Origin of the sequence: Aeromonas sp. R7-1 (assembly GCF_040908115.1) — a bacterium.
Taxonomy (GTDB): domain Bacteria; phylum Pseudomonadota; class Gammaproteobacteria; order Enterobacterales; family Aeromonadaceae; genus Aeromonas; species Aeromonas caviae.
The window spans coordinates 1-57671 of sequence record NZ_JBFODD010000055.1; the positions used below are offsets into that span (position 1 = coordinate 1).

Sequence of the window (57671 nt, forward strand, 5' to 3'; positions counted from 1 at the left end):
ATCAAAAATTGTTTTTGATGCTCGATGCTGTGAGTGCCCACACAGATTGCTTGATTCAAATTGTTAAAGAGCGTCACGCTTATCGCGTTGAGGAGGCGCATCTTACGCTCCTCACTTCGAAAGTCAAGCGGTTGTTTTCGCTTTTCTTTCGGCGCCCACTTCGCAAGAAAGCTGGCTCATCAGGTTGGCGTAGTCCGCCGTGCTGGTAGGGGCGCATTATAGGGAGGCCGGTTACGATGACAAGGGATTTTTTGAAGAAAGTCACGGAAACTTCAAATTATCCAGTTAGAAACAACTTACCCAGTGTATATATACAATGTTATCCACAAGCTGATGATTTCAGCCCTCTTTTATTGGCATTTATCAGGATCTTCCTGGCTGAAGGAATGCCATACTGAAGCGGATAATTTGCCTCAAGTGGTCCATGGTAGCGTCTGGTCGTAAAGCTGGTTACCATGAAGGTGAATAGAGTGTTGCACCTTTTTTGCTTTCATTTACAAAAGGTCTTTAAAGATGAATTTATCCAAGTTTCCCGTTTATGTGCAGGCAGCAGTTCTTGCTCTGGTATTGGCGCTGCTCGGCTATCTGGTTGCCCAGGCCCTGCAGTTCTCTCTGAAAGTCGAAGTCATTTTTGCCGCCGGTCTGGCCATTGGCGGTTTCGTGGTACCGCTCTTCCTGAACCGTGCGCCTGCCACCTCCCTCGAACAGGCGACCAGCCAGGAGACCTGTACCTTATATGTAGGCAACCTGCCCTATCGCGCCAACGAGATTGCGGTGCGCGAACTCTTTGCCGAGCAAGGTCAGGTACTGTCAGTTCGTCTGATGAAGGACAAGGCCACCGGCAAACGCAGGGGCTTCGGGTTTGTGGAGATGCCTGTCGCCGATGCGGCCAAGGCCATCGCCGCGCTCAATGACAAGGAGTATCAGCAGCGCACCCTGAAAGTGCGTGAAGCAAATGACAAGCGGGACCGGGATGAGAAGGACGTCAACGACGTCGACGCCTGATATTCAGTACACCACTTCTTCGAGTGACGACAGCCCCCAAGCTTGCAAGGGGGCTGTCAGTTTCTGGGCCCCAGCATCCAGTCGCGTGCAGTAGGCACGTCCCGTCCCCTCGCCAGGTGCCTGGACCGGCAGTGTCGCCAGCAGATGCGCCACCCGCCTTGCCACGGCAAGACCCGAATCGACCAGTTGGCATTCCGGCATCAGCTGTTTGATCTCTTCGTTGAGCAAGGGGAAGTGGGTACATCCCAGTACCAGGGTATCCGGCCTCTCCTCCCCTTCCATCCAGTCTGCGAGCACCTCTCTGAGCAGGGCCATATTGACCGGCAACCCCGCCAGCTTGCGCTCGGCTTCGATAACCAGTTCGGTGGCCCCCTTCAGCAGCACATGCTTGCCCGGGGCGAACTGGGCGATGAGTTCATGGGTATAGTCACGGCTGACGGTGCCGGGCGTTGCCAGCAGACCGATGTAGCCGTTACGGGTCAGGGCGGCGGCAGGCTTGATCGCGGGGACCACGCCGACCACGGGAATGCTGAGTGCGGTACGCAGGGATGGCAGGGCAATGGTGCTGGCGGTATTGCAGGCGATCACCACCAGATCGATGGCGTGCTCGGCCACCATGTGGCTGACCAGTCCGGTACAAGCCTCGATGAGGGCAGCCTCACTCAGCTCGCCATAGGGAAAGTGGGCATTGTCGAAACTGTAGAAATAGTTGTGCTCCGGCAGAGCGCGACGGATCTCCCCATAGACAGTCAGACCGCCCATACCGGAGTCGAACACGAGAATATTGGCCACCTGAGCTCCCCCTTGAATGCGAGGCCGCGATCATACTCCCGCCCGGCGCCAATAGAAAAGGCCCTGCCAATGGCAGGGCCCCTGATTTTTCAGATCCAGACAAGGGGATCAGAGTGCGTAGTCCACCGTCACATAGTAGGCACGCTCGTCAGCCGGGTAACCCACCGAGGTCTGGTATTCCTTGTCCAGCAGGTTGCTGATCTTGCCGGAGACCTTCCAGGACGGTGCAACCTGATAGCCCACCGCCAGGTTCCACACGCTGTAGCCGCCCAGCTGGGTGGTATTGGCCGCGTCACCATAACGCTCACCCTGGTAGATCCAGCTCAGGGAGCCATCGAACTGCTGCCACTGCGCCTGGCTCACCCACTTGGCCCCCTTGCGGGAGATCAGCTGCAACTGCTTGTCGGTGACCTTGTCCTTGGGATCCTTGTATTCGGCGGAAACGCGATGGCTCAGCCAGCCGGTCTCGAACTCCCCTTCCAGCTCAACCCCTTCAATCCGCGCCTTGCCGACGTTTTGCGGCGTCCACATTCCCTGGCTGTCCGGTGCCCACTGGATCATCTGCTCGAAGTCGTTGCGATAACCGGTCAAGCGCCACTCCACACCTGCGGTCTGTCCGTCCAACATCAACTCGTGGCTTTTCGACTCTTCCGGCTTCAGATCAGGATTGCCGGACCCCGGGTAGTAGAGATCGTTGAAGGAGGGGGCACGGAAACCGGTGCCGTAACGGGCACTGAGGCGATAATCCTCAACGAAGCGCCAGCCAGCGCCGGTTTGCCAGGTGTTGTGACGTCCGAACTGCTCGTTGTCATCGCTGCGACCGCTCAGCTCGGCCTGCCAGACCTGGTTGTCAAACTGGGCCAGGGCATAGAGCCCGGTGTTGTCACGCTCATCGGCGTCACTCGGGAAGGCGACGCCAGAGGAGCGAGAACTATCGTCCAGCATGTCGCGCTGCCAGTCGGCGCCGCCCCCCAGGGTCCAGCTCTCGTCCAACTTGACGCTGTTGACCCAGTTCAGGGTGTATTGACGGGTATAGAGTCGATCAGCGGACTGATCGCGGCCGCTGGTATCCGGGTAGTCGTAGGCATCCTGTTTGGAGAAGGCGCCGCGCAGTTCGCTCAGGTAGCGCTCGTCATGATAGCGGGAGCCGAGCTGGTAGCTCTGGTTCTCGGTCCAGGTCTCGTTGCGTTGATGAAACGCCGGGCCCCAGGCGGAAGCGGCAGAGGATCTGTCGTACTGGGCAATGTTGCGGAACCAGCGGGTCGTACCGAACAGATCCCAGTTGCTGGCCAGCGCCTGCTGATAATCCACCATGGCGTTATAACCTCGGTGGCCATGCTTGTCGCCATCGTTCACCCCGGCGATGGGGTGCACGTTGTAGCCGGTCTCGTCATCGAAACCACCAGCGACCTTGATCTGACCCGCATCACCCACCTGGCTGGCGCTGCTGAAGGCAGCCTGACGCTGCTTGTGGGAGCCCGCGCCCAGGTTGAACTTGTGCTGATTGGTCCCCTGGTCCGGGCGAGTGATGATGTTGATGACCCCACCGATGGCATCGGATCCATAAATGGTGGCGCGTGCACCGCGGATATATTCGATCCGCTCCACCTGGTTGAGGGGCAGGTTGTTGAGCTCGGTCATCCCGGCGGTCAGAGAGGCGCTGCGCACCCCGTCCACCAGCACCAGGGTCTGGGAAGAGGTGCCACCACGTACCCGCAGCGAGCTGAGCTGGCCGCGGCCGCCGTTGCTGACCACTTCCACGCCGGGCAGGGTCTTGACCACGTCGGTCACGGTCTGGGCTTGCAGGCGATCGATCTCGTCACGGGTCACCACGTTGACGGGAGCCAGCACACTGGAGGCAGGCTGGGCGACACGGGTAGCGGTCACCACCATGGTGGGATTGACGGGGATGGTCAGTTGTTGGGCAAAGGCCGCCGTTGGCAACAGGGCAGCCGCCAATAATGTCTTGGACATGAGAGATCCTTAAGTTCGCGTAAGCATCTACTTCGTGGCCGGTTTCTCTCGGCCCGAAATACGAACTTTGGCAGGTCTTCGGGCTTGGGGGCTGATGGCCTACGGCGACGGCTTCCCACCTGACGGCAGTGCCCTGATGTCGCTTCGTTCCCCCTTACCGCTGCGCGCCAGCTCCGGATTCTCACCGGATTCCCTTTTAAGCATGATGCGCCAAAGCGGGGGGATTATAGGCAGAGCCGCCTTGGATGTATAGCCATCTGGATTTCTAATGTCGTTTTTACCCAAAGCCGGTGCCAAGTGGCGCAGATCCTCGCCCCCTCTCGTACCTTGAGGCTCGTTGACCGTCATTCGAGCGGGTCAAACACAAGAAATGTTGAGCCAGATCCCACGGCTTTTTGGTAACATGCGGCAAACGTTTGACATCCGAGGAAGCCGTAATGACGACCCCCCCTATGATCGGCCTGGTAATGGGCTCCGACTCTGACTGGCCCGTGATGCAGGCCGCCGCCCGCATCCTCAAGGAGCACGGCGTGCCCTATGAAGCGCGCGTCGTATCCGCCCATCGCACCCCGGATCTCCTGTTTGAATATGCCGCCAGTGCGCGCGATCGCGGTCTGCGCGCCATCATCGCCGGCGCCGGCGGCGCAGCCCACCTGCCGGGCATGCTGGCCGCCAAGACCACGATCCCGGTGCTGGGCGTGCCCATCCCCACCCGCCAGCTCAAGGGGATGGATTCCCTGCTCTCCATCGTGCAGATGCCCAAGGGCGTGCCGGTCGCCACCTTCGCCATCGGCGAGGCGGGTGCCGCCAATGCCGGTCTGTTCGCCGTGTCCCTGCTCTCTGTCGCCCAGGATGGCGACGCTCCCCGTTATCACCAGCAGCTCGACGGCTTCCGCGCCAAGGAGCGCGACCGAGTGCTGGCGCTCACCCTGGAGGAGCCGGCATGATACTGCCCCCCGCCACTTTGGGTATGCTCGGTGGCGGCCAGCTCGGCCGCTACTTCGTGATGTCTGCCCACCGTCTCGGCTACAAGGTGATCGTGCTGGACCCGGACCCCGTCAGCATCGCCGGTGCAGCCGCCGACGAGCAGATCGTTGCCGCCTATGACGATGCCGATGCCCTGCGCGATCTGGCCAGCCGCTGCGACGCCATCACCTGCGAGTTCGAAAACGTGCCCGCCGCCTCCCTGGCCCTGCTGGAGCAGTACAAGCCGGTGCGCCCGGCCGCGAGCGCAGTACGTGTCTGTCAGGATCGCCGGGAAGAGAAAGCCTTCCTGACCCGCGCTGGTGTACCGGTCGCCCCGAACCTGACCCTGCTGCCCGGCGAGCCGCTGCCCGCCCTGCCAAGCGACCTCTTCCCCGCCATCCTCAAGACCGCCCGCGAGGGCTACGATGGCAAGGGGCAGTGGACTATCCACAATGCGGGCGAATTGCCAGCGGCCCTGGCCGCCAGCGGTGTCCCTTGCGTGCTGGAGAAGCGCCTGCCGCTGGAGGGGGAGTTTGCCCTCACCCTGGCCCGCAGTCCGAGCGGTGCCATCAGTGCCCTGCCCCTGGTGCAGAACTGGCACAGCGGCGGCATCCTGGATCAGACCCGCTCCCCGGCCAATGTGCCCGCCCTGGAGCGCGAGGCCCAGCGCATCGCCGAGCACATCATCGCCGCCCTCGACTATGTGGGCGTGCTGACGGTGGAGTTCTTCCTGGTCGGCGGTGAGCTGCTGGTCAACGAGATGGCCCCCCGGCCCCACAATTCGGGTCATCCCAGCATCGACAACGCCGGTTGCAGCCAGTTCGAGTTGCAGGTGCGCGCCCTGTGCGATCTGCCGCTGCCGGCACAGGCTGAGGTTCAGCCCGCCATCCTGCTCAACCTGCTCGGGGATCTGTGGCAAGACGGCACGCCGGACTGGGCCGGCGCCCTAGCCCTGCCCGGGGTCCACCTTCACCTCTATGGCAAGGGTGAGGCCCGCCCCGGCCGCAAGATGGGCCACGTCACCGTCACTGGCCGCGACTGGCCGGCGGTCGAGGCCACCGCGCACCAGCTGCGCGCCCTGCTGGGTCTGCCCCCGCGCTGAGTCCACCCCTTGACATGCAAAGACCCGGGCCAAGGCCCGGGTCTTTTTTTATGATTTGAGAAGCGAGAGGGGTCAGGCCCTGTCGACAGCCGCAACGGGAGCCGGCAGACGGATAGTGAGGGAGAGCACCAGGGCCACCACCAGCAACACCAAAATGAGGTTGAAAGTCGCCATGAAGCCACCGAACAGGGAGGCCACGATGGAGCCGATGATGCTGCCCAGACCAAAGCCCAGATAGATGACGCCGTAGTTCTTGGTCAGATTGTTGAGGCCGAAGAAGTCACTCACCAGCGAGGGGTAGACGGTGATGGTGCCGCCGAAGCTGAAGGCTACACAGGCCACTGCCACGAAGAACAAGTTGGCATTGAGCGGCACGAACAGCAGCAGCGCCATGCCCGCCAGGGTAATCAACTGGGCGATGGTGATGACCCGGATACGGGACATCTTGTCGGAGAGGATGCCCAGCACCAGCCGGCCACCCAGGTTGGCCATGGCGATGATGGCGACGGCGTTGGCGGCGACCACGGCCGGCAGGCCCACCATCTTCTCGCCGATGTCCTTGGCCACGCCGATGACGTAGAGACCGCTCATGCAGGCGGTGAGGAACATCAGCGCCAGCATCCAGTACTGCGGCTTGCGCATCGCCTCGGCCAGGGTGAAGTCGCGGCTCTCGCTCTGCTGCACGGCGGCGGCCTGCTTGGGCGCATCCTTCATCAGCATGCCACCCACCAGCACCATGGACATGGCGATCAGCCCCCACAGTTGGAAGGTGGTCTCAAGGCCGTTGCTGGAGAGCAACAGCAGGTTGATGTACTTGAAGCCCAGGCTGCCGAGGCCATAAGCACCGATGGAGCAGGCGGAGATGAGCCCCTTGCGCTCCGGGAACCACTTCACGCAGTTGGAGAGGGTCATCAGGTAGCCGGTACCGTCGGCAAAACCGACCAGGATGCCGGCGCAGAGGTAGAGCATCGCCAGGTTGCTGGCATGGGCGGTGAGGAAGAAGCCGATGCCGAGCAGCACGCCGGCGCCCAGGGTGACGTTGCGCACCCCGAACCGCTCCTGCAGCTTGCCTGCCAGGGAGGAGGCCACCGCCAGGGAGAGGCTGAGCAGGCCGAAGGCGAAGGCGACCTGGCTCACCGGCTCGTCCAGCTTGTCAGAGAGCTGGGCGTTGAACAGGCTCCAGGTGTACACGGATCCCAGCGCGAACTGGGTGATGATGGTCCCCAACAGGGTGAGGTAGCGGGTGCGATTCAGCTCTCTGGTCATGATGCGTCTCGAGGAATGGCCTTAAGGAAACTGGGGCCACTATAGGCAAGACGCCGCTCCCGCCGACCGATTACGGCATGAAATGCAGATCGGCGGGAATGAATGACAATCAGAGCCGCATCAGCTGACGGAATGCCTTGATGTTGCTGCGACTGACCGGCACCTCGAACGACAGGTCATGGAGCCGGATGAGATAGGTGCTGTTGAACCAGGGCACTATCTCGCGGATCTTGTTGATGTTGACACAGTAGGAGCGGTGGCAACGAAAGAACCCCTCGGCAGGCAACCGGCTGACGAACTCGCTGAGGGTCATGGTCATCACGTAGCGATCGGTACGGGTGTAGACATGGGTCAGCTTCTCGTCGGCTTCCGCGTAGTAGATCTGCTCGCAGGGGGTGACGATGATGCGCTCTCCCTTCACCAGATTGACGGTGCGGTTCTGTGGCGTCCCGGACTCCGCACCCTGGGGCTGGGACTTGCCCGCCAGTTCGAGCTTTTGCAGCAGATTGATGAGACGCGGCTCGTTGTAGGGCTTGAGGATGTAGTCGAATGCCTCCAGCTCGAACGCCTCCACCGCAAACTCCTTGTAGGCGGTGACGAAGACGATGTGGGGCGGATGGCTGGACTTGTGCAGGTTCTTGGCCAGCAGCAGGCCGTCGATGGCGGGGATCTGGATATCCAGAAACACCACGTCCACCTCGTGATCCTGCAGATACTTGAACGCCTCCAGCCCGTCTTCGAAGCTCGCCACTATCTCGATGTTGCTGTGCTGCCCCACCAGAAAGGCCAGCTCCTCGCGGGCCAGATACTCATCTTCCACAATGATCGCTTTCAGCATGACATTGCCCCCATAAGGAGCACAGGAGAGGCCAGCTCCTCCCGTGTCAAACATTCGTCTTCCACTATGATGGCTTTCAGCATGGCATTGCCTCCTGATCAGGCAGATAGAAACAGACTTCGGTCCCCGGTTCCAGCCGCTTGAGGTGCAGGCCGTCGCCGTAGAGCAGCTTGACCCGCTGATGCACGTTCATCAGACCGATGCTGCGGCTCTCCACCCGACCGGCGGCGACCCCGTCGATCACCGCCTGGCTGATGCCGTAGCCGGTGTCGCGCACCGCGACCCGGATGCCGCCCGCCAGCTGCTTCACCTCGATGGTGACCCGACCCGGCGCACTGCGGGGCTGGATGCCGTGCAGGATGGCGTTTTCCACCAACGGCTGCAACAGCAGGCTCGGCACCTGGATATGCACGTCGTCCACCTCGAACACCACCTCCAGCTTGTCGCCGAAGCGGGCCTGCTCGATGGCCACGTAGTCGCGCACCTGCTGCAGCTCCTCCTGGATGTCGATGAGGGTGTCCCCCTTGTTGAGGTTGTAGCGCAGGTAATCCGCCAGATTGGCGATCAACTGGCGTGCCTGCTGGGGACGGATGCGGATCAGCGACGAGATGGCATTGAGGGCGTTGAACAGGAAGTGGGGGTTGATCTTGCTCTGCAGCGCGGTGAACTCCGCCTTGCGGGTCATCTCCTTGAGCTGCTCGATGCGCGACACCTCCATCTGGGTGGAGATGAGCTGGGAGAGGCCGACCGCCATCTCCCGCAGCGAACTGGTGATGCTGTGGGTGCGGCGGTAGTAGATCTTGAGGGTGCCGCTGACGGCGCCGTTCTCTCTCAGCGGAATAATGATGACCGAGTGAAAGTCGGCCAGATGGTACTGGCGCAGATCGTTGTTGATGATGATCTGGTCGAGCAGCACCGCTTTGTGGGTCATGTCGCTGATGGCGTGGTGCTCGTCCAGCTCGTAGTAATCCTTGCCCACCCCCACATAGGCCAGCACGTCGCGGGTATCGGTGATGGCCACCGCATCGGCGCTGATCTCGCTGCGAATGATGCCGCACACCTGGCTAAGGGAGTGGCGATCGATGTTCTGGAAAAACGGCAACGTCTTGTTGGCGATGTCGAGCGCCAGCTTGGCCTGCTTGGCGGCAATCAGCTCCTTCTCGTCGTCCAGGTCCTGCACCAGCTTGATGATGAGCCCGATACAGAGCGCCCCGGCGATCATGGGATAGGCAATATGACTGACTATCTCCACACCTACCGCATGGGGCTCGGTCAGCTGCCAGATAAGCAGCATGGTCAGCCCCTCGCAGGCCATGCCCGCCAGGATGCCATAGAGCCAGAGCCGCGACTTGCGACAGCGCAGGTGCAGCCAGGTGGCGAGCAGGCCGGCGATGATGCTGGCGATGAGACAGGGAATGGAGGTGTGGCCATCCATGTCGATGAGATAACGGTGCAGCCCCGAGATGACCCCGGCCGGAATGCCGACCCAGGGGCCGAACAGGATGCCGCCCGAGATGATGGCGATGATCCGCACGTTGATGAGGGCCCCCTCCACCGGAATGCCGGTGTAGGTGCTGAACACCGCGAACAGACAGAAGATAGCCGCCACCAGCACCAGCTCGGCCGGGGTGTGGTCACGCTTCTGGAACAGTCGCTGGAACGGCCGGGTGCGGGTGAGAAGAAAGAGCGTCATCAGCATCAGCGCCGCCCGCTCAAACACCGCCAACAACATCATCTGATTTTCGAGCATGGCTCTCCTCCGTCAATGGCATGGCGCCAGGGGGCGGATCATACCCCTTATCTGCCGCCGACTCATGGGCGAATCCGGGGAGAGCGGTTCAGCTTTCGGGGAAAGCGCCGATAAGAGGAGGCCCTCGCCAAGGAGGGCCCAGTCCGACAAAGGAGATAACTATGTTTCAAAAAAGCATGGTGCTGGCAGTGATGATCGGTTGCAGCAGTGCCGCCGTTCACGCCAATACGCAGGTGAGCCAGCTGAACTGGCAGGCCACCGCCAGCAAAGAGACCAACATGGAAGTAGCGCTTACCCACCCAGGCCTCCAGGCCATCAATTCGGATCCGGCACAGGCTCCCGTTCAGATCCTCGCAGCTGACCTGGGCCACCCGGATTTCAACACCACCTATCGTTTGCAAGCTCGCGCACTCTACGGCTCCCTGCCACAGCAGGATGATCTCCGGATCACGCTGGCGCTCAACGGACAACCCCTCGAAGCAAGCCGCGCCCTCCCCCTGGCGCAGGCGACCCGCTATTACCTCAGCTATCAGGCCCCGTCAGCCAGACCGGACCAGGTGGGCGACGCCGCCTATGAGTTGATGGTGTACTGGCTGGGCTGACCACAGGATCCGAAGGCATGTTCCCATGCCTTCATTCCTCCCCGTCCATCACCTGTAGTTGGGTCGCTGCCAGCCGAACGACCTCGTACTCTTGCTGCAAACGGGCCAGCGCCTCGGGCAGCCTGGCCTGATCGAGCTCCCAGGATTCTATTTCGCTGCAGGTCGCCACCAGTTTCAGAGTGCCCATTATTCTGGCGCCCCCTTTCAGGCGATGTATGCGGTCGATGAACTGGCCAACATGCCCCTCCTCCGCGGCCCGTTGCAATCCCGCGATATCGTCGTCACTGGCCCGCACGAACTCCGCCAGCAGAGGCACCATCAGGGTCGACTGGTGTGCAGTCAGCGGCCCCAGATACCGCCGGATCTCCTCCATGCAGGCGGCCATGTCACTCTGCTCTTCCCGCTGCATGTGCCGACGCAGGCAGTGATCGAGCGCCTCCAGTCCGACGGGCTTGAACAGACAGTCATCCATCCCTGCCGCCTGCCCTTCATTGATCTGCTCCTGCCGCGCATCGGCCGTCAGCCCGAGGATCACGGTGCGTCGCCAGCCGTGCAGCCGCTCCAGCTCACGGCACTGGCGAGCCAGCTCGAATCCGTTCATGCCGGGCATGTTGAAGTCGGTCATGACGACATCCACCCTGGCTTCGACCAGCCGCCGCAGCGCCTCTTCTCCCGACTCGACGGCCGTGGCGTCATGACCCAGATAGGCCAGCTGCTGGCTGACCAGCAACCGGTTGGCTGGATGATCGTCCACGACCATGATCTTCAGTCGCCGCCCCGGCTCCACCACCGGATCCTGTGCAAGCGCAGCGGGCATCGCCACGGCATCGGCCACCGGCAGCTTCATCTCGACACTGACCCGGGTCCCCTGCCCGGGCGTACTCTCCAGTTTCAAGGAGCCGCCCATCGTCTCGCACAGGGAGCGGGAGATCATCAGACCCAGGCCTGTACCCGACTGCTGGATTTTCTCGGGTTGGCTGGCCTGGCTGAAGGGCTCGAACAGCCTGGCCTGCTCGGCCTGATCGATGCCGATGCCGGTATCCAGGATGGTGAGCTGCACGGTACACCAGCCATCGCTGACCCGGGAGGCCAGCGTCACCGTGACCGACCCGCGATCGGTGTACTTGATGGCGTTGCTGATCAGGTTGGAGACGACCTGCTTGTAACAGAGGCCATCGACCTGCACCCAGGACGGATCGCCCGTGACGAGCTCCAGCCGCAGGTTTTTCTGCCTCGCCAGCGCAGTGAATACGGTGACGACCGACGCTGTCAGGGTCACGATGTCATGAGGTTCGGGGGCCAGTTCGAACCGGCCAGACTCGATCTTGGAAATATCCAGGATGTCGCCGATGAGGCTCAGCAGATCGCTGGCCGAGCCATGGGCAATGGCGAGGGAGGCCTGATCCTCCTCGTGCAGCCGACCCCGCTTGAGCGCCAATTCCAGCAAGCCGATGATGGCATTCATGGGGGTACGGATCTCGTGGCTCATGGTCGCGAGGAAGGTGCTCTTGGCACGGTTAGCCTCCTGGGCCTCCTGGCTGGCCACCGCCAGCTCATCGAGCAGGCGTACCCGTTCGCTGACGTCGATCCAGCCTCCCACGCCACCCTGCACATTGCCGTCCAGATCGTAGTAAGGCTGAACCCAGTGATAGACGTCGACCCCGCCCGTCGGCAGGCCCAGACGGTGATCCCCCTCCTGGGCGCGGCGGCTGTCACAGGAAAGCACCAGATCCCCGTGCAGAGGAGCAAGAAAAGGCCAGCGCGTGCGCGCATCGTCCAGGCCCGTGCCGAGCAGACCGACCTTGGGTTCGCCAAGGAAGCTGGCATAGCTGCTGTTGCACAGCACCAGGATCCCGTTCAGATCCCGCGCATAGATGGGGTGAGGTGTCCCGTCCACCAGATCGGCGATGAACTTGAGCTGGGTGCTCAGCGCCCCCTCCACCAGCCGCCGCTCGCGGATCTGCTTGCGCAGGGACAGGCCCCACAGGCCAACCCAGAGGGTCAACAGCAGGATCAACGCGATAAAGACCCCGAACTCCTGAATCAACTCCTGCCAGGAGACACTCTCCTGTTTGACATTGACCCGCCAGCGGTTGAAGAGTCCTTCCAACTCATCCGGCGGAATGATGGCAATCACCTTGTCCAGAATGTCCCGTAGTACGGGATGCGCGGGGGTGACCGCAAACGCGGCACCGATGGGGATGGAATCGAACAGCTCTCCCGTGATGAGCAGGCTGTCGGGGAATTTGCTGTTGACGTAGTACTTGGCCACCCGCAGCGGCAGTATGGTCACATCGCACACTTCCATCGCCACACAACGCATGGCGTCTTCAATCGTATCGAACTGCCGCGACGTCAGCTTGCCGTATTCCGCCTCGATGGCCTGGGTCGAGATAAAGCCTCTGACCATGGCCACGGTGCCGGTCTTGAGCAGCGATGCAGGGGGGACCTCCCGGTGGCGCAGCCCCACCACATAGGAGAGGGGATCGAGGACAAAGGCCCGGCTGAACAGATAGCGGTTCCTGCGCTCGGCAGAGGGGCTCAACACTCCCGCATCCACCTGGCCGCTATCCAGCAACTGAGTCATCTGCTCCGGTGTCTTGGCAGGCACCACCTCGAGCTCCACTCCCAGCTTGGCCCGCATGACCTGCAGCAGATCGGCGACCACGCCGTGCATGGTACCGGTGACGTCATAGAAACTGAGGGGCGGGATGCCGCTGTTCACCGCAATCCGGATTTTCTCCCGCTTGCCCAGCCATTTCCATTGCTCGCGGCTCAGGTCGATCCTGCTGGCACCGATGGAGAGACCGCCCCCATTCCAGCGTTTGGCCACTTCCGCTCGCTTGCCCTCGAGGATCTCCCCCAGCGCGATATCCATGATCCTTTTGAGTCGCCGCTCCTTGGGGTTGAGGGCAAAGGCAAAACCGGCGGTATCGATATAGAGCGGCTTCAATAATTGAATGCTGTTCTGATAGAACTTGTTGACGATGAAATTGCCGGAGATCATGTCCACCATGACGGCATCAACCTGACCATATGCCACCGCGGACAATGCACTATAGCGGGACGGGTATATTTTAATTTTGTAGTCCGACAGGTAACGCATGATGTCCATGAACGGCAAATAATACTCCGGCACGGCTATTGTTCTTATTTCCCGCTCTTTGACCTGAATGTTTTTATAGATGGCAGGGTCGTCAGCAATATATTTGTCAGTCAGCAGAAGATGCTGTTCCCGCTCATAGGAGTTGGAGGTACTCAGCAGATCGATCTCCCCCCGCTGGAGCGCTTCAATGGCAGCCGCCCTGGAGGGATATCCCTTCACCAGGATCTCGATGTGCAGCAGATGGGTCAACATGCCGACGATGTCGGCCGTCACCCCTTCATAAGCATTCGCCCTCAGGGTGATGTCCATGGGGGGGTTGTCGGGTCTGGGCACCCCCAGGATCAGCCGCTCGCGCTCCTGCAACCAGCGCCACTCCTCCCCATGCAGCGGCAAGGGGCTGGCATCGAGGTATTCCCCGCCATCCCGCGAATAGACTTGCAGCAGGGGCTCTTCCGGTTCCCGGGCCGCCAGTGGCCACGCCCAGACCAGCGCCAGCAGAAGCAACAGCAATTTCGCCCTGTTCACAGCAGTTTCTGCCGTCTGGCCAGACTGATCAGATCAACGATGTTGGTGATGTTGAGTTTCTTCATCAACCGGGTCTTGTAGGTGCTGACGGTTTTCTCGCTCAGCAGCATGCTTTGGGCAATCTGCTTGTTGGCATGGCCCTGACAAATCTGCAGCAGCACACTCATCTCGCGGGAAGAGAGGGTCGACAGCAGATCTTCCCGATCGACCGTATGGGCATGCCTGGCGCCGACGATGACGTCACGGGGGTAATAGAGTTGCCGCTTCTCTATTTTTGCGATCGCATCCTTCAGCAAATACAAATCATCCAGCTTGGACAAGAACCCCTCGGCACCGGCTTGCAGGCACCGCACCATAATATGGTGGGTGGACTGTGCAGACAGCACCAGAATCTTGGCGCCAATATCCAGCATCTTGATTCTTTTTATCACTTCGATGCCATCAAGCTGAGGTATTCCAATATCAAGGATAACAATATCTGGATGAGTGTTCCTGGCCATGGCGATAGCATCGACACCATTATCCACTTCGCCTAAAACATGATGTTCATCCTGCTTCAACAACATGTTCACGGCCATTCTTATTGCTGGATGATCATCTACTATCAATACCTTCGCCATATATAGATCCGTTATTCAGCCCTGTCCGACGAGCATATTAACTACAAATCAAGCAACGACACCATACAGCCTGACCTTGTTTTCAAGATGTTAAATAAATATAAAAATGGCATTTTCAAGTTAATCATCATTATAGCTTCATTTATTTTTTATATATTTATCAATATATTGCATTTTATTTGATTCGTATGGAGCTTGGTGACTGCCGGGTCCCCTCCCTCGTTGAATACCCCTCCTTCCCGGCTTTTCCAACTGGCATCCACCCACGAGAAAAAGACCGAAAAAACATATAAATCAAATACATGGGAAGCTACAAACCACTGAAAGAAAAAGAAAAAAATTTATTTTACAAGGGGTTCCCCCCATTCCCCTTTGGGATTTTTCCTACACACCATTCGGTCGATCAAAACAGATCCGATCGCTATCTTGGTCGACGAAAAAACAAGCTGGTCCGAGGAGAAACCTATTCCAGGTCCGGCTGCCACGACTGGTCGAATCGTCGCCAACGTGGCAAGGCATGCCCCTGACGGGCAATGAACCAACCGGGTGGTCACAACCATCCAGAAGATATGTAGGAAATATCGTAATGAAGAAGACTCTGATTGCTCTGTCCGTGGCTACCCTGGGCTTTGCCGCCACCGCTCAAGCCGCCGTAGAAGCGTCTGCCGTCGCGACCTGGCAGGCCACTGCCAAGAAAGACACCACTTCCGAGCTGGTGGTCACCCCGCTCTCCAGCCTCTCCTTCCAATATGCCGAAGGGATCAAGGGGTTCAACACCGTCAACGGCCTGTTCGATGTCGCCATCAAGGGTGATGCCAGCGCGACCGACTTCACCCTGAAGGCGAAGAAGCTGAACGGCACCCTGAATCACCTGGGTGGCGACTCCACCGTCGATGTGGGCGTGCTGTGGGGCGGCGCACCGGTCAGCACCACCGCCTACACCACCCTGATCGACACCGCTGCCGGCATCACGGGGGGGAATCTTTCTCCTCTTGCCAACGGCTTCAAGAACGATGCCGAACGCGTCACGGCGCAGGGCTCCTTCACTTTCAACATTGAAAGTGCCACTGCCAGCGGCACCTCCACCACCTTTGACGCTCTGCCGGACGGCCTGTGGAGCGGTGAAGTCAACGTCGAGTTCGTAGCGAACTGGAGCTAACTCATCCACCGCGTACCATTGAGGGCCCTGCGGGGCCCTTTGTTCTCTTAGGGGCACATCATGAACCTGAAAATTGCAGCGATCTGGCTGCTGCTCATTCCCGGTATCAGCCAGGCGATCAATGTCGGCGCCGTCACCACCTTCATTGATGCGGGCAGCCAGGAGGTCGCCAAACAGATTGAAAATGGCAGCGACCAGGCCAGGTTGGTCACGATCAGCGTGACACGCATCACCTCACCGGAAGAGGGAGGGCAGGAGATCCCCATGGAAGTCAGCGGCGAGCTGATGTTGTCACCCAGTAGGCTGATGCTGCCCGCCAATGCCAGAAACAACGTGAGGTTCTTTTACAAGGGCCCGCAGGATGACAAGGAGCGTTACTACCGCATCCGCTGGCTGGACACGGCGCTCTCCGTCGACGATCAGCGCAATGAACGCCGCCAGGCGGTTGCCACCACGTCAGCACAGATAGGCACCATTCTGGTGGTAACACCACGCCAGCACCGGTTCGCCTACGACCTGAAGGACGACACACTCACCAACCAGGGCAATGCCTCCTATCGCACGGTAGCGTATGGCCCCTGCCTGAAAGGCGAGGAGCTGTGCAAGGAAACCTACTACGACCTGCCGGGCAAGCAACGCCGGTTCAAGCAGGTCAATATGCGTGATCCAAAGAGCCACCTGGGACTCTGGCTGGGTCAGGAATTCGTCGTCATCAAGTAATCCCCAATCACGGTACCGCCCCACCCTCTTGCAGGGTGACGGCTCTCGTTCTCCACACCCGGAACCATGGTGCTCGATATGTTGAAAAAAGCCTGGCTGTTGCCGCTCTCCTGGCTGATTGCGATGTCAGCCTCGGCCAGCACTGCTGCCCCTCTCAAAATTGCCAACGTCATCATTCCTGCCAGTTTTGCCAAGGCGCTGGAAGAGGGGCTGGCGGTACCGGTACGCCTGCGATACACGGATGAGGACAACAGGATCGACACCCTGACCGACGACACCATCGGCAATGCCACCCTGCTGCTGCAAGACGGCAAGCTGCACTTGTTGCACCTTGATTTCAGTGCCGGTCAGCAGCAAGGCGTGCTGAACGATGCCCTTACCACTCTGCTCTCCAGCAAGCAGCAACGCACCTTTTCTGCCGATGGCGACTTGCAGATCGATGCCGATGCCAGCATGCAGCTGGACCTCGTCGCCATGCTGCTCACCATCCGGGTGTCACGGGATGCCTTTGGCCAGGCGAGGCAATCTGACAACCGTGTCGCACTGACCCCGACGGTGGACACCCTGACGGGCGTACAGCGCTACAACCTGGGTTACTCCTTCATCAATACCCCCCAGAGCGGACACCAGGACTCCAATTTCCTGCAGCTGGAGAGTACCGTCGGGCTGGGCGCGCACCATGTCGCCGTGGATGCCTCCCTTTACAACCTGGGTGAGCCGGAGCAGAGCGGCGATATCTACCGCGCCATGTACGAACGGGATCTCGATGATCGCCGCATCGCAGCAGGCATGGTCTCGACATGGGACCTGCAGACCCTGGGGGTGGTGACGGGCCTGACCACGGGTCGCCTCTACGGCGCATCCTATGGCAACCAGGCGCAATCTCGAAAACAGACCACCAACGAATCGACCACTCCGGTGCAAGTCTTCATGCCCGCCAATGGCGAGGTCAGGGTCTATCGGGATGAACGCCTGATAGGCCTGCAAAACCTGGCGATCGGCAACCAGCACATCGACACCTCCGCGTTCCCCAACGGGGTCTACAACGTCACGGTCGAAGTCTATGTCGACGGCCGCCTGACCAGCACGACCACCCAGCGAGTCACCAAGCTGGGCGGCAATCAGGGCTTTACCCGGGAGTGGGGATGGCAATGGTGGGGAGGCATGATGGAGCACAGCCAGCACAGCGGCGATTCCCCCCTGATCGGTCTGTCGCTGGCACGCTCGCTGGATACCCTTGATCTGGCGACGACCACCTATGCGTTCAGGGATGCGGCCGTCGGCGAGGCACGCGCAAGCTGGCAGGTCACGGATCGCCTCGGCACCCAGTTGCAAAGCATGCTGTCCACCGATCACTCCTGGCGGCTGGCGTCCAGCCTTTCCTTGCAAGCCCATGACAATGCCTCCCTGTGGGTCAGCCAGGAAAAACTGAATGCAGGCGGTGCCCTGGGAGTGAGTGCAACCGAGCTCTACTCTGCCGGCATCACGATCAATCTGGGTGGCTGGGTCAGCGGCATGGGCCAGCTGACCTTCAACACCACGCACGACCGTCAGATGAACAGCGATCGCAGTTATGCGGATTACTACCAGCACCTCTATGCGGGCCGATACGGCAACCTCTCCATGCGCGCCAGCCTGCAGAGCGACAGTGGCACACTCAATGGATTCAGCAACAAGAGCATCACCCTGGACTACGCCATCCCGTTCGACAATCTGTTCAGCTTCGGCATGAGCAGCAACGAGCAGGGCCAGACCACGGCCAACCTCAACTATCAGAAGCGCATGGAGGGAGCCATCAACCTGGCCGCACTGAATGCCTCCCGCATGATGCACGGCAGCGACACACACAATATGGCGCTTTCCGGCACCCTGGGGTTCGAGAACAGGGTCATCGGCGGCACCATGACGCTGGGTCGCGGTCATGGCGGCGACGTGAATGGCAACCTGATTGCACGGGGTGCCCTGATCACCACGGAGAACGACGTGATCGCATCCAGCCGGAGCACCTCTGGTTCAGGCCTCATCATCAATACCGGCATCCACCGGGAAGGACAGATGCTCGCCAAGGTGAATGGACAGGACTACCCCCTGCAAGGGGAACAGACCTTCCTGGCGCTCTCGCCTTATCAGGAATACGAGGTGGAACTGCTCAACAGCAAGACGGGCAAGGACAGCTATGACATCAACACCGGCAAGCAGCGCTACACCCTGTTCCCCGGCAACGTCGCCACTCTGGATGCCGGCAGCAGCATCAAGGAGATGGTCACCGTGTTTGGCGTACTCAGGGCAGAAGATGGCTCGCTGCTTGCTAACGCCCGCATTGACAACCACATCGGCACCACGGTGACCAACGAGGTCGGCGAGTTCACCCTGGACGTGGACAAGGCCAACCCCATGCTGACTTTCCGCCGGGGAAGCGACTTCTGTGAAGCCGACCTGGATCTTGCACAACACACGGGCGCGGCCTGGGTCGGCATCGTGACCTGCCAGGGACTGCCCACCTACGCCATGGTGAGAGAGTATTGAACATGAACATCACACACAGATTGCTGCTGGTCATTGCACTTGGCGCCGGCTGGGCACAGCAAGGCAGTGCGGCTGTCACAAAATATAATCTGGCTGATGCCGATCTTCGTCATTTGCTGTTTATTGAAAATCAGGAGGACAACAATTTATTCATTACCCCAACCGATTATCTGGACCCTCGCCTGTCGGGTGGCAATGCCTGGACGTCCGACTCCAGACAGGTCAGCCTGGCATATGCTGACAATGGCTATAACTACACAGTCACCAACGACAATATCGACATGTGGGAAAACGGCCCGATTCGGTATCCTTATATCAATCAGCGTTGCATAAAGAGCTGGTCTGGATGTGACCCGCAAACGGCAGAGGCGGTCAACAAGCCGAGCGTCGTCAATGAAACAGGTTTCTTTGGATTAACGAAGGCGGCAACTGGATATGCTCATGCAAAATTGAGCGCCAGCTTCTTTGATTACCTGCGTACCATGCCGGTTGGAGCCATCCTGAACAGGGAAATGAACCTCTGCAGGACCACCAGAGCCTATGATGCAGCCTCGGGTGAGCGTTGCATAGATCAAAGCAGCGGCACCTGGTATGTGAGAAAGGTACAGCACAAGAAAGCGGGTCATCTGCGCTTTATACAGACCAATGCCATCAGTGAAGTGATCGTGGACAGCAATGGAGCCCCCTATGTGTTACCCGGTTCACAAGGCTGCGAGAATTATCGGCTGGGTACCCGTGATGGTATTCTCTGCCGTTTTCTTGACTACGATTTCAGTCAGGATGGTAGCCAGTCATTTTCCGATCCCTATGTATACACAAACATAAAAAATGCGGCCCTGAACAGCGCCATTGCCAGTGCAGATGTGCAAATGAGCGCAAATCTCACCAATTGGGCAAGCAAGGGTGCTGACTACAAGATCGGCTATCTCAATGGGCAATCGTCTATTTATCTGTTTCTCTCCAGTAATTTTTTCAAACAGGTGGTCAGACTCGGGCTTCAGGATCAACTGACAAGAAGTTTGATTAACTTCAACATGCGAAATGTCAAAGCACCAGAAAGTGGGTTTTATGAATTCAGTGGCACCACTGAAATCGTGATAAAGCCGCGGGACTTCAGCGTATCCATCTTGTCTTCGGAGGGCGTCAGCAATCCTTACAGGGAGGGGCAGGTCGGAAAAGACATTCTGAGCTTCTCATACAATATCTCTGATAGCGGCCCCATCAGTGCCGATATGCTGGAAATTTCTATTTCACAGGACAGGGGGTCGCCTTATCGGGGATATTGCACTTTCTATCCGGCAGGCTCCTTCGCACCTGAACAGGCCGTCCCCATCCCTACCAGGCTGGTATTCGATTCGGTGGCTCATGGAGCGGGTTCACGGCACGCCATTCGCTGCGATCGCACACCGGTGGATATTCGCACCCTCGGAATACAGGACAATCAACCACCGCAGGAGTGGAATGATCCCGTCAACGGTCAGGGCATCACCCGGTTTTACAAGCTGGCGCTGGAATTCGACCTGACCGATCCCATGGTGCAGCGCACCATGGGCGACGAGATGTGGGAAGGCGAGGTGGAACAAAGCGGCACCATCACCATCAAGGGGACCTGGCGCTGACCATGGAGTACAACATGCATCGTCTACTTTGGCCCTTGCTGGGCGGCTTGCTGGCCTCACAGGCCGCCGCCCTCGACATCGGCGCCATGACTCTTGCCATGGCGCCAGAGCAGGAGTTCATTACCAGAACCCTGACCAACAACAGTGCTTCACCCAAGCTGTACGACATACAGATGGAAAAAATCAGCGACCCCACGGCCAGAGGCAGGACACTGCCCACCGTCCCCGGTGAGCTGCTGTTTGCCCCCAGGCGCTTCACCCTGCACGCCAGACATGCCCAGAACGTCAAGTTCTACTACAAGGGGCCCGCCGATGACCATGAGCGTTACTACCGCATCACCTTCACCGAGTCACCGGCAGCCCAGGTGGATGAAGGCAGCCAGACGCAGCACCGGGGAACCGTCGAGGTGAAGCTGGCCCTGCAGTCCATCCTGGTGGTGCGCCCGCGTCAGTCACGTTTTTCATACCAGTTGGACCCGGTACAGAGCGCCATCACCAATACCGGCAACACCTATTTCGAGTTCATGATCAAAAAAGGCTGTGAACAACCAGATCATGAGGCAGAAAGTAAATATTTATTACCGGGAGAAAGCTATCAAAACTCAAGAATAGGTAAGACAGGAAACCAGCATATGATTATATATCAACAACGATTCATTCCTTTAGGTAAAGAATGCTAAAAATAAATAACACATCACTTAACTGGGCGATAAAGCGTTACACTTTAATTATTGCAATATCACAAGCCTTTGTAACATACATTATTCTCGAGATAGGAGTTATGGAATGAAGCACATATCTTTAGAAATTAAGCTATTTTTAGTGGGCATGTTGTTCATATCATCTTCTCATGCAGATATTTCAGAGCCAGAAATCATAGCAGAAAATGTATATAGAGTTTTCCCAGGAGATCATGTCACACCAGCCTATTTTATAAGGGAAGGTGATAAGAATATATTTAAAGTTGAGCATGGCAGCATCATAAATACAGGTGTGATTGGCAAAGATGTTGTCAAGATCTTATCCTCTTCTACGGGTGACTTTTCAGCCCTGACCTCCATCGGCAATGTCCTTCTCAATAAAGGGGATCAGAATACCTCAATGATCATCCCAGGTATTATAGATTTACAAGCGATGCAAAGCGGTTTCGTTGCTCTTCGTAGCAATGGAACAGTTGTCACCTGGAATGAGCAAACACCTCCTTTCCAATGTCAGACCAACTTAAATAATATAAAAAGAGTTATCACGCACCCCAATAGCTATGGTGTTGTTGCATTACATGGAGATGGGTCAGTATCAGCATGGAGCTATGATATTTGTAGTGGCTTTTCTACTAACAATACTGAAGTTATTGATGTTGCTGTAGGAACATACGGATTCACAATTCTAGACAAAGAGGGTAATGCATATAAATACCCTTATGATACACAACACCTGATATCCCAGGAAAAAAATGTTTCCCATATTATCAGTGGTAATAACTATGGTTTATCTGTCAGTAAGGACCATATCACTTGCAGTGATGCATCAGCTCTTATTAATACGAAGGGTAGTTTGACTGTGGCAACAGCTTTGGGCACGGGGATGATGATGCTACAAATGTCAGATGGTTCAGTATCTCAAGCTCACTGTTATAATAGCAATCTCAATGAACAATCTCAGACAACTCTGAAATCATTGGCCAACATTAAGTCTGTAATTAGCAATTACAGTGGCTTTGCAGCCATTGACACCGTCGGTGATGTGTTCACTTGGGGTGGTTATAGCGATGAATTTAATAATGAACAGCTCGAGACGTATCGACACGATATCGCATCAGTAATCCCTATGCTCAATTCATTCGCCGCACTCAAAATTGATGGTTCTGTAATTGCTTGGGGTGACCAGATGAGTATTGAAAATGGCTCCCAGAGTAAACTCAGAAATATTACAGGGATATATCCTTCCGCTGGGCAGTTTTTAGCATTGTCTAAGAGTGGCACCCTTTATATGTTTGATTGACAGAACAGCCGGGGACGCCCGGCTCTCTCCATCTATTAACAGCAATCATGTTCACGAAATAGGCTAATTGATTGGGTCAGGAGGAGAGCGTCGCCAGCCTGGCCGCAAACCCCATGAAGAAGAGGCCGATAAGGCCGTTGCCGAGACGGGCCGCCGTCTGGCGCTGACGGAAAAAGCGGGCCATCAGGGTACCGCCGAAGATCAGCAGGGTCAGGTAGACGAAGCTCATCGCTTCCAGCATGCCAGCCAGCACCAGGTAGGAGATCCAGGTGTGGGCATAGCTGAAGTCGATGAACTGCACGAAGAAAGAGACGTAGAACAGGATCGCCTTGGGATTGGTGAGGCTCAGGGTGAGGGCCTTGGTAAAATAGCGCTCACCGGGATCCATCTCGGACGCCGGTCCCGCCTTTTTGGCGATGAAGTTCGCGTGCAGGATCTTCACCCCCAGATAAAGCAGGTAGATGGCGCCCAGATAGCGCACCAGAGTAAACAGCAATGGGGTAGTGCGAATGAGGGACGCGATCCCCAGATAGGCGCAGAAAATGAGGATGGCATCGCCGACGAAGACGCCGAGGGCGGCGCGATAACCCGGGCCTATGCCGCGCACGGCACCGGTTCGCAGCACATAGAGGGAGTTCGGGCCCGGGGCGATGATGATGAAGAAGAGACCGACCAGATAGGTCCAGACGTTGATGACACCCAGGCTTTCGAACATGTTCCCTCCATGGCGGGTGATGGGCCGGATAACGGCGGCAGGCCTTCTATACTAATCCGCCCCGCGCCAAGCACAAGATCTGACCAGCCATCCACACGCCGTCAGCATGAACGGCCTGCGCGCCACGCGAACGCAATCCGGGCGTTCGCCCACTTTGGTTATGTCCAGATGCTCCGGGATAGGGCATGGTAGAGGGAGTGATACCCCAGCCATGGATAAGACCTTGAGTACCGACACCCCGATCACCGCCCCGCCCGCGGTTGACAACCCGACTACCACCGCTTATCCGGTGATCGCCGCCATCAGCTTCTCGCACCTGTTGAACGACATGATGCAGTCGGTACTGCTGGCCATCTATCCCCTCCTGAAGCTGGGGCTCGATCTGTCGTTCACCCAGATAGGTCTCATCACCCTCACCTACCAGTTCACGGCCTCGCTGCTGCAACCCCTGATCGGCCTCTATACCGACCGCAGACCCATGCCCTACTCCCTGCCTCTGGGCATGGGCTTCACGCTGGTGGGGCTGCTCTACCTGTCGCAGGCAGGCAGCTTTGGCGCCGTGCTGTTGTCGGCCATGCTGATCGGCATGGGCTCCTCCGTCTTCCACCCGGAATCCTCCCGGGTCGCCCGCATGGCGGCCGGCAACCAGCCCGGTCTGGCCCAGTCTCTGTTCCAGATCGGCGGCAATCTGGGATCGGCCATCGGCCCCCTGCTCGCGGCGCTCATCATCGTGCCGAAGGGACAGGGTAGTGCGGCCTGGTTCTCGTTGTTCGCACTCATCGGGGTCATCGTGCTCAGCTTCGTCGGCCGCTGGTCCAGCCACCATGCTGCCAGCTTCCATCGGCGGATGAGGGCCCATGCCGGCACCGGCCTGAGCCGCCGCCAGATTGGCTGGTCACTGGCCATCCTCGGTCTGCTGATGTTCTCCAAGTTCTTCTACATGGCCAGCCTGAGCAGCTATTACACCTTTTACCTGATGGACAAGTTCCACCTGTCGCTGGAGAGCGCCCAGCTCTATCTGTTCGCCTTCCTGTTTGCCGTCGCGGCGGGGACAGTGCTCGGCGGGCCACTCGGCGATCGCATCGGGCGCAAGCGGGTGATCTGGATCTCCATCCTCGGCGTCGCTCCCTTCACCCTGCTGCTGCCCCACGTCGACCTGTTCTGGACCTCGATGCTGTCGATCGTCATCGGCCTCATCCTGGCGTCGGCGTTCTCCGCCATCCTGGTCTACGCCCAGGATCTGGTACCCGGCAAGGTCGGCACCATTTCCGGCCTCTTCTTCGGCTTCGCCTTCGGCATGGGAGGGATAGGGGCCGCCCTGCTGGGCAAGTTGGCCGATGCCACCAGCATCGAAACCGTCTATCAGGTCTGCGCCTATCTGCCCCTTATTGGCCTGCTGACCGCCTTCCTGCCCAATATCAGGAGAGGCTAGAGGCCAAGCGGCCGCCAGCGTCGACGGACGAGTCGACCGACCATAAAAAACGCGGCCTGAGCAGGCCGCGTCTGATTCCATCACTCGGGCCGCCTGACACGGCCATATCCGCTCGGACACATCCGCCGAGCCTCTTTGTCAGCAATACGGCCTCTCCCCCAGCCCGATGACCGGGCCCACTGGAAGTTGTCACCCGAGAGGCCGCTGACGGGACCATTCACAGCAAGGATGCGGCATCCCTCAGCAGTACTGGCCTGCCACCCAGCCCGACGACCAGGCCCACTGGAAGTTGTAACCACCGAGCCAGCCGGTCACGTCCACCACTTCGCCGATGAAGTAGAGGCCGGGCACGGTGCGCGCCTCCATGGTCTTGGAGGAGAGCGCGTTGGTATCCACCCCCCCCAGGGTCACTTCAGCGGTGCGATACCCTTCGGTGCCGTTGGGCAGGATCTGCCAATCCCCCAGCAGGGTGGCCACCGCCTCCAGCTCCCGTTCGTTGTACTGGCGCATCGGCTTGCTCACCAGCCATCCCAGCTCCACCAGCTTGTCGACGAAGCGCTTGGGCAGCTCGCGCCCCAGCACGGTTTTCAGCTCCTGGGCAGGATGGGCCTGGGCCCAGGTCTTGAGGGTCTCTGGAATGTCGAGATCCGGCAGCAGGTTGATGTGGATCTTCTCCCCCGCCAGCCAAAAAGAGGAGATCTGCAGGATGGCGGGGCCGGAGAGGCCGCGATGGGTGAACAGCATGGCCTCCTTGAAGCGGGTGCCATCCTCGGCGGTCACCGCCACCGGCAGGCTGACCCCCGCCAGATCGGCGAAGGCCTCCTTGTCGGCCTGATGCAGGGTAAAGGGCACCAGCCCGGCGCGAGTCGGCAACACGGTGAGGCCGAACTGCTCCGCCAGCTTGAAGCCGTAAGGGGTGGCACCGAGTTTCGGCATGGAGAGGCCGCCGGTGGCGACCACCAGCGACGAGCAGGCGATCTCCCCCTTGCTGGTGTCGAGCACGAAGCCTTCATCTGTCTTGCTGACGGTGAGGATCTCGGTCTGTAACTGCAGGGTCACGCCAGCCCAGTCGCACTCTGTCAGCAGGATGTCGACGATATCCTTGGCGCTGTCGTCGCAGAAGAGCTGGCCCAGCGTCTTCTCGTGGTAGTTCAGGCCATGCCTGTCCACCAGATCGATGAAATCCTGCTGGGTATAGCGCGCCAGCGCCGATTTGCAGAAGTGGGGGTTGGCCGAAAGGAAGGCATGGGGACCCGCCTGATGATTGGTGAAGTTGCAGCGACCGCCGCCGCTGATGAGGATCTTGCGGCCCGGCTTCTTGGCGTTGTCGAGCACCAGCACGGAGCGACCCCGGTAGCCAGCCTGGGCCGCACACATCAATCCGGCCGCCCCGGCACCGATCACCACCACATCAAACTGCTTCATCATCACTCACTCATCCAAAGAAAAACGACCCCTTTATACGAAGACCGTCATTGTATCCGGCAGCAACCAGCAACGCGGTTTCATGGCTGCAACAATAGAAAACGGCCCCTGTTGAGAGGGGCCGTCATTGTACTGGCTGAACACTAAGTGTCCACGACTATCAGGCGTTGCCGTCCATGATGCTGGCCGGGGCGCCCTTGGCCAGCTCGGCCAGCTCCTTGTCGATGAAATAGAGGCCCTTGCCATCCTCGCCCACCAGGCTCAGACGGTCGACGATGCTCTTGAACAGCTTCTCCTCTTCGTGCTGCTCGGCCACGTACCACTGCAGGAAGTTGAAGGTGGAGTAATCCTGGGTGGTGAAGGCGACGTGGGCCAGACCGTTGATGCACTTGGTGATGTGATACTCGTGCTCCAGGGTGGTGCGGAAGATGTCACCCAGGGACTTGAATTCGTGGGGAGGCGCTTCAATGGCCCCCAGTACCGGCATGGCGCCGGTCTCGCTCACGTAGGTGAACAGGCGCTCCATGTGCTGGCGCTCCTCGACCGCATGCTGGCGCAGGAAGGTGGCGGCCCCCTCGAAGCCCTTGTCCTCGCACCAGGCGCTCATCTGCAGGTAGAGGTTGGAGGAATAGAATTCAAGATTAATCTGCTCGTTCAACTTCTCGATCATGGCTTTGGCCAACATGATGATTCTCCACTGTGATTTGCCCACGATTGTCGCCACTGTTGCATCCTGACGCAACCAGAGACAACCGACGCACCCCGCAGTTGCGACGACTTTTCACCTCATCCTCTCCCCCATACGGTTATAGAGAAGCAAAGAAACATGGTGTAAGTGACATCAGCCATTATGATGGCGCCATTGGTCGGGGAAAGGATTCAATGAGATTCATAATGGCACTGGCGCTGCTCTGGATGACCCAGTTGCAGGCAGCTCCCTCCTTGCTGAAAGAGGCTGAATTGCAGGCGGCGCGCAATCCCGTCGGCTATCTGCAGCGCCTCGATGCCAGTCCCCAGCAGGATATGGAACTGTTCTACGCCAGGTCCCTGGCCCAGGCAGCCCTAGGCCGCTATCCCCAGGCACAGCGCGACAATGCCCGCGCCCGCGGTCTGGCCAATGCCCAGCAGGAGACCCTGCGCCTGCTCGACTTCCGGTTGCAGCAGATTGCCCTGACCCTGGATGCCGATACGCCGGATCAGGCGCTCGAGCTGCTCACCCAGCTCTGGCCAGCGGTCCGGCATCACCCCAGGCAGGTCTCGGAGTGGCATGCCCTCAACGGGCTCGCCCTCTACCGTACCCAGCAGATGAAAGAGGCGATCCTCGAGCTCAAGACCGCCTATCACCTCAAGCAGAAAGAGCCGGGTTCCATCCTCTCCACCTTGCAGTGCGGCCGTCTGCTGATGACCCTCGGCAACCTCTATGCGGACCTCAATCTCTACCGTGAGGCCGAGACCTATTATCAGGATGCCCTCGGCCAGATGGTGCAGCTCAACGAACCCAACAGCCAGGCCATCATCCGGGCCAACATGGCCAGGCTCTACATCGACATGGGCCAGCCTGCCAGAGCCAGCCAGTTGCTCGATACCCTGCTGGCCACGCCGAGCCTGTCACCCCACTATCGCGCCATCGTCCTCGGCTACCAGGCCATGGTGTTCAACGCACGGGCGGACTGGCACGCCGCCTGGCGCAGCCTGGAGGAGGCACAAGCCATCTATGACAGGCTGGATAGCCCGCAGGCAGCCTCCCGTCTGACCGAGATCCGGGCAAGAACCCTGCTGGGTCGTGGCGAGAAGCAGCTGGCCCTGCAACTGCTGATGGAGCACACCGCCCCTCTCTCCATGGATGGTCGGGCGATGCAGGCCAGGTTGCTGGCCGATCTGGGCCGCTACCCCGAGGCCTACGGGGCCATGACCCGCTACATGCAGTACTACAAGCAGCACTTCAACCAGACCCTGAGCCAGCACGCGGCCGCCTTCCAGGTCGAGATGGATCTGGCTCGCAGCGAGGCCAGCAATCGCGCGCTGCAGCAGGAAAACGAGAGCAAGCGCCAGCAACTGCTCTACCAGCAGAGTGCCCGCTACTACCAATTGCTGCTGCTGGTGCTGCTGGCCGTCGCTCTGATCCTGCTCGGGCTCACCACCCGCAGGCTCCACCGCAGCTCTCGCCACCTCTACAAGCTCGCCACCTTCGATCAGCTGACCGGGCTGCCCAACCGGCGCGCCCTGCTGGAGAGACTGGGTCAGCAGTGGCTGCACGAAACGCCCCTGACCCTGCTCATCATCGACATCGACCACTTCAAACAGATCAACGACAAGCATGGTCACCAGGCGGGGGATCAGGCTATCCGGCAGTTGGCCAGGGAGCTCAAGAGCTGGGCACCGGACCAGCAGTTGATCGGGCGCTGGGGCGGGGAAGAATTTCTGGTGGCCATGACCCAGGACGGGGCCACCTGCTGGCGGCTGGCGGAGCAGCTGAGAAGCCGGATCGCCTACCTGGCCGCCCCCCACATGACCATCAGCATCGGAGTGGCGGAACGCTCGACGCAGGATGACAGCCTGAGCCAGCTCATTCATCGTGCCGACATGGCCATGTATCAGGCGAAACGCCAGGGGCGCAACCAGACCGTGCTGGCCCAGTCTCCCAATCTTTCCCCTGAACTGGCCTGCAACGTCGCCTGATGGCCCCTCGTGCGGGTGTCAGGGCGCCAGCTCAGTGAGTGACGCCACGTTCACCGGCGCACCGTAATCCACCCCCGGCAGCTCGAAGCCGTTGAGCTGCATGAACTCCTGGCGCAACCCGGCAAAATCCCCCAGGGTGCGGAAGTTCTCCGGCGTCACCTTGGGCCAGAGTGCCGAGACGGCGGCCTGCACCGCTGGCTCAAGCTCGTGGTCATCCATCCGGATCAGCCGGTTGCCATCGGCGACGACCCCTCTGGGCCCGTACATCTTGTCGGCAAACAGCCGCTGCATCTGCTCGATGCAGCCCTCGTGGACACCACGCTCCTTCATCACCCCCATCAACAGGCCCAGATAGACAGGCAGCACCGGAATAAACACGCTCGCCTTGGTCACCAGCGCCTTGCAGACCGACACCCAGGCATGACCGCCGATCCCGGCAAGTTGCAGGTTGATGGTCTCGGCGGTGGCGTGCAGGTGCTCCTTGGCATAGCCGATGGTGCCGTCCCGATAGAGGGGATAGGTGGACTCGGGGCCGATATAGGAGTAGGCAACGGTCCGGGCGCCGGGGGCCAGGCAATCCGCCTGCTGCAATGCCTGCATCCAGCGCTGCCAGTCCTCGCCCCCCATCACGGTGACGGTGTCGCGGATCTCCTCCGGGGTGGCTGGCACCAGCGACTGCTGCACCAGCGCATCGTGCTCCAGATCCAGCCCCCAGCCTTGCAGCGGCTGGCCTGTGGTCTTGAGCACCGAGCGTACCTGTGTGCCATCCGGCATCACCCTGACTCCGCTCGCCAGCGAATAGACCACCAGATCCACCTGCCCGAGTCGCTGGCGGATGACGTCGATGGCCTGCTGGCGCATGGTGTCGGAGAAGGCATCTCCGATCAGGTTGACGGCGATGCGACCGGCTTGCTCCGCCGCCTGACGAAACCAGATGTTGTTGTACCAGCCAGCACTGCCGAGCCCCTTGTCGGAGGGACCCCGCTCGAACGAGACGCCCAGGGTATCGGCCCCGGCGCCGAAGGTGAGCGCGATCCGGGACGCCAGCCCGAAACCGGACGATGCCCCCAGCACCAGCACCCGTTTCGGCCCGTTGAACGGCCCCGCCGCCCGCACCTGTTCGATCTGTTGCAGCACGGCGGCGCGACAACCCATGGGGTGGCAATTGCGGGCAACACAACCCTGGATCTGGGGATGAATGATCATGAAGGACTCTCCGGTGCATCGGTGGGACATGAGAAACGGCCATGACAGCGTCACCCGGTTGCAGGTGAGGGGCCCTGGCCGTTTTGCCAAGGGAACTGGCTACAGCATAACCAAGGGGGGCGGGATTACCTTGATGTCGGACGGGATATGGGCTGGAAGAGGGCAGAAAAACAAAAGGGAGCGCGAGGCTCCCCAAAGCGGTATTCAGATGCTTTTTGTTGTTTTGTGTTCATTGCGAAGCACGGGCACATCCTATTCCCCCACCTTCCCGGGGGCAATAGCACGCCTGTGACCGGCGTCAAACTCCTGTTCAAAATATGCACTCCCCGGCCACCTGCACCTCTACGCCTTCCGGTTCGGGGTCAGGCAAATCCTGAAACTGTGGCGACGATGCCGTTTTAGTTTCAGCAGACATTGGTATAGTGGACCCAAGATCAGTGAGGAGAACTCCCATGAATGGAACCTATTACAAACACGTACTGGCCGCGATCGACCTGTCGGAAGACAACCGCAAGGTGATCGAGAAGGCGGTCGACCGGGCCCGCTCCAACGGCGCCAAGCTGTCGGTGATCCATGTGGATGTGGACCTCAAGGATCTCTACACCGAGATGATCGACATCGACATCGACAACGTGCAGGACCAGGTGATCGCCGAAGCGAAGGAGAAGCTGGAAGCCTTCCTCGCCTCGGTGGACTACCCCATCGAGAAGAAGCTGGTCATCTGCGGCGATCTGAGCGAGCGGGTTAACCAGGCGGTCAAGGACTACCAGATCGACCTGCTGGTGTGCGGCCATCGCCAGAGCTTCTGGAGCCTGCTCACCTCGAGCGCACGCCAGCTGATGAATACCGTGCCCTGCGACATGCTGGTCGTGCCCTTGCAGAAGTGATCGAACAGGCGTAGTGTGATTTGCCATGAATATGACCTCATTCAATCACAACTACTGGTGGTGCCGCTTCTAAACAGGCGGCACTGCTTTTCTATGTAAAATTTCCCAAAGAAAACACCGTGACCGCCGAGAGGCGGTCATTGTTTTCATCCCTATGTCGCCTCCCGGCTCACCCAACTGGAGAGAGTGACATGCACAACCCCGTGATCCTGACCGGCGACCGCCCCACCGGCAAACTGCACATCGGCCACTACGTCGGCTCCCTGCGCCAGCGCGTGGCCGCCCAGCACCATTACCGCCAGTTCGTCATGATCGCCGATCTGCAGGCGCTGACCGACAACGGCCACAACCCGGCCAAGGTGACCGATCACGTGCTGGAGGTGATGGCCGACTACCTGGCCGCTGGCCTCGACCCTGCCAAGACCACCTTCTGCCTGCAGAGCGCCCTGCCCGCCCTCGCCGAACTCACGACCTACTACCTCAACCTGGTCAGTGTCGCCCGGCTGGAGCGCAACCCCACCGTCAAGGCCGAAATCCAGCAGAAAGGGTTCGAGCGCAGCCTGCCCGCCGGCTTCCTCGTCTATCCGGTCAGCCAGGCCGCCGACATCACCGCCTTTCGTGCCACTCACGTGCCGGTGGGCGAGGATCAGCTGCCCATGCTGGAGCAGACCAACGAGATAGTGCGCCGCTTCAACACCCTGGTGGGCAAAGAGGTGCTGACCGAGTGCCAGCCCATCCTGAGCGACACCGGCCGCCTGCCCGGCATCGACGGCAAGGCCAAGATGTCAAAGTCCCTTGGCAACACCATCGAACTCGGCATGTCGAGCGACGAGATCAAGCAGGCGGTGTTCGCCATGTATACCGACCCCAATCACCTCAAGGTGAGCGATCCGGGTCAGGTGGAGGGCAATACGGTGTTCGCCTATCTGGATGCCTTCCACCCCGACAAGGCCCTGGTGGCCGAGATGAAGGCCCACTACCAGCGCGGTGGTCTGGGGGACATGCGCTGCAAGCAGGTACTCAACGACTGCCTGCAGACCCTGCTTGCTCCGATGCGGGAGCGGCGCGAGGCAGCCATCGCCGACAAGCGCCAGCTGCTGCGCCTGTTGCAGCAGGGTACCGAGCAGGCCCGGGCCCTCACCGACGAGGTGCTGGCCGAGGTGAAGGGGGCGATGGGGCTGGACTACTTCTCCGGATTGGCGTGATCTGCCCCCTGCGGCGCGGGATGGCCGAGCGCATCCGCGCCGTAGCGCTCCCTCGCCAGCCGGTGCAACAACCCCTTGAACCAGCCAATCGCCTCGTCATGGGCACTGAGCGGGTGGCCCGCCATCAGGTAGACGATGGGGATGGCGGGTTCCAGCTGGTGCAGACGCAACGGATAGTGGCGACAGAAGTGGCGCCCGATCATCTCGGGCACCACCACCAGGTAGCGGCCGGTCGCCATCAGCGGCGGTACCGCCATAAAGCTCGGCAGCCTGACCCCCAGCTCCCGCTCCACCCCGAAACGGGCCAGCCAGAGATCCACCATGGCCTGGCTGTGGCCCCAGCTGGAGGTGTGGATATGGGGGCGGCTGACCAGTTCTCCCGGCCCCAGCATGTCGGGCAGAGCGCTGCCGAGGGGCGACAAACAGACCAGCGGATTGCTGAACCACTCCTCGCGCCACAACCGGGGCGAGAGATGGTTGGCACCGGCAAACCCGATCACCAAATCCAGTTCCCCCTTCTCCAGCTCCCGCTCGTAGTCGCTGTCCGCCAGCTCGCACACTTCCAGTCGGCAGTTGGGAGCCTGCTGCACCATCCACTCCACCAGCACCGGCACCAGGCCGTGCTCCACCGAGCCCGGGGTGGCGATGCGAAAGATCCGCCGGGCACTTGCCGGGTCGAATCCCTTGGCCTGACGCAGCCCCTGCTCCAGCATGGCCAGCGCCTGGCGTACCGGGCTCGCCAGCGCCTTGGCCCGTTCGGTCGGCATCATCTCGCGCCGGCTCATCACGAACAGGGGATCATCCAGCGCCTGGCGCAAGCGCCCCAGCGCATGGCTGACGGTGGACTGGGAGAGGTGCAGCCGTTCGGCGGCACGGGTGACGTTGCGCTCCTGCATCAGCATGTCGAACACGGTGAGCAGGTTGAGGTCGAGGCGGGAGAGGGGCAGTTCCATCGATATTGGCCATAGTTGAATGACGACAATTCATTTTTGGCATAGTAGCAGATTGCATAGAATGCGCAGGCGAATTACATCGGAGATTCAAATGCGTAGCTATCTGTTGTTGCTGGCGATCGGCCTGTTGTGGGGCTCCCAGTTCATTTTCATGCACCAGGCCGTGGCTGAACTGCCCCCCATCATGGTGGCCGCCGGACGCGCCCTGTGCGGCAGCCTGACCCTGGGTCTGCTCTGCCTGTTCATGCGCCTCAAGAGTGAACACACGCCCTGGCGAACCTATATGCTGATCGCCCTGCTCGACGCCACCATCCCCTTCATCATGGTGGCCTGGGGACAACAGTACGTGGACAGCGCCATCGCGGCCGTGGTCATGGGTTGTATCCCCTTTGTGACCATTCTGGCGGCTCCCTTGTTTATTTCTGGTGAAAGAATCACCAAGGGCGGCCTCGTCTCCGTGATCATCGGCTTCATCGGCGTACTGGTACTGTTCTGGCCCAAGCTGACCAGCGGCATGAATGCCGGCCTGCTCGGTGCCATGGCCATCCTGTTCGGTGCCAGCTGCTTCGCCATCGGCCTGCTGATGATCAAGCGCTTCGCCAAGGACCATCCTGTGGTCGTGGCCCGCAACATCCTGATTTCATCAGCTATCCAGCTGCTGCTGGCCGCGCCCTTCGTGGCCGACCTGAGCAGCCTCACCCTGCCGAGCCAGCAGGCCATGGGCGCCGTCGCCATGCTGGGGATCTTCTGTACCGGCCTGGTCTACTTCCTCTACATGGCGCTGATCCAGAAGGCGGGCCCGACCTTCGCCTCCTTCAGCAACTACCTGGTGCCGTTGTTCGGCGTCATGCTGGGAGCCCTGTTCCTCGGCGAGCAGATCCAGTCCACCACGGGCGTGGCGCTGGCCCTTATCCTGGGTTCGGTCGCCCTCAACCAGTGGGCACAGCAGCGCCGCCAACAGCGGGAGGCTGCCCTATGTCAGGCATCCTGACCACCCTCTGCGGCGGTCTGGTACTGATAGCCGGCTGGCAGTATCGCCACCGGCTGGCCGGGGTGCTGGGTCTGCTGATGATGCTGCTGCCCTGGTTCTTCGACAGCAAGCTGCAAGCCATGCTGAACTATGCACTGAATGCCTGAAGACCCTCTCTGCGTGTGTGACGAGAGTGTATCTCTCCTGTTTTTGGGACCGTTTTAACAAAACCTCCGATTTGTCCCCTCTACCGGCGCCCTGCGCCGGTTTTTTTATCTCTGCGCCTCTGGTCCGTAGCGATAACTCAATCGCTCGTTCTTGCGCGGCCCCGTTATCTGCCAGGCGAGCAGGAAGCCCCCGCCGGTTTCGGTCAGCTCGGCGCTGTAGTGATCCTGCCCGCACAGGTGAGGCTCGGCCGTGACCCAGTGCCCGTCCCCCCGGGGCAACAGCTCGAACAGCATCACCGGCTGCTCGTAGCGCAGGTGGGAGAGCATGATCCCCCGTGCGGTGCGCTGCCACCAGAAACGGTTGTGCATGGTCAGCTCCCGGCCATGGGGCGTGGTATAGCGACCCGTCTCGGCATACAGCCACCCCCCATGGTGATCGGTCACCACCACGGCCCCCTCCCCGCGACCGCACCAGTCGGTGGCGGATCCGACCCCGTTGCTCGCCTCGAAGGCAAATGCTCCGATCTGTGACAACCCTTCCCATAAACGCTGGATCGCGCCTTCCAACTCGGCCATCATAGCGCCCTCAAAATTGACAACTGACGACAATTCAATCACATGAACTACTTGATAGGGGTTACCCTGCTCTGGTCCTTCTCCTTCAGCCTGATCGGGGTCTACCTTGCCGGTCAGGTGGATGCCTACTTCTCGGTACTGACCCGCATCGTGCTCGCCAGCCTGGTGTTTCTGCCCTTCCTGCGCCGTCGCTGGCTGCGCCCCGATCTGGTGGCCAAGCTGATGGCCCTCGGTGCCATCCAGCTCGGCATCATGTATCTCTTCTACTACCACTCCTTCCTGCTCTTGACGGTACCGGAAGTGCTGGTGTTCACCATCTTCACCCCCATCTATGTCACCCTGATCCACGACCTGCTGGAAGGGCGCTTCAAGCCTGTCTATCTGTGGGGGGCCCTGCTGGCGGTGCTGGGGGCGGCCGTCATCCGTTTCGACGGCCTGACCGAAAGCTATGTACTGGGATTCCTGGTGGTGCAGGGCGCCAACGTCTGCTTCGCCCTGGGCCAGGTAGGCTACAAGGTGCTGCTGGCCCGGGAGGCTGAGCAGCCGCCCCAGCTGGCGGTGTTCGGCTGCTTCTATCTGGGCGCCCTGGTGATCGCCCTGCCCGCCTGGTGGCTGCTGGGCAAACCTCAATATCCCGCCAGCCCCCTGCAATGGGGCATCCTCTTCTGGCTGGGGGTCGGGGCATCCGGGCTCGGCTACTTCCTGTGGAACAAGGGGGCGACCCTGGTCAGCAGCGGCGTGCTGGCCATCATGAACAACGCCTTGATCCCCGCGGGTCTGCTGGTCAATCTGGTGCTCTGGGGAAAGGATACCGACCTGCTCAGGCTCGGTCTGGGCGCCCTGCTGATGCTGGCTTCCCTCTGGGTCTGCCAGCGTCAGCAGGTCAGTGAGCGCTGACTGAAAACCATTGACGCTGATGGGTCCATCGGCGTCAATGGGTTCGCGGACAGTGACTGGCCGTCAGCCGACCACGGCGTTGTGTTCCCGCTTCGCCTGACCGTGGCAGGAGGCCAACCGGGCCAGCAGGTGATCGAGCTGCTCGGCACTCTGGCTCTGCACCAGGCCGATGCTCACGGTCACCGGACGCTGGGGCAGCAGGCTGGCGTCGGCGATCTCGAGCCGCAGCCGCTCGGCAATCTCCAGGCCGCTCAACCGATCGGTCTGGGAGAGCATCAGAATGAAGCCGTCTTCGTCCCAACGGGCGAAGGGATCTTCCCGACGCAGCTCGCGGCGCACGATGCGGGCCAGCTTGGCCAGCATGGCGTCGCAGGCCGCCTCCCCGAACAACTGCAGGATCTTGCTGCGGTGATCCACGCTGAACTGCAGCAGACAGAAACTGCCGCTCTCGCTGGCCAGCCGTTCATCCAGCAACAGCTCGAAGTGGCTGCGGCTCTCGAGGCCGGTGAGGGGATCCGTGTCGTGGCGATCCTCCAGGGGCGCCATGGCGGCATCCAGATGGCGAACCACCCCCAGCAGTTGACCCCCTTCGTCGCGACGGACCCGCTCCTCCAGCCGGATGTAATGGCCCTGATGGTGCAGGATGCGGTACTCGAGTCGAAGCCCGTTGCTGCGCCCTTGCTGACAGGCCTCCAGGGCCTCTGCCAGACGGGGAGCATCATCCGGATGTACCCGATCCAGCCAGCCGAGATCCCCCAGCTCGCCCCCCTCCAGACCCAGCAGTTGCAGACAGGAAGGGTCCCGCCTCAGACCCAGCCCGGCCGACCAGGTCCAGATCCCGGCCTCCAACATCGCCATGGCCTGTGCCATCAGCGTCACCTCAAGGGGAGTGGTGACCTCAACCCCGGGAGTCTCATACCTTTCCATCACGCGCCTCGAAACCGGATCTGAATATCTGTCCAAGCAATCACACTCAATAAGTAACATTGGTGCTGGCGCCGAGCAACCGCGCCAGCATCGCTGGCCTCGCACCTCTCGCCTCTGGTGGTCCGCCATCAGCGGCCTGCCAGCTTCCAGCTACGAAGTGAAGCTCGACGTCACGCCACCTTGCCCTGATAGCCTGCCATCAGCGCCTGCCAGTTCTCCGGCACGAAGTGGAAGCTGGTGTGCAATTGCGACTCCTTGTTGAAGGAGCGCAGCAACCGCTCCAGGTTGGCCTGCTGCCAGTTGCCGGGGGAGCGGATGGCTCCTTTGTCGAAGTCGATCACCCACACCTTGCCCTCCTTGTCGAGCAGCAGGTTGTGGCTGTTGAGATCCGCATGATAGACCCCTGCATCGTGCAACTGGCGCACCGTTTTGCCTATCTTGTGCCACACCTCACCGGCGATCGGCCCCTGCTTGAGCAGGGCCACCAGATCCTTGGCGCCGCGAATGCGTTCGATCAGGATGTCGGCCCGATAGAAGGGCCCCTGCTTGACCATGCGGGCCGCAAAGGGGCGCGGCACCGGCAGCCCCTGTTCACTCAGGGTCGCCAGCAGACGATATTCAGCCATGGCCCGGCTGCTCTCCACCCCTTCAAACCAGAACCGGTCACGCACCAGCTTGCCCACCATGCCGCCACGGTAGTAGTGACGCAGCACCAGATGGCGTGCCTCGTCCTTGACGAACCAGGTCACCCCGCGACCGATGGAAGAACCCACCACCTGGCGATGGGTCTGCCACCAGACAGGATCGAACAAGGCAGGGGAGGGATCGCGGAAGACTCCGTCGGCATACCAGCAGACCTGGTTGTGGGTGGTGTGTGTCAGCATGATGAGAATTCCGGTCGATAGTGGGTGCAGGGCATCCATTCAGAAAGCCGTGCCGGTCGGGCAACCGGCGCAATTTTACAATCCACAGGGGAGTTTGCATAATGCCATCCATCCATTTTGCCATCGTTGCGCCACATCATGCCGCTGTTCCAAACGCCGCCCTCCTCCATCTGCATCCTGCGGCTCTCCGCCATCGGAGATTGCTGCCACGCGCTGGCGCTGGTGCGCGTCATCCAGCGGGAGTGGCCCCAGACCCGCATCACCTGGATCACCGGCAAGATTGAGGCGACCCTGTTCGCCGATCTGCCGGGGGTCGAGGTCGTTCCCTTCGACAAGAGCAAGGGGTGGCGCGGCTATCGCGATCTCTGGCAGACCCTCAAGGGGCGCAGGTTCGATGCCCTGCTCCACCTGCAGGCCGCCATGCGCGCCAGCATCGCCACCCTCGGCATCAAGGCCAAGGTCAAACTCGGGTTTGATCGGGAGCGCGCCAGCGACGGTCAGTGGCTGTTCACCAACCATCGGGTCCCCTCACCCACCTCCCCCCACGTGCTGGACGGCTTTCTCGCCTTCGCCAAAGAGCTCGGGATAAAGGATCTGACCCCGGACTGGCAACTGCCCATCAGCGCCGAGCACCAGGCCTGGGCGAAGGAGATAATTGGCGGCCAGCCGACCCTGCTCATCTGCGCCGCTGCCAGCAAGGCATTCAAGAATTGGACTGCCGCCGGCTACGCCGCGCTGGCGGATCACGCCGCAGACAAGGGCTTTCAGGTCTATCTGTGCGGCGGACCGACCAGGCTGGAGCGGGATCTCGCCGCCGAGATCCAGCGCCTCAGCCAGAGCAAGCCGGCAGATTTGGTGGGGCAGACCAGCCTCAAGCAATTGCTGGCGCTGATTGGCGAGGCGAGCCTGGTGCTGGCCCCGGATACCGGCCCTGCCCACATGGCCACCCTGGTGGGAACACCCGTGATCGGCCTCTACGCCCACCACAACCCGGAGCGTACCGGCCCCTATCTGTGCCGGGATTATCTGGTCAGCGTCTATCAGGAACTGATTGAGCAGGAGACCGGCAAGCCGCTGGCCGAGCTCGGCTGGCGCACCCGCCTCAAGGATCCGGACGCCATGGCCAAGATAAGCCGCGAGCGGGTCATCGCCGCCTTCGACCGCCTCTGTACCGACAAGCATCTTCTACCGACCCAGGGCAACTCGGAAATTCCGAGCCCTGGCGCAGGGATAATCTGATGGCCCGGCCCCGGCTCCGTGGGCAGAATGGCCCTCTATGCGGGTAACGCCCGCACAGCAAGCTACGGATATTTTGATCGGCTGGAATATGATTCCGGCCGTTTTTTTATCCGCCCCCATCTGCTAACATTCGCCGCCTTTACATCCTCCTGACTCTGATTCCTCCGCGCATTGCGAGCAACCGTCTCCCTTATCGGGCACAAGACGGCGGCCTCTGCTACAACCAAAGCGCGGATCATCGCTTAAAGGTACAGACATGGCGCAACAAGGCACTCTCTACATCATCTCTTCCCCGAGCGGGGCCGGTAAGTCCAGTCTGCTCAATGCCTTGCTGACCCAGCACAACGCCGCCGGCAAGATGCAGCTGTCGGTCTCCCATACCACCCGCGCCACCCGTCCCGGTGAAGAGCACGGGGTGCACTACCACTTCGTCAAGGTGGAAGAGTTCAAGGCGCTGATCGAGCGCGGTGACTTTCTCGAGTGGGCAGAAGTCTTCGGCAACTACTACGGCACTTCCCGCGCCGCCATCGAGGCCTGTCTGGCACAGGGCATCGACGTCTTCCTCGACATCGACTGGCAGGGTGCCCGCCAGATCCGCGAACTGATGCCGACCAAGTCCATCTTCATCCTGCCTCCCAGCCGCGAGGAGCTGGAGCGCCGCCTGATCGGCCGCGGCCAGGACAGCGCCGAGGTGATCAAGGGCCGGATGGAGAAAGCCATTGCCGAAATGGTGCACTATGACGAGTATGACTATGTCATCATCAATGAAGACTTTGAGCTGGCACTGTTCCAGCTCAGGGCCGTCATCGAGTGCCAGCGCCTGGAAATGCGTCAGCAACAGCAGGCCCAGCAAAACTTGCTGAAACAGCTACTGGCAGAGTAAGCCAAAAACAAGTAAACTTTTGCGTCATTTTTAAACACCGCTTTTTCAATCACAGAAAGCCCAAACACTGGAGTCCCGCATGGCCCGCGTTACTGTAGAAGATGCTGTAAAACAGGTAGGTAACCGTTTTGACCTGGTGCTGGTCGCCGCGCGCCGCGCTCGTCAAATCGCGGTACAAGGCAAGGATCCCCTGGTCGACGAAGAGAACGACAAGCCGACCGTGATCGCCCTGCGCGAGATCGAACTGGGTCTGGTCAACAACCAGGTGATGGATACTCAGGACCGCTATGAGCAGCAAGAGCAGGAAGCCGCCGAGCTGGCTGCCGTTGCTGCCATCGCAGAAGGTCGCGGCTAAGTCAGTCGCTTCCCATAGTCGGCGCCCGCCCGGGTGCCGGCTGTTCTCCCCATTTACAACCGCTCGAAAACCTCGCAAACTCGAGGGCATACCCTCAATTTCACGGATTGCCGTTTAACCGCTGCGGGGACTGTCTTGTATTTATTTGAAAATCTTAAAGAAATAGCCAGTTCCTACCTGCCACCCGAGCAGGTTGAGAAGCTCAGGCAAGCCTATGTGGTAGCCCGTGATGCTCACCAGGGACAGATGCGTTCCAGTGGTGAACCCTACATCACTCATCCCGTTGCCGTGGCCCGCATCCTGGGCGACATGCGCCTCGATCATGAGACTCTGATGGCTGCCGTGCTGCACGACGTCATCGAAGATACCCCTGTCACCAAGGACGATCTTGCCGAGCAGTTTGGCAACGCCGTCGCCGAGCTGGTCTCCGGTGTCTCCAAGCTCGACAAGCTGAAGTTCCGCGATCGCAAGGAAGCCCAGGTCGAGAACTTCCGCAAGATGATGATGGCCATGACCCAGGACATCCGGGTCATCCTGATCAAGCTGGCCGACCGCACTCACAACATGCGTACCCTCGGCTCCTTGCGACCGGACAAGCGCCGCCGCATCGCCCGGGAAACCCTCGAGATTTTCGCCCCCATCGCCAACCGCCTCGGTATTCACACCATGAAGAACGAGCTGGAAGAGCTCGGTTTCGAGGCGCTCTACCCCATGCGCTCCCGGGTACTGCGGGAATCGGTGCGCCGCGCCCGTGGCAACCGGCGCGAGATCATCGACTCCATCCAGAGCGAGATTGAGGGGCGTCTGCGGGAAGCCGGTATCGATGCCCAGGTGAGCGGACGCGAGAAGAACCTGTTCTCCATCTACAACAAGATGGAGAAGAAAGAACTGCAATTCCACGAAGTGATGGATATCTATGCTTTCAGAGTGAGAGTGAAAGACATAGACACCTGCTACCGGGTGCTTGGGCAGATGCACAGCCTCTACAAGCCGCGCCCCGGTCGCTTCAAGGACTACATTGCCATCCCCAAGACCAACGGCTACCAGTCCCTGCACACCTCCCTGGTGGGCCCCCACGGGGTACCGGTGGAGGTGCAGATCCGCACCGAGTTCATGGACCAGATGGCCGACAAGGGCGTCGCCGCCCACTGGGCCTACAAGCAGGATGGGGACAGCTCGGGCACCACGGCCCAGATCCGCGCCCAGCGCTGGATGCAGAGCCTGCTGGAGCTGCAACAGAGCGCCGGCAGCTCCTTCGAGTTCATCGAGGGGGTCAAGACCGACCTCTTCCCCGACGAGATCTACGTCTTCACACCGGAGGGCCGCATCATGGAGCTGCCCGCCGGCGCCACCCCGGTGGACTTCGCCTACACGGTGCACACAGACATCGGTCATGCCTGCGTCGGTTCCCGGGTCGACCGCCACCCCTATCCGCTGAGCAGCCCGCTGCACTCCGGTCAGACGGTGGAGATCATCACGGCCCCCGGCGCCCGCCCGAACGCGGCCTGGCTCAACTTCGTGGTGACCACCAAGGCGCGCTCCAAGATACGTCAGTTCCTCAAGAATCTGCGCACCGAGGAGTCCGTGGTGCTGGGCCGCCGCCTGCTCAACCATGCCCTCGGCGCCAAGAACATCGAAGACATCCCGGAAGCCCGCGTCAAGCAGGTGCTGGCCGACACCAAACACGAGAACCTGCAGGGGCTGCTGGCCGACGTGGGCCTTGGCAACGCCATGAGCGTCATGGTGGCACGCCGCATGCTCGGGGATGAGCTGCCGCCGGAAGAGCAACCCAAATCCACCAGCAAAAAGATGCCGATCAAGGGGGCCGACGGCATGCTGGTCACCTTCGCCAACTGCTGCCGCCCCATCCCAGGGGATGCCATCATCGCCCACATCAGCCCGGGCAAAGGACTGGTGATCCACCAGGAGTCCTGCCGCAACATCAAGGGCTATAGCCGCGAACCGGACAAATACCTGCCGGTGCAGTGGGAGGTGGACAAGGAGCAGGAGCAGGAATTCCGCACCGGCATCAGCATCGAGATCGTCAATCACCAGGGCGCCCTGGCGGAGCTGGCCAACGTGATTGCCGCCACCGGCGCCAACATCCACGCCATCAGCACTGAGGAGAAAGATGGCCGGGTCTATGTGGTCACCCTGCTCATCACCACCAAGAGCCGGATCCACCTCGCCAACATCATGCGCAAGATCCGGGTCATGCCCAACGTGCTCAGGGTGAGCCGACAGAAAAACTGAACACAGGCGGCGCAAGCCGCCTGCTGCTTTTCAAGAGATACCCAGGGCCCCATGCCGCAGGCCACCAGCCTTGTTGCATGCACCGGCCTCACGACATAGAAACCGACATGACTCCTGAACGCTTCAAACGCATTTCCGACATGCTGGCCCAGCGCCAGCTCGACCTGACCGTCTGCATGGAAGAGGTTCATAAACCTCACAACCTGGCCGCCATCGTGCGCACCGCCGATGCCATCGGCATCCACCGGGTGCACGCGGTCTGGCCCAAAAGCTGGATCCACAAGCGCAAGGGCACCGCCCGCGGCAGCCAGAACTGGGTGGACGTGAAGCTGCACCCGGACATCGGCAGTGCGGTGGCCGAACTCAAAGCTTCCGGCATGCAGATCCTGGCGACCCACCTCTCCGACAGCTCCGTGGACTTTCGTGCCATCGACTACACCAGACCCACCGCCATCCTGGTGGGCCAGGAGAAGCACGGCATCGGCGAAGAGGCGCTGGCCCTGGCCGATCACCATATCGTCATCCCCATGGTAGGTATGGTGCAGTCCCTCAATGTCTCGGTGGCCGCCGCCGCCATCCTCTACGAGGCCCAGCGCCAGCGCGAACTGGCCGGCTGTTATCAGCGCGGCTGTCCACTCAGCCTGGAAGAGCAGAACACCATCTTGTTCGAGGGGGGCTATCCCGTCTATGCCCAGCTCTGCAAGGAGAAAGAGATGCCCTACCCCCAGCTCGGTCCGGCCGGCGAGATCCTGGCGGACGAACGCTGGTGGCAGCAGATGCAGCTGACGCGCAAAGGATGGGCCGCACAACAGGAAGAAGATGAATGGCAGGATCAGTGATGGAAAATCCGTTCGGCAGCTGGCTAGAATCCCAGGTCATACGGGATCATCTGACCAACCCCAATATCGAGGCCGGGGAGTACAGCTATTACTCCGGTTACTACCACGGCAAGCCGTTCGAGGATCATTGCGTGCGCTACCTGCTCGGCGATGGCTCGACGCGGGAGTCCTGGGACAGTGGCCAGTGGGGAAAGGAAGTTGACCGCCTGATCATCGGCAAGTTCTGCTCCATCGCCTCCGGCGCCACCTTCATGCTGGCGGGCAACCAGGGTCACCGGATGGACTGGGCTTCCACCTTCCCCTTCGATGCTGCCCGCTTCGGTGACGGCGTGCAGGACGGTTTTCTGCGCAAGGGAGACACCCGGATCGGCAACGATGTCTGGATCGGCTCGGAAGCCATGATCATGCCCGGCATCACCATCGGCGATGGCGCCGTCATCGCCACCCGGGCCGTGGTCACCCGGGATGTGGCCCCCTACACGATAGTGGGCGGCAACCCGGCCAGGCCGATCCGCCCCCGTTTTGACGAGGAGCAGGTCGCCATGCTGCAAGCCATGCAGTGGTGGGACTGGCCGCTGCCCCGCCTGCAAGCCGCCATGCCCCTGCTCTGCTCGAATGATATCACTGCGCTCTACCACCACTGGCGCGAGGAGCTTGCCCGATGAAACCTGCCTCCCTTTCCCTGCTGGCCCTGACCCTGTTTTCTGCCGGAGCCCTTGCCGTGAGCAATCCTTACCAGCTAACCACTGAAGCCGACGTCCCCGCCCTCTATCAGCAGACCCTGCCCGACTTCTGGCGCCAGCATGCCGTCGAGGGGGAGTTCAAGGGCAAGGACGGGGTCACCCTCCGCTATGCCGCCCTGCGCCAACCCAAGATCGATCGCGCCATCCTCATCGTCAACGGCCGGGTCGAGAGCTACCTCAAGTATCAGGAGCTGGCCTGGGATCTCTGGCGCCAGGGTTACAGCCTCTACCTCATCGATCATCGCGGCCAGGGAATGTCAGACCGCATGCTGGCCGACAAAGAGAAGGGGTATGTCGACCAGTTCGACGACTATGTCGCCGATCTCAAACAGTTTCATGACGAAGTGATTGTACCGGACAAGCCTGCCAAGCTGTTCCTGCTGGCCCACTCCATGGGGGGGGCCATCTCGGCCCGCTATCTGGAACGCTGGCCGAACGACATCCAGGCGGCGGTGCTCTCCTCCCCCATGATGGGCATCAACCTCGGTGGCCTGCCCAAGTGGCTGGCCAAGGGGTTGGCGGCCACCATCGGCACGGTCGGCGGCTGGGTGGGCGAGCCCCCCTACGGCCCGGGTCAGGGACCCTATGAGGATCACGGCTTTGCCGACAACGAGCTGACCCACAGCACGGCGCGTTATCAGGCCTTCCGCCAGATCTACGAACAGCATCCCCAGGTCAGGCTGGGGGGCGCCACCGCCCACTGGATCCATCAGGCCATCACAGGATCGGACGCGGCCGTAGCCGACGCCGGCGCCATCAAGACGCCGCTGCTGCTGCTGCAGGCCGGCGAGGACAGCGTGGTGGACAACGCCGCCCAGGAGGCCTTCTGCGCCAAGGCCCAATGTGAAGGGGGCAAGCCGCTGCGCATCGACGGGGCCTGGCACGAGCTCTTCATCGAGGCGGATCCCCAGCGTCAGGTCGCGCTCAATGCAACCCTGGCCTTCTTTGCGCGCTACTGACGCGACCAGAAGGGGCTGGTTATTTTTTGGATCCCTAAATAAATGGGGTGACGGCAGACGCTGGGGTACACTCCCCCGGCGTTCAATTGAAGTCGAGGTAATGATGTTCAAGGTAGTTGTGTCCGATCTCGATGGTACCCTGCTCAACGGGCAGCACCAGATCTCCTCCCGCACCCGGGATACCCTGCACCGTCTGGTCGATCAGGGCGTCAAATTCGTGGTCGCCACCGGCCGTCACCATGTGGATGTGCGCAGCATACGCGATGCACTGGGGCTGGATATCTACCTCATTACCTCCAACGGCGCCGTGGTACACGACAAGCAGGATCAGCTGGTCTACAACCAGGCGCTGCCGAGCACGGTGGCGGCCGAGCTGATCGCCATGGAACGCGACCCGTCCATCCACATCAACGTCTACTACGGCGACGAGTGGCTGGTGGAAGAAGAGCTGCCCTGGTTGCTGCAGTTCCATCACGACTCCGGCTTCAGCTACCGCCTGGCGGATCTGGCCAACCACCCGAAGGACAGGGTCAACAAAGTGTTCTACATCGGCGACCACGACAAGCTGCTGAAGATAGAGGCGCACCTCAACCAGAAATATGGTGATCGGATCAACGTCACGTTCTCCCTGCCTGACTGCCTCGAGGTGATGCACGCCGGCGTGCACAAGGGCAATGCCGTGCGCGCCGTGCTGGAGCAGCACGGGCTGGAGATGTCCCAGGCCGTGGCCTTTGGCGATGGCATGAACGACTTCGAGATGCTGAGCATGGTGGGCCGTGGCGTGGTCATGGGCAACGCCCACGATCGCCTCAAACAGGCCCTGCCAGAGCACGAACAGACCCTCACTTCCGATGAAGATGGCGTTGCTGTCTATCTGGAGAAACTGTTCGCCTCCCAGACCCGCTGATAAGGCATCCCCATCGCGGATCGAAAAAGGGTGGCCCATGTGGCCACCCTTTTTGTTTCTCGCTCTCTTGTCACCACGCCAGAGCTGGGCGCACCAGACGGTTCAACAGCGTGCCGGATGGCGTCCACTCAAAGCTCTGGTTGGCGCCGCCATAGCATTCGGCGAGGCGCAGGGGGACGGCCGGCTTGTGACGGCGACCCGCCACATCCAGGCACAGTGACACCTGCCGATTGAACAGACGATCCCCCTGCCACAGCCATTGATGGCTCTCCTCCCGGCACGCCTCCATCCCCAGACCATCCTCCCCTTTGGCGACCAGGCAATCCCCGGCCAGTTGCAGGGCACCGACATCCCAGCTGAATGACTGGTTCGATTGCTGATCGCAGGGCTGAGTCAGCAGACGGCCCTGCTCGCTCAGGGTCACGCAGAAGCCACCACTGGTCACCAAGGTGGCCTCGAGTTCGGCCTTTGGCTTGGGGGCGGCGCCCATCAGAAGATCTTCCGGTTTTGGCTGCAGGGCGCAGCCACCCAGCAGCAGTGCGGCCATGGCCAGCACGGAGAGTTGAAGAGAAGTGATATGGTGATGCATAGGCCTTGTATCTGGTCCGTGCCCGAGCGTCCCCTGTCTCGCGGCTCCGGGCCCCAGCATAGCGAACTCGTGGCGAACAGGCGCCTGAAGAAGTGTAAAAAGACGTGACAGGAAAAAGCGGAAGAGAAACGCCAAAAAGCAAAAACCCCGCCTGAGCGGGGTTTTCAAATGTGGTCGGTGATAAAGGATTCGAACCTTTGACCCTCTGGTCCCAAACCAGATGCGCTACCGGGCTGCGCTAATCACCGAGGGGGTATTCCAAAAACACAAAGATGACCATCTGGTCATCCTCGTCATACAGCAAGTATGGTGCGAAGAGAGGGACTCGAACCCTCACACCCGGGGGGCACTAACACCTGAAGCTAGCGCGTCTACCAATTCCGCCACCTTCGCGTACCTGACAAGCTGTAAAATGGGGTGGCTGATGGGGCTCGAACCCACGACAACCGGAATCACAATCCGGGACTCTACCAACTGAGCTACAGCCACCACAGCTGTTTTCGTTCTTCAACACGCCCGTTTAACCGGCGCACTTTTGATGGTGCGCCCGACAGGATTCGAACCTGTGACCTCTGCCTCCGGAGGGCAGCGCTCTATCCAGCTGAGCTACGGGCGCTACGCTGTCGAACGGGGCGCATTATTGATGATGATGCCGACCTTGTCTACTCTTTTTTTGACACAAAGAATCAAGTGCCTGTTTTTCAATCACTTCCGACCCTTTTCAACTATTTTTGTTTTGTTCAGGCTGGATCCAGCAATTCCCCACTACTTTTTGAATCCCTCACCCCATAGGGTCAAAGATGATGGGCAATGCTTGACTTGCCTTTGCGCCCACCTAGAATGAATGAACGTTCATTCAGTCGTTGACCTCTGATAACCATGGATAAGAAAGAACGCATTTTCGAAGCAGCTCACGAGATCCTCGGCGAGCAGGGCTTCTACGGCCTTTCCATTGCCGTGGTCGCCAAGAAAGCCAAGGTGGCGGCAGGCACCATCTATCGCTATTTCAGCGACAAGGATGACCTGATCCGCCAGCTCTATCAGCACACTATCCTCAAGTTTCATCCCCTGGTCATGGAAGGTGTGCAGATAGAAGAGGTGTCCTATGAGCAGTATCGGCGCCTCTGGCTCAACATCGATGCCATCTTCACCAGCTACCCCAATGCACTCAAGTGCAAATTGCAGTACGAAAGTTCTCCATTGGGGGCTGAATTGGAGCGGGATCCGGTCATAATGGCGACGTGGGCGCCACTTGAGCGCTTCTTTGAGCAAGGACGCCAACAGGGACTCTTCATCGATCTCCCCATTCTGGTGTTGCAAGCATTGAGTCTGGATTGCGTGGCCAACCTGGCACAGCAGCGCCGGGTTCACGATTTCGAATTGACGCAGGAACAGCTGGAGACGGTCATCCGGGCCAGCTGGAATGCCATTTTAAACCCTAATGTTTCCATCACAGGAGCCTGTTCATGAAAAAGTGGATGGCCATCATGTTGCTGATAGCACTCGCCCTGTTTGGCAGTGTCATCGGCTTCAATATGTTCAAGCAGAAGAAGATTGCAGAGTTCATGGCCAATCGGCCCGAGCCCGAGTTCCCGGTCACCGCCATGGTCACCAAGGCGCAGGACTGGGTCCCCACCATTGAAGCCATCGGCTTCATCGAGCCGAACCAGGGGGTCACCCTCTCCAGCGAGCTGTCAGGCACCATCGACAGCATCCGGTTCGAATCGGGGGCACATGTCAAAGCGGATCAACTGCTGCTGAGCCTGGACTCCAGTGTGGAAAAAGCCAATCTGAACTCCTCCCAGGCCAGGCTGCCGGCAGCCAGGGCCAAGTTCGAGCGCTACAAGAACCTCTATCAGAAGAACTCCATCTCCCGGGACCAGCTGGATGATGCCGAGGCAAGCTACCGCTCCCTGGAGGCGGACATCGACAGTCTGAAGGCCACCATCGCCCGTCGTGAGGTGCGAGCCCCCTTCAGCGGCGCCGTGGGCCTGCGCAACGTCTTCCTCGGCCAGTATCTGGAACCGGGTACCCAGATTGTGCGCCTCGAAGACACCAGCGTGATGCGCCTGCGCTTCACCGTGCCCCAGACCGACATCTCCAAAATCACCCTGGGACAGACCATCAAAATCAACGTGGATGCCTATCCCCAGACCCAGTTTGACGGCCAGATCACGGCCATCGAGCCCGCGGTCAACTATCAGAGCGGCCTGATCCAGGTGCAGGCAGACATTCCGAACAACGACGGCCAGCTCCGTTCCGGCATGTTCGCCCGCGCCAGCATCATACTGCCCACGGTGAAAGACCAGATCGTGATCCCGCAGTCCGCCATCTCCTTCACCCTCTATGGCGAGAACGTCTACGTCATTCACGAGGCTGACGGCGTGAAACGCGCCAAGCAGGTGGTGGTCAAGGCAGGTGAGCGTCGCGGCAACGATGTCCATGTGCTGTCCGGCATCAAGGCTGGCGATCAAATCGTGCTGTCGGGTCAGGTTCGCCTGAGCAACGATACCAAGGTGCACGTGGTCGAGAACGATGCCCTTGCCGTTCCGGCACAAACCCCGATGCTGTAAGCGCGGAGAGCTGCGATGCGATTTACTGACATATTCATAAAACGGCCTGTGCTGGCGATCTCGCTCAGCTTCCTGATAGCCCTGCTGGGCTTCCAGGCCATCTTCAAGATGCAGGTGCGTGAATACCCCGAGGTGATCAACACCGTCATCACGGTCAACACCAGCTACTATGGCGCCAGTGCGGACCTGATCCAGGGCTTCATCACCCAGCCCCTGGAGCAGGCGGTCGCCCAGGCCGACAACATCGACTTCATGACCTCCTCGAGCCAGCTGGGCAGTTCCACGGTGACGGCGTACATGAAGCTCAACACCGATCCGAACGCCGCACTGTCCGACATCCTGGCCAAGGTCAACTCGGTGCGTTCCCAGTTGCCCAAAGAGGCGGAAGACCCTTCGGTCACCTCCTCCACCGGCTCCACCACGGCGGTGCTCTACATGGGCTTCACCAGCCCGGAGCTCAACTCCAGCCAGATCACCGACTACCTGGAGCGGGTCATCAAGCCCCAGCTGTTTACCGTGGGCGGGGTCTCCAAGGTGGATCTGTATGGCGGGGTCGAATTCGCCCTGCGGGTGTGGCTGGATCCGGCCAAGATGGCCGCCTTTGACCTGACCTCAAGCGACGTGATGACGGTGCTCAACAGCAACAACTATCAGTCCGCGACCGGCCAGGCCACCGGCTATTTCACCCTGTTCAACGGCAACGCCGAGACCCAGGTCGGCAACATCGAAGAGCTCAAGCGTCTGGTGGTCGCCACCCGCGACAGCAAGGTGATCCGTCTCTCCGACATCGCCAAGGTCTCCCTGGAGAAGAGCCACGACATCTATCGCGCCAGCGCCAACGGCCGCGAGGCCGTAGTTCTGGCCATCAACGCAGCCCCGACAGCCAACCCCATCAACATCGCCCACGATGTGCTGGAGCTGCTGCCGAGCCTGAAGCGCAACATGCCGAGCACCATGCAGGTGAACGTCCTGTATGACTCCACCATCGCCATCAACGAATCCATCCACGAGGTCATCAAGACCATACTGGAGGCGGCCGCCATCGTACTGGTGGTGATCACCCTGTTCCTCGGTTCGTTCCGGGCGGTCATCATCCCCATCATCACCATTCCCCTGAGCCTCATCGGCGTGGTGATGATGATGGACATGTTCGGCTTCTCCATAAACCTCATGACCCTGCTGGCGATGGTGCTGGCCATCGGTCTGGTGGTGGATGACGCCATCGTGGTGCTGGAGAACGTCGACCGTCACATCAAGGAAGGGGAAGAGCCGTTCCGGGCCGCCATCATAGGTACCCGGGAGATCGCCGTGCCCGTCATCGCCATGACGGTCACCCTGGCGGCGGTGTATGCGCCCATCGCCCTGATGGGGGGCATCACCGGCTCCCTGTTCAAGGAGTTCGCGCTGACCCTGGCGGGCGCCGTGTTCGTCTCGGGCATCATCGCCCTGACCCTGTCGCCCATGATGTGCGCCAAGATGCTCAGGGCCAACGAGGAGCCCGGCAAGTTCGAGCGTACCGTGCACGATCTGCTGGACCGGATGACGGCCCGCTACGACGCCATGCTCCATGCGGTGATGCAAAAGCGCATCGTGGTCATCCTGTTTGCCGTCATCGTGTTCGCCAGCCTGCCGCTGCTGTTCAAGTTCATTCCGAGCGAGCTGGCCCCGTCCGAGGACAAAGGCGTCATGGCGGTGCTGGGGACGGCACCTTCCAACGCCAACCTGGACTACATCGAAAACACCATGGCGGACGTGAACAAAGTCCTGGACGACCAGCCGGAGATCGCTTACTCCCAGGTCTTCTCAGGGGTGTTCAACTCCAATCAGGCGTTCGGTATCGCCTCCATGGTGCCCTGGAGCCAGCGTGAAGCGAGCCAGAAAGAGGTGCTGGATCGGGTTGCCGGTCTGGTGAAGGACATCCCCGGGATGGCCATCACCACCTTCCAGTTCCCGGAACTGCCGGGGGCCTCGAGCGGTCTGCCCATCCAGTTCGTCATCACCACCCCGAACAGCTTCGAGAGCCTGTTCCTGATCGCGGGTGAGATGCTGGCGGCAACCCAGGCCAACGGCCAGTTCGTCTATTCGGATCTCGATCTGAACTACGACTCGGCCACCATGAAGATCAGCATCGACAAGGACAAGGCGGGTGCCTACGGCATCACCATGCAGGACATCGGCATCACCATGGGCACCATGATGGCGGACGGTTACGTCAACCGTATCGACCTGGATGGCCGCTCCTACGAGGTGATCCCGCAGGTGGAGCGCAAGTTCCGTCTCAACCCCGAGTCCATCAAGGGCTACTACGTGCGTGCCGCCGACGGCAAGTCGATCCCGCTGGGCAGCCTGATCAAGATTGAAGTGAAGGGAGAGCCCCGTGCCCTGCCCCACTTCAACCAGCTGAACTCCGCCACCATCGGCGCCGTGCCGGCACCGGGCGTGGCCATGGGGGATGCGATCAACTGGTTCAAGGCGACCGCGGAAGAGAAGCTGCCCCAAGGCTATCGTTACGACTTCATGGGGGAAGCCCGCCAGTTCGTGACCGAAGGGAATGCGCTCTACGCCACCTTCGCCCTGGCCCTGGCCATCATCTTCCTGGTGCTGGCGATCCAGTTCGAATCCGTGCGTGACCCGCTGGTCATCATGGTGTCGGTGCCGCTGGCCATCAGTGGCGCGCTGATCGCCCTGGCGTGGGGCATGGCCACCATGAACATCTACTCCCAGGTCGGTCTCATCACCCTCGTCGGTCTGATTACCAAGCACGGTATTCTGATCTGCGAGGTGGCGAAGGAGGAGCAGCTGCTCCATGGTCTGAACCGAATGCAAGCCGTAATGCAGGCTGCCAAGGTCCGTCTGCGCCCCATCCTGATGACCACGGCGGCGATGATCGCAGGCCTCATCCCGCTGCTCTATGCCTCGGGTGCGGGGGCGGCACAGCGCTTCAGCATCGGCATCGTCATCGTGGCGGGTCTGGCCATCGGCACCCTGTTCACCCTGTTCGTGCTGCCGGTCATCTACACCTTCCTGGCATCCGAACACAAGCCGCTGCCGGAATTCGACGAATCCATCCCGGCAAAAGCCAAGGGTGGTCACTGATCCCAGCCCACACAAAAAAGGCCCCGAAAGGGGCCTTATTTTTATCCATTGGATGACACACGACATAAGTCCATGAAGCAGTTAAACTAAACCGCACTCAATCCAGACCGCAAGGACGCCATGTCAGGAATCTTCTCCAAGGCCGTCGGCCTTAACGGACTCTCTTATCGTCTGCTTTCCTACATTCTGATCTGCAGTACGGTGCTGGCACTGCTCATCACCGTGCTTCAGCTCGCCTGGGACTACAACAAGGATGTGACCGTCATCGAGGCCAGCATCGGCCAGATCGAGGCCTCCTTCCTGCAACCCATCTCGGCCAGTCTCTGGAATCTGGATGAAGAGCAGGTGAAGGTGCAGATCGAGGGCATCATGAACCTGCCCAACATGCAGTTCGTCATGGTCAAGGAGATGCTGGGCAATTCGGAAGTGCCCCTGCTCACCCAGGGGGTGGAGCAGCCCCAATACGACATCTCCCGCGAGTTCACCCTGAGCTATCAGGGGGAAGTGGTCGGCAAGCTGTTCGTCGCCGCCTCCCTGGAGCAGGTCTACCAGCGCCTCATCGAGAAATCCGTGCTGATCCTGGTCAGCCAGACCATCAAGACCCTGGTCGTCTCGTTCTGCATCCTGGTCATCATCTACTATCTGGTGATCCGTCATATCAACCGCATCGTCAGCTATGCCCAGAAACTGAGCCTGGATCGCCTCGCGGTGGAGCTGACCCTGGAAGGTCGCCCCCTGCCCCGCAAGTCCCCTGATGAATTCGATACCCTGGCCGCCACCCTCAACCAGATGCGCACCCGGCTGAACGACGAGTTCACGGCCCGCCATCAGGCCGCCGATCAGCTCCAGCAGGAGCGGGACTTCTCCGCCACCCTGATCAACTCCGCCAACATGGTCATCTGCTGCATGGAGCCGGATCTCAACATCGCCAGCATCAACCCGGCGGCCATCCTGCTCACCGGCTATCACCACCAGGAGCTGTTGCAGCACAACTGGCTGGATCTCTTCGTCAGCAAGGAGCAGCGTGACGAGCTGGCCGCCACCCTGGCCGATCAGGGCGCTCTGGAGGACAGGGAGATCACCATGCACGACCAGCAGGGCAACGAGCTGGTACTGCAGTGGACCTTCGCTCCCTTCTACGAGGGGCCTAACCTCAAGTACCTGATTGGCTTTGGCTATGACATCACCCCCCTCAAAAAGGTCGAGCGGGAGATCACCCTGTTCAACGAGCAGCTGGAAGGCAAGGTGGCTGAACGCACCCGCAGCCTGAGCGATGCCAACGACCAGCTGGGCAAGGCCTATGACGATCTCAAGCAGGCCCAGCAGACCCTGGTGGAGTCGGAAAAGATGGCCTCCCTCGGTTCCCTTGTTGCCGGCGTGGCCCACGAGATCAACACCCCCATCGGCATCAGCGTCACCGCCTCCTCCTACCTGCAGGAGCGGGTGGCCGACTTCAAGCAGCATATCGAGGCCAAGCAGCTCTCCCGCACCTACCTCAACGAATTCACCCAGAATCTCGACGAGTCGATGCAACTGCTGCAAGGCAACCTGAGACGCGCCTCAGAGCTCATCGCCAGCTTCAAGCAGGTGGCAGTGGATCAGTCCTCCGAGGCCCGATACAACTTCAGCCTCGCCGACAACCTGCATCAGGTGGTGGTCTCCCTCGGTTACAAGCTCAAGAAGGCCCAGTGCGAGGTGGACATCCAGTGCGATCCCAAGCTGAGCATCTACTCCTTCCCGGGCAGCTTCACCCAGATCTATTCCAACCTGATCCTCAACTCCATCCATCACGGTTTCGATGGCTGGGACAGGCCTAGAAAGATCACCATCCAGGTGGCGCAGCAGGGAGACGAGCTGGTCATCGACTACAGTGACAACGGCCGCGGCATCCCCCCGGAGATACTGCCGCGCATCTTCGATCCCTTCGTCACCTCCAAGCGGGGCCAGGGTGGCAGCGGGCTCGGCACCCATATCATCTACAACCTGGTGGTCCAGCTGCTGCGCGGCCGCATCCACTGCGCCAGCGAACCGGGCCAGGGCGCCCAGTTCCACATTCGCCTGCCCATCCAGCAGAACTGAGCACCGGCTCTTGTGGGCCGGCCGCTTTGTCCCCATCATGCTGTGACTGCATTCTTAACGAGCGGAGAACCTCGCAATGGCACAGCATTTTGACTACATCGCCATCGGTGGCGGCAGCGGCGGCATCGCCTCGGCCAACCGGGCAGCCATGTACGGCAAGAAAGTCGCCCTGATCGAAGCCAAAGAGCTGGGTGGCACCTGCGTCAACGTCGGCTGCGTACCGAAGAAGGCCATGTGGTATGCAGGCCAGATCGCCGATGCCCTGAAATATGGCGCCGACTACGGCTTCGACACCACGCTCAACCACTTCAGCTGGGCCAAGCTGGTCGAATCCCGTCAGGCCTATATCGGGCGCATTCACCAGTCCTACCAGAACGTGCTGGGCAAGAACCAGATCACTGTCATCAAGGGCTTCGCCCGCTTCGTCGACAGCCATACCGTCGAGGTGAACGGCGAGCACTACAGCGCCGATCACATCCTGATTGCCACCGGCGGCCGCCCCGAGGTCCCGACCATTCCGGGCGCCGAACTGGGTATCGACTCCGACGGCTTTTTCGACCTGCAAAGCCAGCCCAAACGGGTTGCCGTGGTAGGTGCCGGCTATATCGCCGTGGAGATCGCAGGCGTGATGCAGGCACTTGGCTCCGAGACCCATCTGGTGGTGCGCAAGCATGCGCCGCTGCGCAACTTCGACCCCATGATCCACGAGACCCTGGTGGAGATCATGGCGCAGGAAGGGCCCAAGCTGCACACCCACGCCATTCCCAAGGCCGTCATCAAGAACGCCGACGACAGCCTGACCCTGCAACTGGAAGATGGTCGCCACCTCACCGTGGACTGCCTCATCTGGGCCATCGGTCGCGTGCCCGCCACCGACAACCTCAATCTGGCTGCCACCGGCATCACCCTGGACGAGAAGGGCTTCATCCCCACCGACAAGTTCCAGAACACCGCCGTCGCCAACCTCTATGCCGTCGGTGACAACACCGGCCGCATCCAGCTCACCCCGGTGGCTGTCGCGGCAGGCCGCCGCCTCTCGGAGCGGCTGTTCAACAACAAGCCGGGCGAGCACCTCAACTACGATCTGGTGCCGACCGTGGTGTTCAGCCACCCGCCCATCGGCACCATCGGCCTGACCGAGCCGGAAGCCCTCGCCGAATACGGTGAAGATCAGGTGAAGGTCTACCGCAGCCAGTTCACCGCCATGTATTCGGCACTGACCCAGCATCGCCAGCCCACCCGGATGAAACTGGTCTGCGTCGGGCCGGAAGAGAAGGTGGTCGGCCTGCATGGAATCGGCTTCGCCATGGACGAGATCCTGCAAGGCTTCGGCGTCGCCATGAAGATGGGCGCCACCAAGGCGGACTTCGACAACTGCGTTGCCATCCATCCGACCAGCGCGGAAGAGTTTGTGACCATGCGATAAGCGGGGTTGAAGCTGACCTCATCACCATCGGGTCAGCTTCCACCACTTGCTACCAAAACCCGGCTCAGGCTGGGTTTTTTGTGCCTTGCCTGTCCACCAGCCAACAAAACCTGCCTTCTTTACGCCGATTTTACGCCAGCCAAATTGGGCTTTATGGCGCCTTTACGCCCGTTTTACATACCCTTTGAGCGTCAATGAGACCCATGGGATCGACACGGATATGCATCGATCCCTGACGCTAATTACCTCAACGGAGTCGTTATGAATTGGCTATATCTGCTGCTGGTCCTCGCCCTCGCGGGCTATCTGCTGCGCGCCCTCGCGCGCACTCATGAGTGAGGAACCGGATATGTGGCAAGAGATCATCTATCCCGTCGCGTTCGTGCTGCTGGTGCTGCTGCCGGCGCCTCTGCTTGGCAACTACCTGTATCGGGTGTTTGAAGGCAAGAGTCGCTGGCTGGCCCCGCTTGAGCGCGCCACCCTGGCCTGCTGCGGCACGGACGGGCGCGAGCAGGACTGGAAGTCCTACGCCCTCAGCCTGCTGGCTTTCAACGGCGCCGGTTTCGGCCTGCTGTTCCTGATCCTGATGGCGCAGGGGCTGCTGCCCCTCAACCCGCAGCAACTGCCCGGGCTGAACTGGCAACTCGCCTTCAACACCGCGGTCAGCTTCATGACCAACACCAACTGGCAGGCCTACTCCGGCGAAGCCAGCCTCTCCTACTTCAGCCAGATGGTGGGGCTCACCACCCAGAACTTCGTCTCCGCCGCCACAGGCGCCGCGGTCGCCATCGCCCTGTTTCGCGGCATCGCCCGCCAGCAGACCACCCACCTTGGCAACTTCTGGCAGGATCTGGTGCGCTTCTGCCTCTACGTGCTGCTGCCGATGGCGCTGATCCTGGCGCTGCTGCTGGTATGGCAGGGGGTGCCCCAGAGCCTGTCGGCCTACCTGCCGTTCCACGCCCTGGAAGGTCAGGAGCAGCTGCTGCCGCTCGGCCCGGCCGCCTCCCAGATCGCCATCAAGCAGCTCGGCTCCAACGGCGGCGGCTTCTTCGGCATCAACTCGGCCCATCCGTTCGAGAACCCGACCGCCCTCTCCAACTGGCTGGAAATGGTCGCCCTGCTGACCCTGGCCGCCGCTATGGTCTGCACCCTGGGTCGTTACGTGAAGGATCTGGCCCACAGCCGCGCCATCCTCATCGCCATGACCATCATGCTGGTGCTGGGGCTCTGCCTCGCCATCGGCCAGGAGCTGAAGCCGGATCCCGCCCTCGCCCACCTCACCAGCGAAGCCGGCAACTGGGAAGGCAAGGAGAGTCGCTTCGGCCCCGTGCTGTCCAGCATCTGGGAAGTGGCCACCACCGCCGCCTCCAACGGCTCAGTCAACGCCATGCACGACAGCTTCACCCCCCTCGGCGGCATGGTCGGCATGATCAACATGCTGCTGGGTGAAGTGGTGTTCGGCGGCGTCGGTGCCGGCATCTACGGCATGATGCTGTTCGTGCTGCTGACCGTGTTCCTGTGCGGCCTGATGGTGGGGCGCACCCCCACCTATCTGGGCAAACGGCTCGGCATCACCGAGATGAAGTGGGTGGTCGCCAGCATGCTGGTGATGCCGGTCGGGGTATTGGTGATCGGCGGCATTACCCTGCTGATGCCGAACTCCGCCACCGTCATCGGTCACGATGGCCCCCATGGCCTGTCACGACTGATCTATGCCTACGCCTCGGCCGCCGGCAACAACGGCTCCGCCTTCGCCGGCTTTGCCGCCGCCGACAGCTGGCAGTGCATCGCCATCGGGCTGGCCATGCTGCTCGGCCGCTTCGGCTACATCATTCCGGTGCTGGCCATCGCCGGCCAGCTGGCCCGTGCCCCGCGTCAGGAGCGAAGCGAGGGGGACTTCCCCGTCAGCGGCCCGCTCTTCATCACTCTGCTGATCGTCACCGTGCTGCTGATGGGGGGTCTCTCCTTCCTGCCGGTGCTGGCGCTGGGCCCGGTGGCGGAACACCTGAGCCTGCTGGGAGGAGCCTTCTGATGCTGCACCTCCGACTGATCTGCGTGACCAACTATTCGATGCAGGGAGCTTTCCAATGAGCAAATCCGCTTCAATGAGCACCGACACCATTCAGGTGAAGGGCAAGAAACAGAAATCACAGATCCTGCAGGCCATGGTGGAAGCCCTCTATCGCTTCAATCCCAGGGCGCTGTTTGGCAGCCCCATCCTGTTCACCCTCTGGCT

Annotated in this window: 48 protein-coding genes, 4 tRNA genes and 1 riboswitch (1 of these 53 running past the window's edge); of the genes, 32 read left to right on the forward strand and 20 right to left on the reverse strand. The window is 60.5% G+C overall.

From position 1 onward, the window contains the following. The first annotated feature begins 513 nt into the window (after window positions 1-513). Entirely contained in the window at window positions 514-1005 is a 492-nt protein-coding gene (locus tag AB5Y51_RS16030; protein ID WP_368178735.1) for an RNA recognition motif domain-containing protein, read from the forward strand. A gap of 3 nt (window positions 1006-1008) precedes the next feature. Here AB5Y51_RS16030 and murI read toward each other — a convergent pair whose 3' ends face one another. Both murI and AB5Y51_RS16040 read right to left on the reverse strand, forming a co-directional pair. Next, entirely contained in the window at window positions 1009-1797 is a 789-nt protein-coding gene (murI, locus tag AB5Y51_RS16035) for a glutamate racemase (RefSeq protein ID WP_010672351.1), read from the reverse strand. 108 nt (window positions 1798-1905) lie between these two features. After that, entirely contained in the window at window positions 1906-3771 is a 1866-nt protein-coding gene (locus AB5Y51_RS16040; protein ID WP_042016186.1) for a TonB-dependent receptor, read from the reverse strand. A 51-nt stretch (window positions 3772-3822) separates the two neighbouring features. Beyond that, window positions 3823-4001: riboswitch (cobalamin riboswitch) on the reverse strand. Between the two features lie 207 nt (window positions 4002-4208). On the opposite strand from AB5Y51_RS16040, the gene purE reads away from it, so the two are divergent. Further along, on the forward strand, window positions 4209-4718 hold the full coding sequence (gene purE / locus AB5Y51_RS16045; protein ID WP_029313402.1) for a 5-(carboxyamino)imidazole ribonucleotide mutase: 510 nt from the start codon (window positions 4209-4211) through the stop codon (window positions 4716-4718). After that, window positions 4715-5839, forward strand: coding sequence for a 5-(carboxyamino)imidazole ribonucleotide synthase (locus AB5Y51_RS16050; RefSeq protein WP_323908365.1), 1125 nt, complete (start codon window positions 4715-4717; stop codon window positions 5837-5839). Before purE ends, AB5Y51_RS16050 begins: the two co-directional genes overlap by 4 nt. 72 nt (window positions 5840-5911) lie before the next feature. Here AB5Y51_RS16050 and AB5Y51_RS16055 read toward each other — a convergent pair whose 3' ends face one another. The 3 genes from AB5Y51_RS16055 to AB5Y51_RS16065 all read right to left on the reverse strand — a co-directional run bounded on the left by AB5Y51_RS16055 (window position 5912) and on the right by AB5Y51_RS16065 (window position 9693). Continuing rightward, window positions 5912-7105, reverse strand: coding sequence for an MFS transporter (locus tag AB5Y51_RS16055; RefSeq protein WP_039040686.1), 1194 nt, complete (start codon window positions 7103-7105; stop codon window positions 5912-5914). A gap of 109 nt (window positions 7106-7214) precedes the next feature. Then, window positions 7215-7943 carry a LytTR family DNA-binding domain-containing protein gene (locus AB5Y51_RS16060; protein WP_324059098.1) on the reverse strand — a complete coding sequence of 243 codons (729 nt, stop codon included), beginning with the start codon at window positions 7941-7943 and terminating at the stop codon, window positions 7215-7217. 76 nt (window positions 7944-8019) lie between these two features. Further along, the gene (locus AB5Y51_RS16065) at window positions 8020-9693 is read right to left on the reverse strand and encodes a sensor histidine kinase (protein WP_048209419.1); all 1674 of its coding nucleotides are present in this window, start codon (window positions 9691-9693) and stop codon (window positions 8020-8022) included. 161 nt (window positions 9694-9854) lie between these two features. Here AB5Y51_RS16065 and AB5Y51_RS16070 point away from each other — a divergent pair, with 161 nt between their 5' ends. Then, window positions 9855-10295, forward strand: a complete 441-nt coding sequence (locus AB5Y51_RS16070) for a hypothetical protein (protein WP_134997914.1) — start codon at window positions 9855-9857, stop codon at window positions 10293-10295. A gap of 31 nt (window positions 10296-10326) precedes the next feature. On the opposite strand, the gene AB5Y51_RS16075 is transcribed toward AB5Y51_RS16070, so the two are convergent. Both AB5Y51_RS16075 and AB5Y51_RS16080 read right to left on the reverse strand, forming a co-directional pair. Further along, window positions 10327-13926, reverse strand: coding sequence for a transporter substrate-binding domain-containing protein (locus AB5Y51_RS16075; protein WP_368178736.1), 3600 nt, complete (start codon window positions 13924-13926; stop codon window positions 10327-10329). Further along, entirely contained in the window at window positions 13923-14546 is a 624-nt protein-coding gene (locus AB5Y51_RS16080; RefSeq protein ID WP_167826257.1) for a response regulator transcription factor, read from the reverse strand. Before AB5Y51_RS16080 ends, AB5Y51_RS16075 begins: the two co-directional genes overlap by 4 nt. 586 nt (window positions 14547-15132) lie before the next feature. Here AB5Y51_RS16080 and AB5Y51_RS16085 point away from each other — a divergent pair. From AB5Y51_RS16085 to AB5Y51_RS16110, 6 genes are all read left to right on the forward strand, one after another. Continuing rightward, window positions 15133-15705: a common pilus major fimbrillin subunit EcpA gene (locus tag AB5Y51_RS16085; RefSeq protein WP_368178737.1), complete on the forward strand. Its 573-nt coding sequence runs from the start codon at window positions 15133-15135 to the stop codon at window positions 15703-15705. A gap of 60 nt (window positions 15706-15765) precedes the next feature. After that, window positions 15766-16425 (forward strand): fimbria/pilus periplasmic chaperone, encoded by a 660-nt coding sequence (locus AB5Y51_RS16090; RefSeq protein WP_010672340.1) that lies wholly within the window; start codon window positions 15766-15768, stop codon window positions 16423-16425. 78 nt (window positions 16426-16503) lie between these two features. Beyond that, complete coding sequence (locus AB5Y51_RS16095) at window positions 16504-18951, forward strand: TcfC E-set like domain-containing protein (RefSeq protein ID WP_323940330.1); 2448 nt, start codon at window positions 16504-16506, stop codon at window positions 18949-18951. Between the two features lie 2 nt (window positions 18952-18953). Beyond that, a complete protein-coding gene (locus AB5Y51_RS16100; protein ID WP_039040679.1) occupies window positions 18954-20570 on the forward strand; it encodes a hypothetical protein in 1617 nt (538 codons plus the stop codon). A gap of 2 nt (window positions 20571-20572) precedes the next feature. Then, on the forward strand, window positions 20573-21250 hold the full coding sequence (locus AB5Y51_RS16105; protein ID WP_368178738.1) for a fimbria/pilus periplasmic chaperone: 678 nt from the start codon (window positions 20573-20575) through the stop codon (window positions 21248-21250). 106 nt (window positions 21251-21356) lie between these two features. Next, window positions 21357-22571, forward strand: a complete 1215-nt coding sequence (locus tag AB5Y51_RS16110; protein WP_368178739.1) for a hypothetical protein — start codon at window positions 21357-21359, stop codon at window positions 22569-22571. Between the two features lie 76 nt (window positions 22572-22647). On the opposite strand, the gene leuE is transcribed toward AB5Y51_RS16110, so the two are convergent. After that, entirely contained in the window at window positions 22648-23286 is a 639-nt protein-coding gene (gene leuE, locus AB5Y51_RS16115) for a leucine efflux protein LeuE (protein ID WP_010672336.1), read from the reverse strand. Window positions 23287-23497: 211 nt separating this feature from the next. On the opposite strand from leuE, the gene AB5Y51_RS16120 reads away from it, so the two are divergent. Next, window positions 23498-24718, forward strand: coding sequence for an MFS transporter (locus AB5Y51_RS16120; protein WP_323580536.1), 1221 nt, complete (start codon window positions 23498-23500; stop codon window positions 24716-24718). 240 nt (window positions 24719-24958) lie between these two features. On the opposite strand, the gene AB5Y51_RS16125 is transcribed toward AB5Y51_RS16120, so the two are convergent. Further along, window positions 24959-26143 carry an NAD(P)/FAD-dependent oxidoreductase gene (locus tag AB5Y51_RS16125; RefSeq protein WP_368178752.1) on the reverse strand — a complete coding sequence of 395 codons (1185 nt, stop codon included), beginning with the start codon at window positions 26141-26143 and terminating at the stop codon, window positions 24959-24961. Between the two features lie 160 nt (window positions 26144-26303). Continuing rightward, window positions 26304-26828 (reverse strand): non-heme ferritin, encoded by a 525-nt coding sequence (gene ftnA, locus AB5Y51_RS16130; protein ID WP_010672333.1) that lies wholly within the window; start codon window positions 26826-26828, stop codon window positions 26304-26306. 209 nt (window positions 26829-27037) lie between these two features. Between ftnA and AB5Y51_RS16135 the strand changes: the two genes are divergently transcribed. Continuing rightward, window positions 27038-28822: a diguanylate cyclase gene (locus tag AB5Y51_RS16135; protein WP_368178753.1), complete on the forward strand. Its 1785-nt coding sequence runs from the start codon at window positions 27038-27040 to the stop codon at window positions 28820-28822. A gap of 18 nt (window positions 28823-28840) precedes the next feature. On the opposite strand, the gene fabV is transcribed toward AB5Y51_RS16135, so the two are convergent. Next, window positions 28841-30028, reverse strand: coding sequence for an enoyl-ACP reductase FabV (fabV, locus tag AB5Y51_RS16140; protein ID WP_201985647.1), 1188 nt, complete (start codon window positions 30026-30028; stop codon window positions 28841-28843). Between the two features lie 452 nt (window positions 30029-30480). On the opposite strand from fabV, the gene AB5Y51_RS16145 reads away from it, so the two are divergent. Continuing rightward, window positions 30481-30915, forward strand: a complete 435-nt coding sequence (locus AB5Y51_RS16145) for a universal stress protein (RefSeq protein WP_010672329.1) — start codon at window positions 30481-30483, stop codon at window positions 30913-30915. A gap of 191 nt (window positions 30916-31106) precedes the next feature. Continuing rightward, window positions 31107-32120, forward strand: a complete 1014-nt coding sequence (gene trpS / locus AB5Y51_RS16150; protein ID WP_104455000.1) for a tryptophan--tRNA ligase — start codon at window positions 31107-31109, stop codon at window positions 32118-32120. Here the strand turns inward: trpS and AB5Y51_RS16155 are convergent. After that, complete coding sequence (locus AB5Y51_RS16155) at window positions 32099-33073, reverse strand: LysR family transcriptional regulator (RefSeq protein WP_160837952.1); 975 nt, start codon at window positions 33071-33073, stop codon at window positions 32099-32101. The two genes, trpS and AB5Y51_RS16155, sit on opposite strands and share 22 nt — an antisense overlap. A 91-nt stretch (window positions 33074-33164) precedes the next feature. On the opposite strand from AB5Y51_RS16155, the gene AB5Y51_RS16160 reads away from it, so the two are divergent. Together AB5Y51_RS16160 and AB5Y51_RS16165 are read left to right on the forward strand one after the other, a co-directional pair. Next, on the forward strand, window positions 33165-34064 hold the full coding sequence (locus AB5Y51_RS16160; protein WP_041212088.1) for a DMT family transporter: 900 nt from the start codon (window positions 33165-33167) through the stop codon (window positions 34062-34064). After that, the gene (locus AB5Y51_RS16165) at window positions 34049-34210 is read left to right on the forward strand and encodes a hypothetical protein (protein WP_103261051.1); all 162 of its coding nucleotides are present in this window, start codon (window positions 34049-34051) and stop codon (window positions 34208-34210) included. Before AB5Y51_RS16160 ends, AB5Y51_RS16165 begins: the two co-directional genes overlap by 16 nt. 105 nt (window positions 34211-34315) lie before the next feature. Here AB5Y51_RS16165 and AB5Y51_RS16170 read toward each other — a convergent pair whose 3' ends face one another. Next, window positions 34316-34786, reverse strand: coding sequence for a DUF6314 family protein (locus AB5Y51_RS16170; protein ID WP_041215799.1), 471 nt, complete (start codon window positions 34784-34786; stop codon window positions 34316-34318). Between the two features lie 42 nt (window positions 34787-34828). On the opposite strand from AB5Y51_RS16170, the gene AB5Y51_RS16175 reads away from it, so the two are divergent. Next, entirely contained in the window at window positions 34829-35683 is an 855-nt protein-coding gene (locus tag AB5Y51_RS16175) for a DMT family transporter (RefSeq protein ID WP_041212087.1), read from the forward strand. Window positions 35684-35746: 63 nt separating this feature from the next. On the opposite strand, the gene AB5Y51_RS16180 is transcribed toward AB5Y51_RS16175, so the two are convergent. Continuing rightward, complete coding sequence (locus AB5Y51_RS16180) at window positions 35747-36610, reverse strand: sensor domain-containing diguanylate cyclase (protein ID WP_164884638.1); 864 nt, start codon at window positions 36608-36610, stop codon at window positions 35747-35749. A gap of 170 nt (window positions 36611-36780) precedes the next feature. Continuing rightward, window positions 36781-37494 (reverse strand): 3-deoxy-D-manno-octulosonic acid kinase, encoded by a 714-nt coding sequence (locus AB5Y51_RS16185; protein ID WP_124244143.1) that lies wholly within the window; start codon window positions 37492-37494, stop codon window positions 36781-36783. 138 nt (window positions 37495-37632) lie between these two features. On the opposite strand from AB5Y51_RS16185, the gene AB5Y51_RS16190 reads away from it, so the two are divergent. The 8 genes from AB5Y51_RS16190 (at window position 37633) to AB5Y51_RS16225 (ending at window position 45672) form a co-directional block, all read left to right on the forward strand. Next, complete coding sequence (locus AB5Y51_RS16190) at window positions 37633-38733, forward strand: glycosyltransferase family 9 protein (RefSeq protein ID WP_368178740.1); 1101 nt, start codon at window positions 37633-37635, stop codon at window positions 38731-38733. Between the two features lie 256 nt (window positions 38734-38989). Beyond that, window positions 38990-39616, forward strand: coding sequence for a guanylate kinase (gmk, locus tag AB5Y51_RS16195; protein ID WP_041212085.1), 627 nt, complete (start codon window positions 38990-38992; stop codon window positions 39614-39616). 79 nt (window positions 39617-39695) lie between these two features. After that, window positions 39696-39971, forward strand: a complete 276-nt coding sequence (gene rpoZ, locus AB5Y51_RS16200; protein WP_005307060.1) for a DNA-directed RNA polymerase subunit omega — start codon at window positions 39696-39698, stop codon at window positions 39969-39971. A 135-nt stretch (window positions 39972-40106) separates the two neighbouring features. After that, window positions 40107-42224, forward strand: coding sequence for a bifunctional GTP diphosphokinase/guanosine-3',5'-bis pyrophosphate 3'-pyrophosphohydrolase (gene spoT, locus AB5Y51_RS16205; protein ID WP_039040667.1), 2118 nt, complete (start codon window positions 40107-40109; stop codon window positions 42222-42224). A 107-nt stretch (window positions 42225-42331) separates the two neighbouring features. Further along, complete coding sequence (gene trmH, locus AB5Y51_RS16210) at window positions 42332-43063, forward strand: tRNA (guanosine(18)-2'-O)-methyltransferase TrmH (RefSeq protein ID WP_319862713.1); 732 nt, start codon at window positions 42332-42334, stop codon at window positions 43061-43063. Then, window positions 43063-43728 (forward strand): CatB-related O-acetyltransferase, encoded by a 666-nt coding sequence (locus AB5Y51_RS16215; RefSeq protein ID WP_103261049.1) that lies wholly within the window; start codon window positions 43063-43065, stop codon window positions 43726-43728. The genes trmH and AB5Y51_RS16215 overlap by 1 nt, the downstream gene beginning before the upstream one ends. Beyond that, on the forward strand, window positions 43725-44765 hold the full coding sequence (locus AB5Y51_RS16220) for an alpha/beta fold hydrolase (RefSeq protein WP_368178741.1): 1041 nt from the start codon (window positions 43725-43727) through the stop codon (window positions 44763-44765). The genes AB5Y51_RS16215 and AB5Y51_RS16220 overlap by 4 nt, the downstream gene beginning before the upstream one ends. Window positions 44766-44868: 103 nt before the next feature. Further along, the gene (locus AB5Y51_RS16225; RefSeq protein WP_041215797.1) at window positions 44869-45672 is read left to right on the forward strand and encodes a Cof-type HAD-IIB family hydrolase; all 804 of its coding nucleotides are present in this window, start codon (window positions 44869-44871) and stop codon (window positions 45670-45672) included. A 70-nt stretch (window positions 45673-45742) separates the two neighbouring features. On the opposite strand, the gene AB5Y51_RS16230 is transcribed toward AB5Y51_RS16225, so the two are convergent. The 5 genes from AB5Y51_RS16230 to AB5Y51_RS16250 all read right to left on the reverse strand — a co-directional run bounded on the left by AB5Y51_RS16230 (window position 45743) and on the right by AB5Y51_RS16250 (window position 46877). Then, entirely contained in the window at window positions 45743-46261 is a 519-nt protein-coding gene (locus tag AB5Y51_RS16230) for an RICIN domain-containing protein (protein WP_041214197.1), read from the reverse strand. A gap of 171 nt (window positions 46262-46432) precedes the next feature. Further along, a tRNA-Pro gene (locus AB5Y51_RS16235) sits at window positions 46433-46509 on the reverse strand. Between the two features lie 59 nt (window positions 46510-46568). Further along, window positions 46569-46654, reverse strand: a tRNA-Leu gene (locus AB5Y51_RS16240). Window positions 46655-46674: 20 nt separating this feature from the next. Continuing rightward, a tRNA-His gene (locus AB5Y51_RS16245) sits at window positions 46675-46750 on the reverse strand. A gap of 50 nt (window positions 46751-46800) precedes the next feature. Further along, window positions 46801-46877: transfer RNA gene (locus tag AB5Y51_RS16250), tRNA-Arg, on the reverse strand. Window positions 46878-47140: 263 nt separating this feature from the next. Between AB5Y51_RS16250 and AB5Y51_RS16255 the strand changes: the two genes are divergently transcribed. The 7 genes from AB5Y51_RS16255 to kdpB all read left to right on the forward strand — a co-directional run. Then, entirely contained in the window at window positions 47141-47731 is a 591-nt protein-coding gene (locus tag AB5Y51_RS16255) for a TetR/AcrR family transcriptional regulator (RefSeq protein WP_042016162.1), read from the forward strand. Continuing rightward, complete coding sequence (locus tag AB5Y51_RS16260) at window positions 47728-48834, forward strand: efflux RND transporter periplasmic adaptor subunit (RefSeq protein WP_039040661.1); 1107 nt, start codon at window positions 47728-47730, stop codon at window positions 48832-48834. The genes AB5Y51_RS16255 and AB5Y51_RS16260 overlap by 4 nt, the downstream gene beginning before the upstream one ends. A gap of 15 nt (window positions 48835-48849) precedes the next feature. Then, window positions 48850-51930, forward strand: coding sequence for a multidrug efflux RND transporter permease subunit (locus tag AB5Y51_RS16265; protein ID WP_039040660.1), 3081 nt, complete (start codon window positions 48850-48852; stop codon window positions 51928-51930). A 120-nt stretch (window positions 51931-52050) separates the two neighbouring features. Further along, entirely contained in the window at window positions 52051-54009 is a 1959-nt protein-coding gene (locus tag AB5Y51_RS16270) for an ATP-binding protein (protein ID WP_010672308.1), read from the forward strand. A gap of 76 nt (window positions 54010-54085) precedes the next feature. Further along, complete coding sequence (gene gorA / locus AB5Y51_RS16275) at window positions 54086-55435, forward strand: glutathione-disulfide reductase (RefSeq protein WP_368178742.1); 1350 nt, start codon at window positions 54086-54088, stop codon at window positions 55433-55435. A gap of 349 nt (window positions 55436-55784) precedes the next feature. Continuing rightward, window positions 55785-57467 (forward strand): potassium-transporting ATPase subunit KdpA, encoded by a 1683-nt coding sequence (gene kdpA / locus AB5Y51_RS16280; protein ID WP_069784379.1) that lies wholly within the window; start codon window positions 55785-55787, stop codon window positions 57465-57467. A 55-nt stretch (window positions 57468-57522) separates the two neighbouring features. Further along, a protein-coding gene (gene kdpB / locus AB5Y51_RS16285; RefSeq protein ID WP_368178743.1) for a potassium-transporting ATPase subunit KdpB crosses the window boundary here: on the forward strand, window positions 57523-57671 show its start. Its footprint extends 1909 nt past the window's final position; the window shows 149 of its 2058 coding nt (coding positions 1-149); it begins with the start codon at window positions 57523-57525; its stop codon lies off the right edge, out of view.

Bases quoted from the DNA above. Each gene is read 5' to 3' on its own strand.
- AB5Y51_RS16030 (WP_368178735.1), top strand. From the start codon at position 514: ATGAATTTATCCAAGTTTCCCGTTTATGTGCAGGCAGCAGTTCTTGCT.
- AB5Y51_RS16040 (WP_042016186.1), bottom strand. From the start codon at position 3,771: ATGTCCAAGACATTATTGGCGGCTGCCCTGTTGCCAACGGCGGCCTTT.
- purE (WP_029313402.1), top strand. From the start codon at position 4,209: ATGACGACCCCCCCTATGATCGGCCTGGTAATGGGCTCCGACTCTGAC.
- AB5Y51_RS16050 (WP_323908365.1), top strand. From the start codon at position 4,715: ATGATACTGCCCCCCGCCACTTTGGGTATGCTCGGTGGCGGCCAGCTC.
- AB5Y51_RS16055 (WP_039040686.1), bottom strand. From the start codon at position 7,105: ATGACCAGAGAGCTGAATCGCACCCGCTACCTCACCCTGTTGGGGACC.
- AB5Y51_RS16060 (WP_324059098.1), bottom strand. From the start codon at position 7,943: ATGCTGAAAGCGATCATTGTGGAAGATGAGTATCTGGCCCGCGAGGAG.
- AB5Y51_RS16065 (WP_048209419.1), bottom strand. From the start codon at position 9,693: ATGCTCGAAAATCAGATGATGTTGTTGGCGGTGTTTGAGCGGGCGGCG.
- AB5Y51_RS16070 (WP_134997914.1), top strand. From the start codon at position 9,855: ATGTTTCAAAAAAGCATGGTGCTGGCAGTGATGATCGGTTGCAGCAGT.
- AB5Y51_RS16080 (WP_167826257.1), bottom strand. From the start codon at position 14,546: ATGGCGAAGGTATTGATAGTAGATGATCATCCAGCAATAAGAATGGCC.
- AB5Y51_RS16085 (WP_368178737.1), top strand. From the start codon at position 15,133: ATGAAGAAGACTCTGATTGCTCTGTCCGTGGCTACCCTGGGCTTTGCC.
- AB5Y51_RS16090 (WP_010672340.1), top strand. From the start codon at position 15,766: ATGAACCTGAAAATTGCAGCGATCTGGCTGCTGCTCATTCCCGGTATC.
- AB5Y51_RS16095 (WP_323940330.1), top strand. From the start codon at position 16,504: ATGTTGAAAAAAGCCTGGCTGTTGCCGCTCTCCTGGCTGATTGCGATG.
- AB5Y51_RS16100 (WP_039040679.1), top strand. From the start codon at position 18,954: ATGAACATCACACACAGATTGCTGCTGGTCATTGCACTTGGCGCCGGC.
- AB5Y51_RS16105 (WP_368178738.1), top strand. From the start codon at position 20,573: ATGGAGTACAACATGCATCGTCTACTTTGGCCCTTGCTGGGCGGCTTG.
- AB5Y51_RS16110 (WP_368178739.1), top strand. From the start codon at position 21,357: ATGAAGCACATATCTTTAGAAATTAAGCTATTTTTAGTGGGCATGTTG.
- leuE (WP_010672336.1), bottom strand. From the start codon at position 23,286: ATGTTCGAAAGCCTGGGTGTCATCAACGTCTGGACCTATCTGGTCGGT.
- AB5Y51_RS16120 (WP_323580536.1), top strand. From the start codon at position 23,498: ATGGATAAGACCTTGAGTACCGACACCCCGATCACCGCCCCGCCCGCG.
- AB5Y51_RS16125 (WP_368178752.1), bottom strand. From the start codon at position 26,143: ATGAAGCAGTTTGATGTGGTGGTGATCGGTGCCGGGGCGGCCGGATTG.
- ftnA (WP_010672333.1), bottom strand. From the start codon at position 26,828: ATGTTGGCCAAAGCCATGATCGAGAAGTTGAACGAGCAGATTAATCTT.
- AB5Y51_RS16135 (WP_368178753.1), top strand. From the start codon at position 27,038: ATGGCACTGGCGCTGCTCTGGATGACCCAGTTGCAGGCAGCTCCCTCC.
- fabV (WP_201985647.1), bottom strand. From the start codon at position 30,028: ATGATCATTCATCCCCAGATCCAGGGTTGTGTTGCCCGCAATTGCCAC.
- AB5Y51_RS16145 (WP_010672329.1), top strand. From the start codon at position 30,481: ATGAATGGAACCTATTACAAACACGTACTGGCCGCGATCGACCTGTCG.
- trpS (WP_104455000.1), top strand. From the start codon at position 31,107: ATGCACAACCCCGTGATCCTGACCGGCGACCGCCCCACCGGCAAACTG.
- AB5Y51_RS16155 (WP_160837952.1), bottom strand. From the start codon at position 33,073: ATGGAACTGCCCCTCTCCCGCCTCGACCTCAACCTGCTCACCGTGTTC.
- AB5Y51_RS16160 (WP_041212088.1), top strand. From the start codon at position 33,165: ATGCGTAGCTATCTGTTGTTGCTGGCGATCGGCCTGTTGTGGGGCTCC.
- AB5Y51_RS16165 (WP_103261051.1), top strand. From the start codon at position 34,049: ATGTCAGGCATCCTGACCACCCTCTGCGGCGGTCTGGTACTGATAGCC.
- AB5Y51_RS16170 (WP_041215799.1), bottom strand. From the start codon at position 34,786: ATGGCCGAGTTGGAAGGCGCGATCCAGCGTTTATGGGAAGGGTTGTCA.
- AB5Y51_RS16175 (WP_041212087.1), top strand. From the start codon at position 34,829: ATGAACTACTTGATAGGGGTTACCCTGCTCTGGTCCTTCTCCTTCAGC.
- AB5Y51_RS16180 (WP_164884638.1), bottom strand. From the start codon at position 36,610: ATGGAAAGGTATGAGACTCCCGGGGTTGAGGTCACCACTCCCCTTGAG.
- AB5Y51_RS16185 (WP_124244143.1), bottom strand. From the start codon at position 37,494: ATGCTGACACACACCACCCACAACCAGGTCTGCTGGTATGCCGACGGA.
- AB5Y51_RS16190 (WP_368178740.1), top strand. From the start codon at position 37,633: ATGCCGCTGTTCCAAACGCCGCCCTCCTCCATCTGCATCCTGCGGCTC.
- gmk (WP_041212085.1), top strand. From the start codon at position 38,990: ATGGCGCAACAAGGCACTCTCTACATCATCTCTTCCCCGAGCGGGGCC.
- rpoZ (WP_005307060.1), top strand. From the start codon at position 39,696: ATGGCCCGCGTTACTGTAGAAGATGCTGTAAAACAGGTAGGTAACCGT.
- trmH (WP_319862713.1), top strand. From the start codon at position 42,332: ATGACTCCTGAACGCTTCAAACGCATTTCCGACATGCTGGCCCAGCGC.
- AB5Y51_RS16215 (WP_103261049.1), top strand. From the start codon at position 43,063: ATGGAAAATCCGTTCGGCAGCTGGCTAGAATCCCAGGTCATACGGGAT.
- AB5Y51_RS16220 (WP_368178741.1), top strand. From the start codon at position 43,725: ATGAAACCTGCCTCCCTTTCCCTGCTGGCCCTGACCCTGTTTTCTGCC.
- AB5Y51_RS16225 (WP_041215797.1), top strand. From the start codon at position 44,869: ATGTTCAAGGTAGTTGTGTCCGATCTCGATGGTACCCTGCTCAACGGG.
- AB5Y51_RS16230 (WP_041214197.1), bottom strand. From the start codon at position 46,261: ATGCATCACCATATCACTTCTCTTCAACTCTCCGTGCTGGCCATGGCC.
- AB5Y51_RS16255 (WP_042016162.1), top strand. From the start codon at position 47,141: ATGGATAAGAAAGAACGCATTTTCGAAGCAGCTCACGAGATCCTCGGC.
- AB5Y51_RS16260 (WP_039040661.1), top strand. From the start codon at position 47,728: ATGAAAAAGTGGATGGCCATCATGTTGCTGATAGCACTCGCCCTGTTT.
- AB5Y51_RS16265 (WP_039040660.1), top strand. From the start codon at position 48,850: ATGCGATTTACTGACATATTCATAAAACGGCCTGTGCTGGCGATCTCG.
- AB5Y51_RS16270 (WP_010672308.1), top strand. From the start codon at position 52,051: ATGTCAGGAATCTTCTCCAAGGCCGTCGGCCTTAACGGACTCTCTTAT.
- gorA (WP_368178742.1), top strand. From the start codon at position 54,086: ATGGCACAGCATTTTGACTACATCGCCATCGGTGGCGGCAGCGGCGGC.
- kdpA (WP_069784379.1), top strand. From the start codon at position 55,785: ATGTGGCAAGAGATCATCTATCCCGTCGCGTTCGTGCTGCTGGTGCTG.